Raw genomic sequence first — 57,671 nt, 5'->3', positions numbered from 1 at the left:
AATCTGGCAAAATAAATAATTGATTATTTTTTTTTTCAATTTTTCCAACAAATCTTTTTAAAAAGGGCTCAATTAATGTTTCAGGGTCAACTATTTCACGATCTTTTTCCATTTTTAATAAAGCTGATATTTTATCTCCATGCATAACTTTTTTCATGTTTTTAGGGGGGATAAAATAGCTTTTTTGTGCATCAATTTCTAAAAAACCAAAACCTCTTTCAGTACTTTTTACTATTCCTTCAACCCGCGGTGTTTTTTGATTTAATTTTTTTTTTAATTGCTCAAGTAATGGATTGTTTTGGAACATAATTATCAGACCTAACTATTTAACAAATAATTTTATGATTTAAGAAATTTTAATATATAACTTATTTATCAAATATCATAGATAAATTTTATTAAAAACTTTTCAATTTAAATTATGTGATTAGGTATATTAACATTAAATCCATTATCAACATAAATAACCGAACCAGTTATTCCAATAGACAAATTAGAACATAAAAATGCCGCAACATTTCCAATTTGTTGGATAGTAACATAATTTTGAATTAACGAGGCTGATTTTTGATATTTTTGTATTTTACAAAAATTTTTTATTTGATAAGAAGATATAGTTTTAATAGGACCAGGTGAAATTCCATTAACTCTAATATTTTTTTTACCTAATGATTCAGCCATATAACGAATATTAGATTCTAAAGAAGCTTTTGCAAGTCCCATCATATTATAATTTGCCAAAACTCTTTGAGATCCTAAATAAGACAGTGTAATTAGAGAAGAAAATTTATTTAACATATTTTTTGATTCTCTTGCCATACTTAAAAAGCTATATGAGCTAATTTCATGAGCTAAATTAAAAGATTTTCTACTACTACTGTCAATAAAATCTTGACACATTTGTTCTTTAGGGCAATAAGCAATAGAATGAACAAATCCATCGAAATTTTTCCATATTTTTTTGATATTAAAAAATAGCTCTTTAATATTTTGATCATTAGATACATCACAAAAAAAAATAGTATTAATACTCATTGAGCTAATTAAATGTTTAATTTTACTAATAATTTTTTTGTTTTGACACACAAAAATTAATTGTGCTTTTTGTTTATATAAAGCTTTCGATATACCTAAAGCAATGGATCTTTCATTATATATACCAGTGATTATAATTTTTTTGCCTTTTAAAAATCCCATACTACATTTCCAAAAGAAAATTTATCTATAAATATTTTATAGTAGATGAAATTGAATTTCTAGTAATATATTAAAAGAATATATTTAGATAAGATTGTAAATTTTTATTACTTTCTTTAAATAATTCGACGCTTGTTTAGAAGGATGTTTATTTATATATTGAAAAAATGTTTTTTTTGTCATGGTATTTATCATTTTGATTGCAGTACTTTTATTTTTAGAAAAAATTTTTAATAAGGCGCTTGTGCCATTTACATAGGAAACAATAGTTGCATATCTCAATATTTCTTTATTTTTGATACCTATTAAATTTTTTTTTTGTAATAAATTAATATATGATGTTCCAATATTGATATTAATTTTAGGGTTGTATAATTCTTGTATAGAAGGTTGACCTTTTTTCCCATTTAATCGATATATATCTACACCTGCTGTAGATGGTTTAATCTGCATTAATCCAATTGCATTAGAGGTGCTTTTAGCAAATGGATTTCCAGAGGATTCAACATATATAATAGATTTAATTAATTTTTCATCTACATGATACTTATTAGCTGCATTTTTGATAAAATAATTCCAGTGATAAATTGTTTTTTCGATTTGTTTTTTGTTTAAAGAAAAATTTTTTTTTATATTTAAAGATTTATTACAACCTAACATAAAAATAATTGAAAATATCAGAATTTTTAATGTCATAATAAGAACTCCTTAAAAATATATTTATTTAGTTATTTCTTCCACAATTTTAACAGCATATCCAATATAATTTACTGGAGTTATTTCTTTTAAACGTTTTTTTTCTGTTTCTGGAATGTTTAATCTAGAAATAAAATTATATATATCACTTTTATTAATTTCTTTTCCTCTCGTTAATTTTTTTAATTTTTCATAAGAATTTTTAATATTATAACGTCTCATAACAGTTTGAATTGCTTCAGATAAAATCGACCAATTTTTATTGAGATTATTTAAAAGTTGAGAATTATTGATTTCTAATTTTTTTACACCACTTAATACTGAATGATATGCAACTATTGAATAAGATAATGCCACACCTATATTCCTTAAAACCGTAGAATCACTTAAATCACGTTGCCATCTAGAAATTGGTAGTTTATTTATCATATGATTCATCAAAGCATTTGATAATCCTAAATTACCTTCAGAATTTTCAAAATCAATAGGATTAATTTTATGAGGCATTACAGATGAACCTATTTCATGATCTATTGATATCTGTTTGAAATAATTAAGAGAAATATAACCCCAAATATCACGATTAAAATCAATTAATATTGTATTAAATAAAGATATACATCCAAATATTTCAGCAATATAATCATGTGGTTCAATTTGTGTAGTACACGGATTCCAAGAAAGATTTAATGATGTTATAAATTCCCTGCTAATCATATGCCAATTAATATCTGGATATGCTGCTAAATGTGCATTATAATTACCAGTAGTTCCATTAAATTTTGCTAATATTTCTATTTTTTTTAGCTTTGAAAATTGACGTTGAATACGATAATAAAAATTTAAAAATTCTTTTCCTACAGTAGAAGGGGTAGCAGGTTGACCATGAGTCATTGACAATAAAGGATTTTTTTTATACTGCATAGAAAATTTTTTTAAAAAAATAATTATCTCAGACCATAAAGGTAAAATGACTTTTTTAATGGAATCTTTCATCATTAAAGCATAAGCTATATTATTAATATCTTCTGAAGTACATGAAAAATGTATTAATTCTGATATTAAAGATAGTGTTTTTGATTTTGAAATTTTATACTTTAAAAAATATTCTAACGATTTGACATCATGATTAGTTTTTTTTTCTATATTTTTAATATAAATTGCATCTTTTATTGAAAAATTTTTTAAAATATTATCAATAAATAATATATCTTCATTGTCTACTTTTTCAATTTTAAGTATTTTATGCAGATTTATTATTTTTTTAAACCATAAAATTTCTACCTGAATACGATATTTTAAAAAACTAAACTCACTAAAAATATATCGCAATGATTGAGTTAATTCATAATATCTACCATCGACTGGAGAAATTGCTGTTAACGAACTTAATTTCATCTTATTAACCTTACTGCTCATTTGTTAAAACTTAATTTTCTTCAATTTTAAATATTTTTAATATTCTAAGTTTTTTAGATTCATAAAATATATAAAAAATTAAAGTAATGGTAATTTATATTTAATGATTCCACCACCAATACAGATATCGGATAAATAAAAAACTATAGATTGACCTGGTGTAATTGAAATAACAGGAAAATTAAATAAAACTTTAAGATAGAAATTATCCATATATTTTATTTGGCAAGATATATCGTTTTGACGATATCTTGTTTTAACTTTACATAAAAATGGAAATTTAAATTTCATATTATTTATCCAATTAATTTTTTCAGCTATTACACCTATCGACATTAAATACGGATTGTTTAATCCTTGAGCTACAATTAAAGAGTTTGTTCGTATATTTTTTTCAACCACGTACCATGGCATATTACATTTGTTTTTCATACCTCCGATTTTTAAACCTTTACGTTGACCTAAAGTATAATAAAATAAACCGTCATGCTTTCCAAGTATTTCTCCTTGAACTGTAATTATATTACCACTTTTTTCTTTAAGGTAATTAGAAAGAAAGGTATTTATATTTTTAGGACCTATAAAGCAAATACCAGTAGAATCTTTTTTTTCTGCAATTTTTAAACCTATTTTTTTTGCAATCATTCTAACTTTTTTCTTTTTAAGTGCTCCAATAGGAAATAAGATGTTTTTTAATTGACACCCTTTCAAGGTGTATAAAAAATAGCTTTGATCTTTATTAGAATCTATACCCTTTAATAAATAATTAGTTCCGTTGTTTTTTGAAATTTGAGCATAATGACCAGTAGCAATATAATCTGCGTTCAGATGTTTTATAGCATAATTAAAAAATAATTTAAATTTAATTTCTTTGTTGCATAATATATCAGGATTTGGAGTATGACCTTTTTTATGTGTATTTAGAAAATTCTTAAATACTTTCTCCCAATATTCTTGTGAAAAATTTATTTTATGAAGGTAAATATTTAATTTTTTGCAAACATCTTCAGTATCGTTTAGATCTTTTGATGCATGACAATAATTTTCTTTATCATCTTCCTCCCAGTTTTTCATAAATAACCCTTCTACCAAATAATCTTGTTCTTTTAAAAGCCATGCAGCTACAGACGAATCTACACCTCCAGACATAGCTACTATAACTTTTTTTTTTTGCTTTATCATAACTAATAACATCTCAATTTTATTTCAAAAGATTATATTTAATAATAAATATATAATTTTAAAAAATTATCTAATCTAATATTGTTGATAAAAACTAAAAATATATTATATTGAAATAAAAATAAGAAATATATTAAATATTTATACTTTTTCAAAAAAAATTCATATAAAATAATTTTACAATCAAATCTTTTTAATTCATTTTCAAATAAGCTAAGTATAAAAAATGAAACATATAAGAAATTTTTCTATTATTGCCCATATTGATCATGGAAAATCAACTTTATCAGATCGATTAATTCAAACATGCGGTGGACTATCTGAAAGAGAAATGTCTAATCAAGTTTTAGATTCTATGGATTTAGAAAAAGAAAGAGGGATTACAATTAAAGCACAAAGTGTTATGATTGATTATAAAAATACAAAAGGAAAAATTTTCCAATTAAATTTTATTGATACTCCTGGTCATGTAAATTTTTCTTATGAAGTATCTAGATCGTTAGCAGCTTGTGAAGGTGCGTTATTAGTAGTAGACGCTACTCAGGGTGTAGAAGCTCAAACACTGGCTAATTGTTATACTGCTTTAGATATGAATTTATCAATATTACCGGTTTTAAATAAAATTGATTTACCTAGTGCTAATATAGAACGAGTTATAAAAGAAATTGAAAACATTATTGGAATTCCCTCGTTCAATGTTATTAAGTGTTCAGCCAAAACTGGCGAAGGTATTCTCTCGCTCATTGAAAAAATTATTACTCATATTCCACATCCTGAGGGGGATGAAAAAAATCCACTACAAGCCCTGATAATAGACTCATGGTTTGATAATTATTTAGGCGTAGTATCCTTAATAAGAATTAAAAATGGATTTATATCTAAAAAAGATAAAATACAAGTAATGAGCACTGGAAAAAGTTATATTGTTGATCAATTAGGTGTATTTACACCTAAAAAAATACAAAAACAACAGTTAAGATGCGGTGAAGTAGGATGGATTATATGTGGCATTAAAAATGTATCTGCTGCTCGAGTTGGAGATACTTTGACTAATTATTACAATCCATCGAAAAATATATTAACTGGATTTAAACAAATAAAACCACAAATTTACGCAGGATTGTTTCCAATATCATCAGATCAATATGAAACATTTAGAGATGCGCTCGAAAAACTAAGTTTAAATGATTCTTCTTTATTTTACGAACCAGAAAATTCAAATGCATTAGGATTTGGATTTAGATGTGGATTTTTAGGTTTGTTGCATATGGAAATTGTACAGGCACGATTAGAAAGAGAATATGATCTTGATTTGATTTCAACAGCACCAAATGTTATTTATGAAATCGAACTTATTAATGGAAAAAAAATGTATTTAGATAGTCCTTCAAAATTTCCAATGACGAATATAATTAAAAAAATTAAAGAACCAATTGCTGAATGCAATATTTTATCACCACCTAAATTTCTTGGATCAGTAATAAAATTATGTGTCAAAAAAAGAGGTGTACAAATTAATTTAGTATATCATGAAAATCAAGTTTCTTTAAAATATGAAATTCCAATGAGTGAAGTAGTTTTAAATTTTTTTGATGAATTAAAATCTATTTCTAGTGGATATGCATCATTAGAATATGATTTTAAAAATTTTAAATTAGTTAAAATAGTTCGAGTCGATATATTAATTAATTCAGATCGAATTGACGCATTAACCACGCTTGTATATTATAAAAATGCACAATATCGAGCGCGAGAAATAGTAGAAAAGATGAAAACGTTAATACCTAGGCATCAATTTGATATTAGCATCCAAGCAACTATTAATAATATTATTATTGCTAGAGCAACAATTAAACAATTAAGAAAAAACGTATTAGCTAAATGTTACGGTGGTGATATTAGTAGAAAAAAGAAACTACTAAAAAAACAAAAAGATGGAAAAAAAAGAATGAAAAAAATAGGCAATGTTAACATGCCAAAAACAGCATTTCTTGCTATTTTAAATATTAATAATTAAATAAGAGAAAAATATGCCCAATATATTAACTTTGTTTTTAATATGTAGTACATTACTTACTGGTGTATTTTGGTTTTATATTCACATACGATTAATTATCAATTATTTATTCAATAAAAAAAAAATAATATACTTTTTATAAAAAACCAAACTTTTTTTAAAAATAAATATAGTTTTTTTCAATTTATATCATCTTTATTTCCAGTATTTTTTATTGTGTTTATAATACGTTCTTTTTTATATGAACCATTTCAGATTCCTTCAGGTTCAATGATGCCAACACTTTTAGTAGGAGATTTTATTTTAGTAGAAAAATTTTCATATGGCATTAAAGAGCCAATTACAAATAAAACTTTAATCAATCAAAAACATCCGAAACGAGGAGATATTATAGTTTTTAGACATCCTATAGAATCTAATATAAATTATATTAAACGTATTATAGGGTTACCAGGAGATAAAATTGAATATAATGTAAATAATAAAAAAATTAAAATATGTGTTAATTATCTAAATACACATAATTGTAAAAATACATTACCTATTAGTTACTCAAAAAAACAGTTAACCGAATTCATTCAAAGAATATATCTATTTCCAGAAGATCATCTAAAAACAGAAAAAATATATAATTCTGTTCACTTTAAAGTAATAGAAGAAAATATTAATAATTTAAAACACAATATATTATTATTAGATGAAGTTCATAATCATACAAACAATTATTATCAACAAGATAAAAAACATAAATTTACTTGGATCATACCAAAAAATAAATATTTTGTTATGGGAGATAATCGTGATAACAGTTTAGATAGTCGTTATTGGGGTTTTGTACCAGAAGAGAATATTTTAGGAAAAGCTTCAATAATATGGATAAGCTTTGAAAAAAAAGAAAATGAATGGCCGACAGGTATACGTATTAATAGGATTGGAAATAAAATATATTAACATAAACTATATCGAATTTATTTAATAAATTTTTAAATATTTTCTAATTCTGTAAAATTTTACTATTTTTACTGTTATATAGAAAATCAATTAAAATATCATTGAAATTGGTATAACATGAACCATATCGTAACAAATAAAATACAGGAAGTATTAGGATATACTTTTACTCATAAAAATTTATTAAGACAAGCGCTTACACATCGAAGTGCAAGTAGTAATCACAATGAAAGATTAGAATTTTTAGGTGATTCTATATTAAGTTTTGTAATCGCAAATGCTTTATATCAACATTTTCCATTTATCAATGAAGGAGATATGAGTCGCATGAGAGCCACTCTGGTGCGTGGAAATACTTTAGCAGAAATAGCGTATGAATTTGATTTAGGAGAATATTTACAATTAGGTCAGGGAGAATTAAAAAGTGGAGGTTTTCGTCGTGAATCTATCCTAGCAAATACTGTAGAAGCTTTAATCGGTAGTATTTATCTAGATAGCAACATTAAAACAGTAGAAGAATTAATATTAAAATGGTATGAAAAACGTTTAGAAAAAATAAGCCCCGGAGATACACAGAAAGATCCAAAAACAAGACTTCAAGAATATCTTCAATCTAAACATTTATCATTACCTACATATTTTATAGTAAAAGTATGTGGAGAGGCGCATAATCAACTATTTACTATCCATTGTGAAATCAGTATACATTCAAAAATATTCATTGGAAAAGGAACAAGTAGAAGAAAAGCCGAACAAGATGCAGCAAAAAAAGCATTAACTAAATTAGGTGTAGAGTGAACAAACAACAAAAATATTGTGGATATATAACTATTGTTGGAAGACCAAATGTTGGGAAATCAACTTTAATTAATGAAATCATTGGAAAACATATTTCTATTACATCAAAAAAGAAAAATACAACAAAAAGTAATATTTTAGGTATTAAAAGTGACGAAGTTTATCAATCTATTTATATAGATACACCTGGAGTATTACATAATATCAAAAGTTTAAAAATAGCAAAAAATACAAATGTAATTATCTTTCTTATAGATCGAAATATATGGAAAAAAGAAGATGAAATTATTTTAAATAATATAAAAAAAATTAATATTCCAATAATCTATACAATTAACAAAATAGATAAATTATTAAATAAAAGTCACATTTTATCATATATTGATATACTTTCGAAAAAAACTAATTCCACAGAAATTATTCCGATTTCAGTGAAAAAAAAACAAAATATTATTTCTTTAGAAAAAATAGTACAAAGATATTTACCTAAAAATAAGCATGTTTTTCCTAAAAATTATATTACAACAAATTCTTTTGAATTTTCTATATCTGAAATTATTAGAAAACAATCAATATTTTTTTTAAGAGATGAATTACCATCAATATTAACAGTAAAAATTGAGTTAATTAAATATACAGTTAAAAAAATATATATTAATTCAATTATTTACATAGAGAATAAAAGACAAAAAAAAATTATTGTTGGTTTTAAAGGAGATATGATTAAAAAAATTAGTACATCATCTAGATACTATATTGAAAAAGAAATTAATAAAAAAGTATATTTATTAATATGGGTAATAGAAAAAAATAAAAAAATATTAAAATAAGTTTATTTTTTAAAATTAGTTAAAATACTTAAATATTTTAACTAATTTTAAAAATAAAATTGACTTTTATTATTAACAGGAATTGAATCAATGTCTATAATAGGAATAGGAATAGATATTCTAGAAATAGAACGTATAAAAAAAAATATTTTACAGTTTGGAGATAACTTAGCTAAAAAAATTTTATCACCACTAGAATGGAAAGAATATATTATATCAAAAAATAAAATTAATTTTATTGCTAAAAGATTTGCTGCTAAAGAAGCTGCTTCCAAGGCTTTGGGAACAGGTATAAATTGTGGAATAAAATTTAATCATCTAGAATTGTATAATAATTCTCTAGGAAAACCAAATTTTCGATTTTTAAGTTATGCTTTTCAAAAACTTGGCGAAATAAACTGTAAATCTATACATGTAAGTATCACTGATGAAAAATTATATATATATGCTTTGGTAATTTTAGAAAATTAATGAAATTATTTTCTTTTATTTTTAAAAAAATCAATTAATATTTGAGAGCACTGAAATTCCATAATATTTCTTTGCACTTTTAGTTTATATTTTTTTTGTAATTCTAAAAAAATACTTCTAAAATCGGATTTTTTGTTTTCTTTATAACTAGTAGCTCCAAATACTAATCTTTCAATTCTACTATTTATAATAGCTCCTAAACACATTATACAAGGCTGTAATGTTACGTATAGCGTTGTGTTTGTTAATCTATAATTTTTAATATTTTTTCCAGCTTGACGTAAAGCCAAAATTTCAGCGTGAGCAGTTGGATCATGTTTACTAATAGAATTATTCCAACCTATACCCACAATTTTATCTTCTAATACTAATATAGCGCCTATAGGTATTTCGTTTTGTTCTTGCGCGTAATATGCATATTTTAAAGCAATTTTCATCCAATATTCATCTTTTTTATCTTTCATAAAATTTTAATATATAATTTTCGTTTTTTTAAGTATTCTTAATTTTTCTTTTTTCCATGCATTTTGCCTATCATCTTCTCTTTTATCTATTTTATTTTTTCCCTTAGCTATCCCAAAATTTAATTTACACCAAGATTTCTTCCATAATAAAGAAAGTGCAATTAAAGTATATCCAACTTTATTTTTTTTTGTAGATAAATAGTTTATTTCATCTTTATGTAAAAGTAACTTTCTTTTTCGTACAGAATCATAAAATAAATGATTTGAAGCTGTTGATAATGGTTGAATAATAGAGTTATACAGATACATTTCATTTAAATGATTATTAATATAACTTTCTGAAATATTTATTTTTCCTAATCTAATAGATTTGATTTCCCATCCTTGTAACACTAAACCTGACTGAAAAGTTTCTTCGATAAAATAATTATAATATGATTTTTTATTAGTACAAATAGTAGATAATTTTAAATTTTTCTTTTTTTTATTTAACATAGTTAGGTATAATCCAAAAAAATAATTTTGAATATTTTTAAATGAATAAAGATTGATTATTTTTTTAAAAAATGTTAATACTTTTTATAAAAATAACATAAAAAATTTAAATTTTATGAATATCATTCAAGTAACAATAATTTATGCTTTATCAGAAATACAATATATTCAAAAAGTTTACATACAATCTAATTCAACCGTAAAAGATGCTATTTTAGCGTCAAATTTAATTCATATAGTAAAAAATATAAAATTTTATAAAAATAATGTAGGTATTTATAATAAATTAGTACATTTAAATAAAAAAATAAAAAATGGAGATCGAATTGAAATTTATAGAAATTTAATAATAGACCCAAAAGAAAGAAGAAGAAATAAATATTATTCTTTAAAAAAATATCAAAAATTTAAAAATAAAATTAACTAACTAATTTAATAGTCAATTTTTAATTTTTTTGAGATACAATCACCATTGCTGGTCTCAATAAACGAGAATTATGCATCATATACCCAGATTGCATTATTTCCAGTATTTGATTAGATTTGATTTCGTTGGTATATCGTATAGAGATAGCTTCATGAACATTAGGATTGAACTCAACTTTTATATCATTAATTGTAGATATTGAAAATTCAGAAAATATAGTTTTAAATAAAGAAAGAGCATTTTCCATATTCTTTAAAATTTCAAGATATTGATCATCTTTTCTATTTTTCATTAAACTGCAAGCACGTTCAATATTATCTATAATTGGAAGTAACTCGATAATTAACTTTTCTAGAGAAAATTTTTGACATTTTTCAATTTCGTTATTTAATCGACTTTTTACTTTAAATATTTCTTTATTTTGTTCTAAAATAATTTGTTTTATTTGTTCCTCGCGTTTTTCAATTTTGTTTTTTAAATATTTAATTAAATTACTATTTTCATTAATTGTTGAATTATTTTTGATTTCTTCTTGATTTTTGTCATGATTTGTTGTGTTATTTGTCATAAAAATAGCCTTTTCTGTATATTATAAATATATTGAATACTTATTCTTTAAAAAAATTATCTAAAAATTTTTAAAAAAATAACGAATTAAAAAAATTTTAATTTGATTTTTATTTTATTTTTTTTTACTGAGAGGAGAAATATAAGAGATGGACATATCCCAGGGTTGTTCGATCCATATATTTTGATCAACATCAATAATATAGTCATCTACTAATAATCTACCCATTGGTTTTGCAAAAATAGTTACAAAATATGCTTTTGGATAAAATTTTCGAATAATATTTGCAGTTCCACCTGTATCAACAAGATCATCGACTACAATTAATTTTTCACTATTATTTTTTGTCTTCTTTATAATTTTTCTGTTTTTTTGTAAACAATTATAATTATAACTTGCAATGCATATTGTATCAACGTATCGAATACCTAATTCTCTTGCTAACAAAGAAGCAGGAACTAATCCACCTCTGCTAACAGCAATAATTCCGCTCCAGGTATTTATATTCAGCAATCGACTAGCTAGTTTTCTAGTATAAATTTGAAGCATATCCCAAGTGACAATATATTTCTCACTCATGAAAACTCCAAAACTATAAAATAGTATTTATTAGAAAAGTAGAAATAATTTGTAGTTATTTAGAATATTAAACTACTGAAATAAAACTTATTTATTAAATTTTCATTTCTTTTTCAATAATTAATATTAATATATGAATAATTTTTATATGCATTTCTTGTATTCGATCTGAATAACCATAATATGGCACACAAATTTCTATATCAGATAGATTTTTAGTTTTTCCACCATCATTTCCCGTTAAAACAATTATTTTCATATTTTTTTTTCGAGCCGATTTCATTGCATTAATAATATTCTTAGAATTTCCTGAGGTAGAAATAGCAAGTAATATATCTTCTGGATTACCTATACTTTCTATGTATCTTGAAAATATATATTCATACCCAAAATCATTACTTACTGCAGAAATATGACCAGAATCAGAAATAGGTATGGAGGGATAACCCAATCTTTTTTCTCTATAAAGACCTGTAAGTTCTTCTGAAAAATGAACAGCATCACAATGTGACCCTCCATTTCCACAAGAAATTACTTTTTTTTTATTTTTAAACGCTTCTGAAATTAAAATTGCAGATTTTTCAATATTTTTTATTTGATCTTTATTTTCTATAAAGTTTTTTAATACATCAAATGCAATTTTTAATTCTGATAAAATAGTTTTTTTATACATTATTATACTTAAATTAAAAAATTAATTTTTTTAAAATATATTTCGGTGCGGACGGGACTCGAACCCGCGACCCCCGGCGTGACAGGCCAGTATTCTAACCAGCTGAACTACCGCACCTTGTTTATAACTCTCTTATATTGTACATATTTTAAAAAAATCAGTCAATCATCTTTTAATAGTTATACAAAAAATTTTATTTTTTTGTTTTTTGTATATATTTTATATATTTTTCATGAAGTTTTAGTTCTTCTTCACTTGCTTTTAATATTTTTAAAGATTTTTTTTTATTTATTTTTAGATTTTCATAAGATTCAAAATTTTTTGTATTTCCCATATTATTAGAAAATATCATCGATTCTTGACCACCAGTCATTAAAAGATATAATTTCCCTAATAAAAATGCATCTAATAAAGCACCATGTAAAACTCTATGAGAGTTTTTTATTTTATATCGGTTGCACAGCGCATCTAATGTATTTTTTTTTCCAGGAAATAATTTTCTTGCAATTTTTAAAGTATCAATAATACAACAAAATTTGGATATATCGATTGTTTTGTTTTTTAATAAAGTAAACTCTTGATTTATAAAACCTATATCAAATGATGCATTATGAATGACTAATTGAGAATTTTGAATAAACTTAAAAAAATTTTTAGCTATTGTTTTAAATAATGGTTTATCTAATAAAAAATTATTAGTAATCCCATGAATTTTTAATGCGTTTGAATCTATTGATCTATTAGGTTGAAGATATACATGAAAATTATTTCCTGTGAAGCGACGATTAACAATTTCAACAGCTCCAATTTCAATGATTCTATGATTAATAAAGGGTTTTCCAAAATTGTTCATGCCTGTAGTTTCAGTATCAAGTACAATTGTTCTTATTTGATTATTTATCATTCGTAATTTAACTTTTATTTTAGGAAAATTATAATATAATGTTAAAATTAGTAAAAATATTTACAGATGGTTCATGTTTAAAAAACCCAGGATCAGGTGGGTATGCAACAATATTGCGTTATAATTTAAAAGAAAAAATACTAACTGCTGGATTTTTTTTAACTACAAATAATCGAATGGAGCTAATGGGTGTAATTTCCGGATTAGAATTGCTCAAAAAATCTTGCATTGTTGAAATTTTTACAGATAGTCAATATGTTAAAAAAGGAATAACAAAATGGATTCATCAATGGAAAATACAAAAATGGAAGACAGCTAATAAAAAATCAGTAAAAAATATAGATTTATGGTTGCGTATTCACAGTTTATCAAATAAGCATTTGATTAAATGGTTTTGGATAAAAGCACATATTGGTCATTTAGAAAATGAAAAATGTGATAAACTTGCCAGACAATCTGCAAATAATCCATCAATTCAAGATAAATTTTATGAAAAAATTTTTTATAATAAATCTATAGAGAAATTATGAAATATGATGTTAATCAACATATGTGCACTAAAAGACAATTATATTTGGATATTATATACAAGAAATAATTCTTGCATCATTGTTGATCCAGGAATATCAGAAATTGTAATAAATAAGATTATTCAAAAGAAACTATGCCCAAAAGCAATCTTATTAACACATGAACATCAAGATCATACAGATGGTGTTAAAATAATCTTAGAAAAATATCCTGAAATTGTTGTTTTCGGGCCTGAAGAAATAAAAAATTGCCATGTTCATCAAATTGTTAAAGCAGGTGATACAATACGTTTATTAAATAATAATATTGATATTTTTTCTACACCAGGACATACATTAGGTCACATTTCCTATTATTTAAAACCATATTTATTTTGTGGAGATACTATTTTTTCATCCGGATGTGGTCGAGTTTTTCAGAATAATTATTTATATATGTATAATTCTATTCAATTAATCAAATCATTTCCAAATCAAACTATTTTATGTTGTGCTCATGAGTATACTTTAGCTAATTTGATTTTTGCTATGCATATTTTACCAAAAGATAGAAATCTTATAAAATATTACAAAAAAATAAAAAAAAAGATATTTTTAAAAAAAAATATCTTTCCATGTTATCTTTATAATGAAAAAAAAGTTAACATATTTATGAGAACAGATGAATTTTATTTAAAAAAATGGATTAATTTCAAAAAAAATAAAAATTCTTTTGAAATTTTTTGTTATTTAAGAAAATATAAAGATTTTTTTGGAGCTAAGCGGGATTGAACCGCTGACCTCCTGCGTGCAAGGCAGGCGCTCTCCCAGCTGAGCTATAGCCCCATATTTTATATATGGTCTATAAATAGCTTGTTTTAAAATGGTAGGCCTGAGTGGAGTTGAACCACCGACCTCACCCTTATCAGGGGTGCGCTCTTACCATCTGAGCTACAAGCCTTTCTAAGAAAAAGTTTTATTAGATAATTTGTGTGGGCACTTCAAAATAAGCATATAATTTTAAGGAGGTGATCCAACCGCAGGTTCCCCTACGGTTACCTTGTTACGACTTCACCCCAGTCATGAATCACAAAGTGGTAGACGCCTTCCCCAGTAAAGGGGTTAGGAAACCTGCTTCTTTTGCAACCCACTCCCATGGTGTGACGGGCGGTGTGTACAAGGCCCGGGAACGTATTCACCGTGGCATTCTGATCCACGATTACTAGCGATTCCGACTTCGTGGAGTCGAGTTGCAGACTCCAGTCCGGACTACGATTTACTTTATGAGGTTTGCTTGTCTTTACAGATTTGCTTCTCTTTGTATAAACCATTGTAGCACGTGTGTAGCCCTGGTCGTAAGGGCCATGATGACTTGACGTCGTCCCCACCTTCCTCCGGTTTATAACCGGCAGTCTCCTCTGAGTTCCCGGCCGAACCGCTGGCAACAGGGGATAAGGGTTGCGCTCGTTGCGGGACTTAACCCAACATTTCACAACACGAGCTGACGACAGCCATGCAGCACCTGTCTCACAGTTCCCGAAGGCACTTTCTTATTTCTAAGAAATTCTGTGGATGTCAAGACCAGGTAAGGTTTTTCGCGTTGCATCGAATTAAACCACATGCTCCACCGCTTGTGCGGGCCCCCGTCAATTCATTTGAGTTTTAGCCTTGCGGCCGTACTCCCCAGGCGGTCGACTTAACGCGTTAGCTTCGGAAGTCACTTCTCTTGGAAACAACCTCCAAGTCGACATCGTTTACGGCGTGGACTACCAGGGTATCTAATCCTGTTTGCTCCCCACGCTTTCGCACCTCAGTGTCAGTATTCGTTTAGGAGGCCGCTTTCGCCACGGGTATTCCTCCAGATATCTACGCATTTCACCGCTACACCTAGAATTCTACCTCCCTCTACGATACTCTAGCATTTCAGTTTCAAATGCATTTCCTAGGTTGAGCCCAGGGCTTTCACATCTGACTTAAAAAACCACCTACGTGCTCTTTACGCCCAGTAATTCTGATTAACGCTAGCACCCTCCGTATTACCGCGGCTGCTGGCACGGAGTTAGCCGGTGCTTCTTATTCGGGTAACGTCAAGAAGTAAAATTATTAATTTTACCTTTTTCCTCCCCGCTGAAAGTACTTTACAACCCTAAGGCCTTCTTCATACACGCGGCATAGCTGCATCAGGCTTTCGCCCATTGTGCAATATTCCCCACTGCTGCCTCCCGTAGGAGTCTGGACCGTGTCTCAGTTCCAGTGTGGCTGGTTATCCTCTCAGACCAGCTAGAGATCGAAGCCTTGGTAAGCTTTTACCTTACCAACAAGCTAATCTCGTCTGGGCTCATCCAAAAGCATGAGGCCTAAAAGGTCCCCCACTTTGGTTTCTCAACTTTATGCGGTATTAGCTACCATTTCTAGTAGTTATCCCCCTCTTTTGGGTAGATTCCCAGATATTACTCACCCGTTTGCCGCTCGCCGACAAGAAAGCAAGCTTTCTTTCGATGCCGCTCGACTTGCATGTGTTAGGCTTGCCGCCAGCGTTCAATCTGAGCCATGATCAAACTCTTCAATTTTTAAAGCACCTCTTAAATAAATTTAAGAGATTAAACTAAATATTTATTTGTGCTTAATTTTTTGTGCCCACACAGATTATCTAATATTTTTTTAAAGAGCGTTATTACTTGTTGAAGATTTAGTTAAGAGATTACATTTTTTTTGGAATCTTGTCAACCTTTTAGTTAAATTAATTATCACTTTTTTAAAATAACATTTATTAAATTTATCTAAAATTATGTATCAATAGTTTTTTATGACAGAACAAAAATTTATTTCAAATAAAACTTTATTGTTTTGATTTATTAAATGCTAAAATAAAATAGTTAAAATTAAAAATAAGTAAAAATTATTAATTGAATAATTTTTAAAAAGAAAAAATTATTTATATTTCAGATGTTAAACAATAAGGTTATCAATGAACATAAAATATATAATAAAAAAAGACATTGAACAAGCTTTAATTAATATTGGATTACAAAACGATTATCAACCGTTAATTATATCTAGTAAAAAAAAAGAATTTGGAAATTATCAAGTAAATAACCTAATAAAAATTGCTAATTTAAATAATATTCGACCATTTAATTTATCTGAAAAAATAATTTCTTTTATTAAAAACAAAACTATTTATAAAAAAATAACATTTTCTTATCCAGGTTTTATTAATATTTTTATTAATCAAAACTGGTTATCAAAAGAATTAGAAAAATTATTTATTTCACCTCGCTTGAATATAAGGTATTCTTCCCCTAAAAAAACAATAGTAGTAGATTATTCTTCTCCAAATATTGCTAAAGAAATGCATATAGGACATTTAAGATCTACAATTTTGGGAGATGTTACAGTAAGAACTTTGGAATTTTTAGGACATAATGTGATTCGAGCTAATCATATTGGAGATTGGGGTACTCAATTTGGAATGTTGATAGCATATTTAAAATACAAAAAACTAGAAAAAAAACTAGAAAAAAATCTTATATCTTTAAAAGATATCGAAACTTTTTATTGTAAATCAAAAAAAAAATGTGATTTAGATAAAAATTTTGAAAATGAATCAAGAAAATATGTAGTTCAACTGCAAAATGGAGATGAAAATTGCTATTCTATTTGGAAAAAACTAGTTTCTATTACAATGAACTATAATTATAACATATATAAAAAACTTAGCGTTACATTAAAAAAACAAGATACTATGGGAGAAAGCTTATACAATAAAATGCTTCCAGATATCATAAAAGATCTCAAAACAAAACAATTAGCTATAGAAAAAAATGGAGCTACTATTATTTTTTTGAATGAGTTTAAAAATCGACTAGGACAACCTATGGGGGTAGTGATCCAAAAAAAAGATAAAGCTTTTTTATATGCTACAACTGATATTGCTTGCTTTAAATATCGATACGAAACATTACATGCTGATCGCATCATATATTATACTGATTCTCGTCAACATCAACACTTACTACAAGCGTGGATAATTTCGAGAAAAGCAAATTATATACCTAAAAGTTTATTATTAGAACATCACAAATTCGGCATGATGCTATCTAAAAATAAAAAGCCTTTTAAAACTCGTGATGGTAATACTATTAAACTCAATGAACTTCTTGACGAAGCAATTAATAGAGCTAAAAATTTAATTAAACAAAAAAAACCTAAATTATCCAAAAAAAAACTTATTAAGTTAGCAAATATAATAGGCATAAGCGCAGTAAAATATTCTGATCTATCTAAAAATAGAAATACTAATTATATATTTGATTGGGATACTATGTTAAGTTTTGATGGAAATACATCTCCTTATATACAATATGCCTATACAAGAATTATATCTATAATTAAAAAATCTACTATACGAATAGATAAAATATCGGAAAAAATTAACTTAATTGAAGATAGTGAAATTAGACTAGCTATGAAAATACTTGAATTTGAAGAAATTATTTTAATTATAGAAAAAAAAGGCACACCACATATTATGTGCAACTATCTTTATCAATTAGCCATATGTTTTACAAATTTTTATGAAAATTGCTCAATTTTATTTTCTAAAAAAATTAGTATTTGCAAAAGTAGATTGAAATTATGCTTTTTAACAGCAAAAACATTAAAAAAAGGACTTAACATATTAGGTATAAAAGTATTAAAAAAAATGTAAAAATAAATTATTTTCTGTTCAAATATTATTAAGGTGGGGCAATAATGTAGTACTATTAAAACGTACCACTTAAAACCACACCAATCTGCATGTTATAAAATTATAAACTTCCAATAATATTAGTTACTTTTATAGTATATGTATCAGTTATTTCTAACTGAGATAAAACAGTTAATTCTTGGCAATGAATACGTAAAAATTTAGATAAAAATAATCGTAAAACATGAGGTACCAATAAAACAACAGGAGCATTAATTGATTTTTGTTTTTCGATGGATTTTTGAGTTTTCAGTAATAATACTTCAGATAAACCTGGTTCTATATTAATTTTATCTCCTTTAAAACTATCCAATAATAATTTTTCTAAATTAGCTTCCAATACCATGACTTCAAGAACATTTTTTTTATAAAATAATTTTTGTAAAATAAGTTTTCTTAAAGAAATTCGAACAATACTAGTTAGTTCATTTGCATCTTTTTGATGCACCGCATGTTCTGATAATGTTTCTAAAATTGTTTGCATATCCCGTATTGGTACGTTTTCTAGTAATAAATTTTTTAAAATTTTATGAAAAGTTGTTAAATCAATTATATTAGGTATTAAATCTTCAGTCAATTTTGGTATTTCTGAATTGACCCGATCTAATAACTGCTGTGTTTCATAACGACCAAATAACTCGTTAATATGTTGAGAAATTAAAAAATTTAAATGTGTTGCAATCACAGAACTTGCATCAACTACGGAATATCCTTTTCTTTCTGCTTCTATTTTAAATGATTGATCTATCCAATAACCAGATAAACCAAAAGCAGGTTCGATAACTTTTTTAAAGGGTAATTCTTCTATTTCTTGACCAGTAGCAATTGCCATAAATTTTCCATATAAACATTGCCCACTACCTACTTCAAAACCTTTAATCAAAATACGATAAAAATTATTTTCAACTAAATTGATATTATGTTTAATATGAACTAAAGGAGGTAAAAATCCAATGTCTTTTGCAAATTTTTTACGAACAACTCGAATTTTTTCTAATAAATCACCGTTTTTTTGAGCATCTAACATGGGAAGTAAATTCAATCCTATTTCTATCCTTATAGGATCTTCTAATTCAACATCATTCCAAGAGGCTTCTACATTTGAATTTAAAATCGGTTTATATTTATTTTCTGCAATAGACATATCATCATTTTTAAAATTATATTTTTTTTGATTTAACCACCAAGCAAGAACAAACAATAAAATTGTAAATACTAAAAATATTATATTTGGCATTCCAGGGACTAAACCAAGTATACCTAAAACAATTGCACTTAATAAAATTACTTGAGAATTACAAAATAATTGACTAATCATCTGCTCGCCAACATTTTGATTGGTACTCACTCTTGTAACAATTACACCTGCAGCTGTAGAAATCACTAATGCGGGTATTTGAGCAACTAATCCGTCTCCTATTGTTAATAAAGTATACACTTCTGCTGCTTTATTTAACAACATATTATGCTGAAATACACCAATAATTAATCCACCACATATATTAAGAACCATAATCAAAATACCAGCAATTGCATCTCCTCGAACAAATTTACTCGCTCCATCCATAGAACCATAAAAATCAGCTTCTTGCGTGATTTGCAAACGACGTTTCTTAGCTTCTGCTTCTCCAATTAAACTTGCGTTTAAATCAGCATCAATTGCCATTTGTTTACCTGGCATCGCATCTAATATAAACCTTGCGCCAACTTCTGCTATCCTTCCTGCTCCTTTTGTAATTACCATAAAATTAATAATAACTAAAATAATAAAAACAACTATACCAATAGCAAAATTTCCACCCACTAAAAAATGACCAAATGATTCTATAACTCTACCGGCTGAATAAGTACCTGTATGACCATTTAAAAAAATCACACGAGTAGATGCAACGTTTAACGCCAATCTTAATAATGTTGAAAAAAGTAAAACAGTTGGAAAAGCGGCAAAATCCAAAGTCTTTCTTGTAAACATAGAAACAAGTAAAATTATTATTGATAAAGCAATATTAAAAGTAAAAAACACATCTAAAATAAAAGGTGCTAATGGCAAAACCATCATTGATAAAATAATTAAAATAAGTATTGGTCCTGCTAATACTTTCCATTGAATATTTTTGAAATTTTTTATAATTCGGAAAATATAAAAAAAATTACCCATTGCTTTTACTGTCTCCTGTAAATTTCATTTCTGATGGAACAAATATATTTTTCGGTTTTTTTGGAAAAGTTCCACCTTCTTTCTTCCATTTTCTTACTTTCCAAACCCATGCTAAAATTTCAGCAACAGCTTTATAGAGAGGACCTGGAATATACTGTCCTATTTCTGAATAACGATATAATGAACGAGCTAATGAAGGAGCAGAAATTATTGGAATATTATGTTTCTTTGCAATATTTTGTATTTGAATAGCCATATCACCTATACCCTTAGCCATTACTTTAGGTGCATTCATTTCTTTTTCATCATACCTAAGCGCAACTGAATAATGTATTGGATTAGTTATAACAACATCAGAGTTAGGTATATTTAAAATCATTCTTCTTCGAAAATTTTCTTTCATTTGACGACGAATTCTCATTTTTAAATGCGGATGACCTTCATGTTCCTTAAATTCATCTTTTATTTGTTGATGAGTCATTTTTAAATGTTTATAATGTTGAAATTGTTGCCAAAAAATATCAAATATTACAATTGGAATTAAACTTAATACACCTAGAATACAGCAGAAAAAAATAATATGAAATACATAGGAAAAAGTTGAAAACAAATCTTTGATATTAAAAAACAATATTTCAAAAAAATGTTTCCATAAATAAAATGAAACCACACCTCCAATCACAATCAACTTTAACATGTGTTTAAAATACTCAAAAAATATTTTTAAAGAAAAAATTCTTTTTAATCCATTTATTAAACTTAATTTTTTAAAATCAAATTTTAATGATTTAAAATTAAGTTGAACACCACTAAAAAAAATGGCAGGTATTATAATTATAAAAAATAAAGATCCTAAAAACGGAGTAAAAATAAAAAAAATTCTTTTTAAGTGAACAAAAATGTTTAATAAAATATTTTGATTTTTAAAAATAATACTATTATTAAAATAAAAACTATTAGATATAATTTTTTTAAACTCAAAAACGATCAAGTCCCCAAACCACCATAAGTTGAGCAATCCAACTATTAAAATTAACAAAGAATTTAATTCTCGAGAATATCTGCTTTTTCCCGTTTTACGAGATTTCTTGATATGACGATCAGTTGGTTGCTCAGTTTTCTCTTCATGCGTATCATGATTCATTTTAAATATTTTTAACCATTTTAATTGTATTTAATACAAAATTAAAAAAACAAACATAAGCATTTTTTTAATAATATTGAACAAATTCTAAAAAATTAAACATATTAAAAAAATATCTTATAAAATATTCTATTATATAATAGAATTAATATTGAAAAATTAAAAAATACATATTTTAATTTTTTATATCACTTTTATTTCTATTGAGATTTATATATGCGAGCAAGTAAATATTTACTATTAACTTTAAAAGAAAATCCTCACGATACTGAAATAATTAGTCATCAACTTATGCTTAGAAGTGGAATGATTAGAAAACTATCTTCAGGTTTGTATATCTGGCTTCCAACAGGTTTAAGAGTATTAAAAAAAATCAATAAAATTATTAAAAATGAAATGCAAAAAATCCATGCTTTAGAAATTTCTATGCCTATTATACAACCTGAAAAACTATGGGAAAAAAGTGGACGTTTGAATATATATGGAAAAGAATTAATAAAATTTTTCGATCGACGTAATCAGAAATTTATATTAGGACCAACCAATGAAGAAGTTGTAACTCATTTAATTGGTCGTGAAATACGCTCATATCAAGATTTACCATTAATTGTATATCAAATTCAAACTAAATTTAGAGATGAAATACGTCCTAGATTTGGAATGATTAGAGCTCGTGAATTTACTATGAAAGATGCTTATTCTTTTCATATTAATAAAGATTGCTTAAAAAAAACTTATGAAACATTTTATCAGAGCTACATTAATATATTCAATAAAATACAACTGCAATTCCGAGTAGTAAGTGCTGATTCAGGATCTATGGGCGGTAAGATTTCTCATGAATTTCAAGCTTTATCTGATAATGGAGAAGATAAAATAATATTTTCAAAAAATACTTCATATGCCTCTAACATTAATACAGCCAAATCAATAGAATCTATCAATTTTTTTAATCAATGCAATATAAATATTCATTGTAAAACAAAAAGTATAAAATCTATTAAAAATATCTGTGAAATTAAATATCCTATTAATAATTTAGTAAAAACTATTTTAATCCGTACTAATAAAAAATCTAATTTTTCATATGCTGCTTTATTAATACGATCAGAGCATGAATTAAATTTATTTAAATTAGAAAAAATTGATATACTTGAAAAACCATTAAAATTTATTAATGATAAAGATACTATTGAATTAACAGGGGTAGAAAAAAATTTTTTAGGACCATTAAACTTAAATGTTCCTATATTTGCTGATGTTTCAGTATATTATATGAAAAATTTTACTATTGGAGCAAATATTAACAAAAAATTTTTTATTAATGTGAATTGGAATATAGATATTCCGATTCCTACTATTGTTGATATTAGAAACATGACAATTCATGATGTAGGACCGGATGGATCGAAATCATTAGAAATTAAAAAAAGCATTGAAATTGGACATATATTTCAATTGGGAAAAGAATACTCTAACAAAATGAATATGTTAATAAAAAATCAAGATGGACAACAAAAAAACTTATATATGGGATGTTATGGTATTGGAATAACACGCATTATAGCATCTATAATTGAGCAAAATCACGATGAAAAAGGAATTATTTGGCCTAACTCTATTGCTCCTTTTGAAGTAGCTATTTTACCCATTAATGTAAAAAATTGTAAAAAAACAAAAAAAATTACAGAAGAAATTTATAAAAAAATAAAAAATGAAAAAATAGATGTAATTTTAGATGATCGAAATAAAAGACCAGGTATCATGTTTAATGAAATAGACTTACTTGGAATTCCGCATCAAATTATTATTAGTCAACGTTATATAAATGAAAATAATGTTGAATATCGGGAAAGAAAAAGCAAAAAAAATATTATTATCAATCTCAAAGAGATTATTGTATTTTTAAAAAATAAATTAAAATATTAAAATTATTAAGAAAATTTTAATTGTACTTTTTCTGGTCCAATTAAATATTTTAACTTATTTAAAAATTCATTACTAATAGTAATATAAAAATCTTTTTTTTCAACAAAACTCGAAATAAAATTTATTTTTTTAATATCAACAAAAATGTTTCCTTTATCTTGTTGATGTAATAGTTGATATAATTTTTTTAATAAAAATTTATCTTTTTTATTTGTTAATGTAATTACTAACTTTTTAACATATTTGTCTCTTTCCAACATTAAATTTGTAATATCATAGGCTATTACTTTTGAATTTGTACCTGATTCTGTTCTACCTTTAATAATTAAAATTTCATTCAATTTAATTAAACGTTCAAATGCATTGAACACTTTCTGAAAAATTACGACTTCTATACGACAAGTATAGTTATCTAATACTAATATAACTATTTTATTTTTATTTTTTGTTGTTTTTATTTTAATTGAAACTATTACACCTATAACTATTTTATTATTCAATTTTAATTTTTTAATTTTTAAATTATTTATATAATATTTTAACTCATCTGTATACTGAGTAATAGGATGTTCTGTTAAATAAAAACCTAAAACTTGATATTCATTTTTTAATTGATCTTGTTCTAAATAAGACGATTGAGATAAATTGCTTTTTTTTATTATATTTAATTCATCTTTTAATGTTCCAAAAAGACTGTTTTGTCGGTTATTTTTAATTTTAACATGCTCTTTTGCAGCTTTAATTGCATTTTCGATTAAATTAAGTAAATTATTTCTATTTTTGTCAATCGAATCAAAACTACCAGACATAATTAATTTTTCTAGTATTCTACGATTAATTTTATTAAGGTCGCAACGTATACATAAATCAAATAAATCACAAAAATCACCATTTTTATCTCTTTCTTCAAGAATGCTTTTTATTGAATGTTCTCCTATTCCTTTTATTGCACCAAGACCATAAATTATATTCTTTTGATTATCCACATAAAATTCATATTTACTTAAGTTAATATTAGGAGGGATAATTTTTACCTTCATATTAAATGCTTCATGCACTAAAATTATAATTTTTTCTATATTATCTATATCAGAATTCATTGTAGAAGCTATAAATTCTTCAGGATAATACGTTTTAAGCCACAATGTTTGATAAGATACTAATGCATAAGCTACAGAATGTGATTTATTAAATCCATATCCTGCGAATTTTTCTAATAAATCAAAAATTTTTGTTGCTAATCTTATATTAATACCGTTATTTTGAGCACCTTCTAAAAAATTTTTTCTTTGCTTTGACATATCTTTTAAATTTTTTTTACTTATTGCACGTCTTAAAATATCAGCTTTACCTAAAGTATAACCTGCTAGAATTTGAGCGATTTGCATTACTTGTTCTTGATACAAAATAATTCCATAAGTAGATTCTAATACTGGTTTTAAAAGTATATGTTGCCACTGATGATCAGGATATGAAATTTTTTCATATCCATGTTTTCTATTTATAAAATTATCTACCATACCAGACTGTAGGGGACCAGGTCTAAAAAGCGCTAAAAGCGCAACAATATCTTCAAAACAATCTGGTTTTAACCTTTTAATTAAATCTTTCATTCCATAAGATTCTAATTGGAAAATAGCTGTAGTTTTACATTTTTTTAAAAAATCAAAGCATTTTTTATCTTTTAAATCAATTAAATGAATATTAATTTTTTTTTGATTTGGTAATAATTTTGCATTGATCATATCTACTGCACAACTAATTGTAGTTAAAGTACGTAATCCAAGAAAATCAAATTTTAGCAAACCAACATATTCAATATCATTTTTATCAAATTGAGTTACAGGATTATTTCCATTTTCATCGCAGTATAATGGACAAAAATCAGTAATTTTAGTAGGAGAAATAACTACACCACCTGCATGTTTTCCAACATTTCGATTAACTCCTTCTAATTTTTTTGATATATCAATTAATATTTTTATATTTTCATCACTTTTATAAAGATTATATAATTCTGATTTTTTAGAAAAAGCTTCATTAAGCGTTATTCCAGGATCTAAAGGAACTAATTTAGATAAATTATTAATAAATCCATAAGGATAGCCTAATACTCTTCCTACGTCTCTAATTACAGCTTTAGCTGTCATCGTCCCAAAAGTAATAATTTGAGCTACTGCATTTCTACCATACATATCTGCAACATGTTCAATTACTTTATCTCGTTGTTCCATACAAAAATCAATATCAAAATCAGGTAACGAAATACGTTCTGGATTTAAAAATCTTTCAAATAGTAAATCAAATAATAAAGGGTCTATTTCTGTAATATTTAAAGAATATGCAACTAATGAACCTGCACCCGACCCTCTTCCAGGTCCTACTGGAATATTATTATTTTTTGCCCATTGTATAAACTCCATAACTATCAAAAAATAACCAGGAAAACCCATTTTATTTATTATATCTAACTCTATCATCAAACGATTTTTATATTTTAAATAAATTTCTGTATTGAGTTGATTATTAAAATATGTTTGTAAACGTTTTTTTAGCCCTTTTTTAGCTTGTATAACTAAATAATCTTGAACACTCACTTTTCCTGTTGGAAATTGAGGTAAAAAATATTTTCCCGAAGATATAAAAATATTACAACGTTTTGCAATTTCTACACTATTCACTAATGCTTCAGGAATATCAGAAAAAAGTTTAGATATTTCTTTTTCGCTCTTTAAAAATTGATGCTTACTATAATTACTTTGAATTTTAGAATTTCTTAAGATTTCTCCTTCATTAATTGCAATTCTAATTTTATGAATTTTAAAATCTTCTTCTTTTAAAAAGCAAACATCATTAGTTGCAACGACTGGGATACCTTTAGAGTAAGATAAATCTACAGCTAAATGTATATACTTTTCTTCGTTTTTTCTTTCTGTTCGTATTAATTCTAAATAATAAGATGAAGGAAAATATTTTTCATAAAATTCTAAACAGGAAGATATTGACAAAGATTGAGTACGCAATAAAATTTTTCCAATTTCACCTCGACATCCCCCAGAAAGAAGTATTAATCCTTTATTCATTTCTGAAAGCCATTTTTTTTCTATTGTAACACATGTATTATTAACATATCCTTTTGTATAAGCTTTTGAAACTAATAAAATTAAATTTTTATATCCTTCTTGAGTTGAAGCTAAAATAGTCAATTCTACTAAATCATTTTTTATAAACTCTGAAATAAATTTTACTGTAATACCAATAATAGGTTTTAATCCCCATTTATGAGCAGCATTATAAAATTTAATTACTCCATATAAATTACTAAAATCTGTAATAGCTAAAGCCATCATTTTCAAAGAAATAGCTTGCTTTACTAAATCTTCTGGTTTAGATAATCCATCAAATATTGAATAATCACTATGCACATGAAGATGTACAAATTTTGGTATATGCATTTATTTTCCAAATTTAATAAATAAACTTCATTTAAAATTAATTTTTTTATAAAAAAGAATAGTAGCATGACAAACTTTTTGATTATTTACTGTTTTATTATTTACTGTGATAAAGACCTTAAATTTAATTAAATTCTTTCTTTTCTGTAAATAAATAACTTCAATAAATATTTGGTCTCCAGGAATAACATTTTTTTTAAATCTAGCATGTTCAATACCCACAAAATAATATAGTTTATTAATATTTAATATTCCTGTACTTTGATATATTAAGATAGCAGCGGCTTGATTCATAGCTTCAATAAGTAAAACACCTGGAAAAATAGGTTCTTTCGAAAAATGCCCTTGGAAAAAAGGCTCATTGATAGTACAGTTTTTTAATGCTTTTAAATAATGAAATGTTTTAAAATCTAAAATTTTATCAATTAATAAAAATGGATAACGATGTGGCAAAATTTTTAAAATTTTTTTAATATCTAAAAAATTATTATTAGAATTCAAAATAATTACCTTTTAAAAAATGAAAAATTAAATATATTTTACGTCACCAATTTTTACCAATGTTAAATTGAAACGCTTCTAATTGACTATTTTCATTTTTTTGCATAGGATGAGCATAAGAAAAAACTAATGGACCAATAGGAGAAAACCATTGTAAAGAAACACCAACTGAAGAATAAATATTTTTTAAATTAATAAAATCTGTAAAATGAATATTTTTTTGGTCTTTCCATCTAGCATCCCAAATATTACCAACATCTAGAAATAAAGAAGATCTTAGAAATTGTTTATATTCTTCTTTAAGAAATGGTATCGGTACAATTAGCTCTAAATTAGTCATAAACATAGCATTGCCACCAATTGAATCTAAAGATTCACAAAAATTATTATGTTGATATCCAAAACATTCTTTTGAATTATTCATAATATCTATTTTTTTTGGCCCGATAGTATTAACACGAAACCCACGAACATTATTTAAAATATTTGAATGAAAATTTTCGTAAAAAGGTAATTTCTCTTGATTTAAACTATCCCCAAAACCAGCTTTAAAATGAGTTAAAATAATAAATTTTTTTTCTTTATCCAAAGGTATATATTGCTCTGTATCTAATAAAAATTTATAAAAACTATCATCAGAACCAGGAATAGTATTTTTACCACTTAAATAAGTTTGATTACCAGAAATTGGGAAGTAGAGATTTTTTAAAGTATTATGTAAAAATGAGTAATTTAAAGTAAAATCGTTAACCAAACTGTTTTTTAAAAAACGATCATTAATTGTTTGATTCATACTATTTAAAAGAACTATTTTATTTTTTGAATCAATTACACTATTATTATGATTAGTGACACTATTTTTGTTTATCAAACTATTTCTAGTGTATCCAAAACCTATATTAGCTCTATTAACATCATTAATTAAAAAGCTTAAATCACTTTCAAAACCAGATGTTTGCTTTACTAAAGTTGATACACCATTAAGGTGATACTGAAAATCATTATAAAATAATCTAGTATTTAAATTTGTTCCGTTATCTAAAAAATACGGATAAGTAAGTAGCAAATCTACATATTTTTGATTATCATTTTTGATGATACTAGTTTTTATAGAATTTCCAGATCCAAATAAATTATCTTTTGAAAGAGAAGCATTAAAACTTAATCCACTATCTTTTCCATAACCTAATCCAAAATTTATAGTTCCAGTAGGACTTTCCTTCAATTCATAGGTAACATTAACTGCGTTACTTTTATTATATAAAAAATTTTTTGTAACTTTAATATCATGAATATAATTTATTTTTTCTAATGATTCTTTACCTAAATCAATTAACTTTGAATTAAACCATTCACCTTCAATTTGTTTAATTTCACGTCGTAAAACTTCATCTTTAGTTAATTCATTGCCTTTAAAACATATTTTATTTACAAAATAACGTTGATTAATATTTACATTAAAATCTAAGATTATAGTTTTATTTTTAGAATTTATTTTAGGATCAATTATAATCTGTGAATTAATATATCCGTTTTCAGATAAAAAATACTTTATTTTTTGAACTATTAAATCAATTTTTTCTTTATTATAAAATTCTTTATTGTTAATATTAATTAAATTTTTTATTTTATCATAATACTGCAATAAATTGCCATTGATGTAAAAACGATTAATTTTATATTTACTTCCTTCAGAGATTTTTAAGATAATATTTACTTTATTTTGATCTTTTAAAAAATTAACTATTTTTTTTACATGAAAGTTATAATATCCTCTATTTAAATAAAACTTAGTTAAATTCCCTATATCTTCTTCTAACTGATCATCATAATAAATGCATTTTTCTAATAAATTCCACCATGGTTTATAATCTTTCAGTTTCAATAAAGAAATTATTTTATCTCTAGAAAAAGTTTTATTTCCAAAAATCTGAATATTATTTATTTTTAGTAAATTTCCTTCATTAATTAATATTTTTAAATTAACTCTATTATTTGAAGAAAAATTTGTTAATAATTGCACATTTGCTTGATATCTTCCAGAATGATAATAAAACTGTTTTATGTTTTTGATAAAAATATCTTTTGAATATGGATTATAATGTTGACCCTCTTCAATTCCTAATTGATTAAGGTACTGATTAAATATAGAATTTTTAATAATATGATTACCTACAATACTAATATGGTAAATTAAAGGTCGTTCTATAACTTTAAAAATGAGTGATTCTTTAGAAAAAAAAACTTTTATATCTTCAAATTTTCCTGTTTGAAATAAAGATTTAATACTTTTTTGAATATCATTTTGAGATACTTTACCACCAATATTAAATAAAATATTTCGTAGTGCTTCTGCTTTTGGAAAATATCTTAATCCTTGAAATTCAATGTTTTTTATGGTCCATAAATTTTTTGCACAAAGATTCATACTAAAAAACATTAAAAAAATTATAAAAAATTTTTTAATTAACATTATTGCAATTTTTCCTGCAATAGATCTAATACTTTGTATGTGTTATATCATACAATCTAAAAGAAATTAAGAAATAAAAAATAAAATTTTGATTAAATTTTTATAAGAAAAGTTTTTAATCTTTAATAATCCCTCCAAAACGACGTTTTCGAATACTAAAATCATTAATTGCATCTTGCAATATAAATTGATCAAAATCAGGCCATAAAACATCAGTAAAATATAATTCAGAATAAGCTATTTGCCATAATAAAAAGTTACTAATTCTTTTTTCACCCCCAGTTCTAATCACTAAGTCAACCGGCAATAAACTATTAGTACATAAATATTGAGAAAATATTTTTTCTTCAATTTGATGTATATTTAAATATCCATCTTGAACAGCACTGACTATTTTTTTTACGCCTTCTACTATATCCCATTTACCACCGTAATTTGCAGCAATATTTAAAATTAAACCACTATTATTTAAAGTAATCTTTTCCGCATAATTAATACAACGTTGTAGTTCGCTATTAAAATAAGTAACATCACCAATAATTTTAAGACAAATATTATATTTATTTAAATTTTTAATTTCATTTTTTAATGCAAATGAAAATAATTCAAGCAAAGATAATACTTCTGATTTTGGACGTTTCCAATTTTCGCTACTAAAAGTATATAATGTTAATACTTTTATATTATTATGAACAGAAAATTTAATTATTTCTTTAACTTTTTCGAAACCAGCTTTATGACCAAAAGCACGTATTTTTCCTTGTTTTTCTGCCCATCTTCCGTTTCCGTCCATAATAATCGCAATATGATCAGGTATTTTTTTATTAATTTTTTCTTTAATTTTTAAGTTTTTCATATAATATTATATATAAATATTTTTTTTTAAACTAAAACCACTTAAACTACTACATAAAACATTATTAATATAAAATATTATTATTTTTTAATAACATAAAGCTAATATTTTTTTTTCTGTTTTTATTCTTGTTTTTGTATCAATTTCAAAAATTTCTTCGATAGAATTGGGTTCTAAAAAATTAGAAGAAGTTAAAATATGATCAATAATTTCAGAAATTTTATTAAATTTAATTTTTGAATTTAAAAAAGCAGAGACAGCAACTTCATTAGCAGCATTTAACACCGTCATTGCTGATTGTCCACTTTTAAAAGCATTAATTGCTAATTTTAAGCATGGAAATTGTATAAAATTTGGCTCAAAAAAGTTTAAACATTTCAATTGTGTAAATTTTAAAAAATTAGATCCAGAAATAATACGATCAGGAAAAGCCATTGCATATGAAATAGCAACTTTCATATCTGGAACTGACAGCTGAGCTAATACCGAACCATCAATGTATTCTACCATAGAATGAACAATAGACTGAGGATGAATTAAAATATTAATTTCATTATCTAAAGCATTAAATAACAATCTTGCTTCAGCGTATTCCAAACCCTTATTCATCATGGTAGCTGAATCTACCGATATTTTTTTTCCCATTGACCAATTTGGATGAGCATATATTTCTTCGGGTTGAATACGAGACAAATCTTTACTTTTTAAATAATATAACGGACCACCTGATGCAGTTAAAATAATAGATTTAATACCATTTTTTTTTAAACTTACGTTCCCTAAATTTTTTTGCACATTTTTAGGTAAGACCTGAAAAATAGCATTATGTTCACTATCGATAGGAATTATTTTAGCGTGGTTATCAAATAAAGCATTCATAAATATATAACCACAGGTAATTAAAGATTCTTTATTTGCTAATAAAATTGTTTTACCAGCATATATAGCTGATAAAGTAGGTAATAAACCTGACATTCCGACAATTGCAGATACTACACAATCATTTTCTTGTAAAGAAGCTAGTGCACAAATTTCTTTATCTCCAGAGAGAACTTGTGTTTTAATTTTTTTTTCTTTTATTTTTTTCCGTAAAATATCTGCAGATTTTTCATCTTTCATCCCAACCCAATCAGGAGAAAAAAACTCACATTGTTCTAACATTTTAGAAAAATTTTTATTAGCAACCAATGCAACTATTTTAAATAAATCAGGATGTTTTTTAATAACAGATATTGTACTAGTTCCAATAGAACCAGTGGATCCTAAAATTGTGATTTTTTTCATAAAAATTTTTTTTGATAAATATTTGTATTAATTTTCTCAGATATAAAAATTAATTTTATTTTTGATGATCTTTGATGATCTTTGATTTATTAAAATTTCATTAATTCTTTTTCTTTTTCAATTAAAATCATTTCTATTTTTTTTATATATTTGTCAGTCATTTTTTGAATTTTATTTTGTATACTGTGTTCTTGATCTTCTCCAATAGTTTTATTTTTTAGACAAACCTTAATTTTTTCATTAGCATCTCTTCGAATATTACGTATGTAAATACGAGTATTTTCTGCATTTTTTCTAATTACTTTAATAAGATTTTTTCTTCTTTCTTCTGTCAGACCTGGTATTGGAACAATAATATCTTTACCAAGAACAACTGGATTTAAATCAAGATTCGAATTTAAAATAGCTTTATTAACTAAAGATGTATTAGAACTATCAAAGATATTAATTTTGAGACTATGATAATCTTCTACTACTATATTAGATATCTGACGAATCGGAACTTTAGATCCGAAATATTCAATATATATATTATTAAGAAGATCTGGAGATGCTCTTCCAGTTCGTATATTATTTATTTGTATTTGAAAATTTTTAACACATATTTCCATTTTTTGGTTGCTTTTAATATAGAGCTGATTAATCACATATTTACCTATAGAGTATATTTATTTTTGCATTTATTTTTTAGAAGATTTATTTATTTTATTCTAAAATATCTTTAAATTTTTAAAAATTTTTATTAAGATGTAATGATAGTACCTTCATCATGCCCCATAACAATACGATATAAAGATTTGGGCTTATTAATATTAAAAACTCGGATGGGCAAACCATGATCTCTAGCTAAAGAAAAAGCAGATAAATCCATAACTTTTAATTCTTTTTTAAGAACATCTTTATATGTTAATTTCTTATAAAAAATTACATGATCGTATTTTTGAGGATCTTTGGAATACACTCCATCAACTTTAGTTCCTTTTAAAATAATATTTGATTGTGTTTCAATCCCGCGTAAACATGCTGCAGAATCAGTTGTAAATAAAGGATTTCCTATACCAGCAGAAAAGATTACTACAGCATTATTACATAAAAGTTGCATTGCACGTCTATAATTATAAGCTTCACATATACCATTTATCGGTATAGAAGACATTACATGAGAACGAATAGAAGAATTATGCATTATATCATGCATTGCTAAACTATTGATTATCGTTGATAATATACCAATGTGATCAGATGCTATTCTATTTATACCCACTTCAGATAAAGTGGAACCTCGAAATAAATTTCCACTTCCAATTACTAATCCCACTTGCACACCAATATTTAATACTAATTTTATTTCTTCAGCAATTTTTTTTAAAGAATTAATATCAATACCAAATTTATTCACTCCTTGCAATACTTCTCCACTTATTTTTAGCAAAATACGGGGGTATATAAATTTTGTATTGGTCGACATTTCTCAATCCGAATATATTTTATATGTGTCAAGATAAATATATATCTTATTTAAAAAAAATTATATTACTTTTCATTGCTATTGTCATTACCATTTATTATTTCTCCAATTTCAAATCTAATAAAAGACTCGATACTTCCATGATTTTCAGTTAATACTTGACCTACTGTTTTATTGGGATCAATTACAAAATTTTGACCAATAAGTGAAATATTATTAACAAATTTATTCATTCGACCATCTACTATTTTTTTTATTATACTATCAGGTTTATTGTAGCTTTTTACTAATTGCATTTGTATATTGTATTCTCTTTCAAAAACAGATTTAGATACTTCACTAGGATATATAAATTCAGGTTTGCTTGCAGCTATATGCATTGCGATATTTTTCAATACATTTTCATTCAAATTACTTGCGCTAACTAAAACACCAATACGACCTGAATGTATATAAGAATATATATTATTACCTTCTATTGTTGAAAATCTATTGATTTTAATATTTTCACCAAATTTGATAATTAAATCTGTCATTTTTGTTTCGAAAAATTTTTTTATCTCATAAATATTTTTTATTTTTTGAGATAATGCTGTTAAAACTATTTCATTCCCTAAAGAAATAAATAAGTCATCTTTTGCTACAAAATCAGTTTGACAATTTAACTCGATCATTGCTCCAATATTATTTTGAATCTTTAAAAATATTAAACCTTGATTTGTAGTATTGTGAGATTTTTTTAAAGCTTTCACTTTCCCTGATTTTCTTAAATTATCAATTGATAATTCGATATCTCCATTTTCCTCTATTAACGCTTGCTTACACTCCATAAAACCAACACCTGTACGCAATCTTAATTGTTTAACTAATGCAGCAGTAATATTAATCATAAATATTCTCTATAAAAATTTTAAAAAAATAACATATTAACTATAGACATTTTCTTCAGAATGATTTTCTTCAGAATGATTTTCTTCAGAATTAATTAATACTTCTTTGAATATAGTTTGATTGTTTATTTTGCAGATACTCATCGTAACTGCTTTTAAATATAAAGCTACAGATCTAATTGCATCATCATTTCCAGGTATTATATAATCAACTCCATCAGGATTGGAATTAGTATCTACAACAGAAAAAACAGGAATACCTAAATTATTTGCTTCTTGAATTGCAATATGCTCATGAGAAGCGTCAATAACAAACAAACAATCTGGTAGACCTCCCATATTTTTAATACCACCTAAACTATTTTCTAATTTAGATAATTCACGTGTTCGTATCAGCGCTTCTTTTTTTGTTAGCTTCAAAAAGGTTCCATCTTTAGATTCTATTTCTAAATCCTTCAAACGTTTAATAGATTGACGAACAGTTTTCCAATTAGTCAACATACCCCCTAACCAACGATGATTCACATAAAACTGATCGCATTTTATTGCTGTTTCTTTAATTTTTCTACTAGCAGCCCTTTTTGTTCCTACAAATAATATTTTTCCTTTTTTAAAAGATATTTTTTTTAATTCTAATAAGGCAAAATTAAACATCGGAAGAGTTTTTTCTAAATTAATAATATGCACTTTATTTTTACATCCAAAAATAAATGGTTTCATTTTTGGATTCCAATAACGAGTTTGATGGCCAAAGTGTACTCCTGCTTTTAACATATCTCTCATTGATATTACTTCCATAAAAACCCCTTAAAAAAATAATAAATTTTTAACATTATTGTTTGATAAGCTAAATAATTCTACAGTTTTTATATTAAAAAAAGCAAATATTTTAATATTCCACATAATATTCAATAAATTTAATAAAATATATCATATTCAATATTGAAGATCAGTAATAATTAGTATTTTTTATTAAATTAATAATTAAATTAAAATAAAAAATTTTATAACTGAATTTTCTACACTATAATTTAAATTAAGTGAATTAAGTATATCTAAACTGGTTAAATATTATGAACTGTATGATTAAAACAGCATCAGAAATCGAAAAAATGAGAATATCTGGAAAACTAGCAGCAAAAGTATTAGAAATGATTGAAACATATATTCAACCAAACGTTAGCACAGAACAACTAAATCAAATTTGTCATGATTTTATCAAGCAAAACAATGCTATCCCTGCATGCTTAGGATATCATGGATTTCCGAAATCAGTTTGTATTTCTGTTAATGATGTGGTATGCCACGGTATTCCAAATAAACATCATATTTTAAAAATAGGAGACATAGTCAATATTGATGTCGCAGTAATTAAAAATAATTACTATGCGGATGCTTCAAAAATGTTTTTTATAGGACAAGTAAATACTCTAGCTAAACGTTTATGTCAAGTTACACAAGAAAGTCTTTATGCTGCTTTAAAAATCATAAAATCAGAAATACCACTTTTTAGAATTGGAGAAACAATTGAAAATTATGTTGAAAATCGAGGATTTTCAGTTGTAAAAGAGTACTGTGGACATGGAATTGGCTCTTCATTCCATGAGGACCCACATATATTACATTATAAAAATAGTAATCAAATGATTTTAAAAAATGGAATGATCTTTACAATTGAACCCATGGTTAATGCGGGTAAAGCTGAAGTTAAATGTATGAACGATGGATGGACTGTGAAAACAAAAGATCATTCATTATCAGCTCAATATGAACATACTATATTAGTTACAAACTATGGATGTGATATTTTGACATGGCAAAAACAAGAAAAAATACTCTCTAGGTTTATTAACTAAATAGTTATTAACTAAAATAAAAGTGTTTTCCAGTAAAAGGTTAATTTGAAATGAAAAAATTTAAAAAAATAATTGAAAATACTTACAAACATATAAATGAAATTGATTTTAATAATATTGATGTAGAAACTTATGAAGCTATTACTTATATAATTAGTTTATTAAATAAAGGAGAAATGAGAATTTCAGAAAAAAAAGATAATACATGGATTACTCATCAATGGTTAAAAAAAGCAATTTTATTATACATATATTGCACAAAAAATAACGTCTTTTTAGGAAAAAATACAAATTATTACGATAAAATCCAACTCAAATATAACAAATATACCCAAAAAGATTTTGAAAAAGACAAAGTTCGCATAGTACCACCAGCCACTATTAGATATGGTGCATTTGTGAATTGTAATACAGTAATTATGCCATCATACATTAATATAGGTGCATATATAGATCAAGGCACAATGGTCGATACATGGGCTACTGTAGGATCATGCGCTCAAATCGGTAAAAACGTACATTTATCTGGAGGAGTCGGGATAGGTGGTGTACTAGAACCTTTGCAGAATAACCCAACTATTATTGAAGATAATTGTTTTATCGGTGCTCGATCTGAAATTGTAGAAGGAGTTATTGTAGAAGAAGGCTGTGTAATATCCATGGGTGTTTTTATTGGTCAAAGTACTAAAATTTATAATAGAGAAACAGAAGAGATCTTTTATGGAAGAGTCCCTGCAAACTCGGTAGTAGTTTCAGGCAGCTTACCATCAAAAAATAACAAATATAATTTATATTCTGCAATTATTGTTAAAAAAGTGGACCATAAAACAATGAGTAAAACAGAAATTAATGAATTTTTACGTAAATTAAAATAGTATTAAGATAACCGCCCGTTTAATAAAATCGGGCGGGTCAAAAAATTATCCACCAACTTTATCAATTCATTTACTCATTTGGTTTATCCACTAACTAAGTAAATATTGACATTTCCTCTTTTTACGCAAAAAACTAATAAATTTGACTTATGATCTAATGCTTGTTTTAAGTCATCCAAATTATTTATGAGTTTTTGATTGACCTTTATAATAATATCATCTTGCTTAAAGCCAATTTTTGAAGCTGGACTATTTGCTTTTACATTGTCTACTTTTACACCCTTTTTTTGTGCTGAAGTATAATTAGATAAATTCGCACCTTCAATTCCAGCATAAATATCACCGAAATTCATACCATGTTTAAGAGATGGTTTCAATTCAACTATTATGTCTTTAATTTTACCGCTCCGAAAAATTCCTAATGTCATTTTAGTAGTAACCGGTAAAGATCCAATTTCAGCACGTAACGCTGAAAAACTAAAAATAGGTTTTTTATTTAAAGAAATAATAATATCACCAGCTTTAATACCAGCTTGAAAAGCAGAAGAGTTAGGCAAAACTTGATTAACAAAAGCACCTTTCTGTGTGTTAATTTTCATTATCTTTGCTAAATCAGAATTTAATTCCATTCCTATTATCCCCAACTCACCTCGTCTTACCTGTCCAAATTGAGCTATTTGTGATGTAAGGTTTTTAACCATATTACCAGGAATTGCAAAACCAATTCCAATATTACCGCCATCTGGAGCTAATATTGCAGTGTTAATACCTATTAACTCACCGTTCAAATTAACTAATGCTCCTCCAGAATTACCTCGATTAATTGCCGCATCAGTTTGAATAAAGTTTTCATAATGTTCAATGTTTAATCCGCTTCTTCCTAAAGCAGAAATAATACCAGATGTAACAGTTTCTCCGAGACCATAAGGATTACCAATAGCTACAGTATAATCACCCACTCTTAGTGTGTCAGAATCTGCAATTTTAATTGCACTTAAATTATTTGCATTTTTTAGTTGTATTAAAGCAATATCAGAGCGTGAGTCTTTCCCTATTACACAGGCTTCGTAACGACGTCCATCACTTAATTGTACTTGTATTTTATTAGCATGTTCTACAACATGATTATTAGTTACAGCATATCCCTTTTCAGCATCAATAATCACACCTGATCCTAATGCATGAAATTTTTCATGTGTATTATTAGAGTGAAAATGACACAAAGGAGAATGTCTAAATGGTGAATTACCTTGGCAAAAAGGAGAATTATCACCAAAAAATGGTTTCAATTGATGAGGTAAATGAGAAGTATGGTTTATCTTGCTTCCTTCAATATTAATACTGATTACTGAAGGCATCACCTTTTCTAACATAGGCGCTAAACTAGGAACAACATGTTTAGACGAAATATTATTAAAACTAGAATTGTTGTTGCTCCAAGACATTCCAAAACTTAGTAAGAGAGTTAAAATAAATACTGTTTTTCTTAATACTATATTTATTCTTTTCATTGTTTCTTTCTCATAAATTACAATCTAATCTTTATAGACTAAAACGACTAAAATAAAAATTTTCATTAAAATAAAATTTTAGTATACACTCCATCATTCATTAACTCCATCGATCGTTATTAGATAAATAAAAAAATTTTAAATTAACTATTCTAAAATAGTAATTTTTTAAATATTGATTACTTATTAATAATATTTTATTAAAAAATTTTATATAATATTTTTTTTTGAAAATGACGATTTAACATATGACACTAAATAAAACAATTATATTTTTATTAATAATTCTGTATATTTTTATAATTTGTAAAAATGTAAGTAAAAAAATAATAGTATTGAAAGGGAAAACAATGGGGACATACTGGGAAGTAAAAATTCCATACGAACAAGTAAAAAATACAAAATATATCAAAAAATTAATACAGAACAATTTAAATAAAGATGAACAATTATTATCTCCGTGGAAACAGCAATCTTTAGTTTACAAATTTAATCAATTAAAAAAACAAAAATTATTAAAAATTAATAAAAATTTTTTAAAAATTATTTTAATAGCACTAAATAGTCATAAGAATACTTATGGAAAATTAGATATAACTATTGGTAGTTTAATTAATATATGGGGATTTGGAACTCAAAAAAAACCTTATAATTACCCTACAATAAAAATGATTAAAAAAAACATAAATCTTACAGGTATTCAACATTTAACAATTATTCAAAACTCAAAAGGAATATATTTAAAAAAAAATATAGATGGAATGCAAATAAATCTTTCCACACTGGGTGAAGGATTTGCTGTGGATCATTTATCTTGCATACTGACAAACAATGGAATAAAAAACTATATCATTTCCATAGGTGGAACAGTGTTAGTGAAAATGGAAAATAAAAAGAAATCAAAAATTATTGCAATTCAAAAACCAACTGATCACAAAAAAATAGTTCAATTAATGATTCGTCTAAACAATCAATCTATTAGTACGGCAGGAACTTATCTTAATTATTATCTTATCAACGGTAAAAATATTTCACATATTATAAACCCTCAAAATGGAATTCCCGTAAAAAACAATTTAGTATCCGTTAGTGTTGTTGCTTCAACTGCATTAGAAGCGGATAGCTGGGATACTGGATTACTTCTTTTAGGTTTAAAAAAAGCACAAGAATTATCTATTAATAAAAATCTAGCTGTATGTCTTATTAGCAAAGGAAAAAATCAATTTTCAACATGGATGTCGCCTAAATTTAAAAAATTGGTAATATTAACGTAAATTAAAGTAAAATATTTTAAATATACGTTAAATAAAGTATAAAATTATTTCATTTACTTCAATTTGTTGATAGTATTTAATATATTTGTAATAATAAATAAAATTTTATTTATTATTACAAAAATAAAATAACAACATTCTTTTAAATTTTTAAACTATTTTCAAACTATACTACGCTTACTTGATAAACTATCAGGATAAACTACAAATAAAAAACTAGGAACAAACTAATAAATAGCATCCTGGAGGGAAAAATGGAAATATTATCAGGAGCCGAAATGGTTATTAGATCATTAATTAATCAGGGAATACAACATATATTTGGTTATCCTGGTGGTGCGGTACTAGATATTTATGATGCTCTAAAAACTGTTGGTGGAATTGAACATATTTTAGTAAGACACGAACAAGCAGCGACTCATATGGCTGATGGATATGCAAGATCCACTGGTAAAATAGGAGTAGTATTGGTTACCTCTGGACCAGGTGCTACAAATGCAATTACTGGAATTGCTACAGCTTATATGGATTCAATTCCAATGATAGTAATTTCAGGTCAAGTAGCATCATCTTTAATTGGATATGATGCATTTCAAGAATGTGATATGATTGGTATTTCTCGACCAATAGTAAAACATAGTTTTTTAGTCAAAAAAACAGAAGATATACCTATTACTTTTAAAAAAGCTTTTTGGATAGCTTCCACAGGACGTCCAGGACCAGTAGTTATTGATTTACCTAAAGATATTTTAAAACAAAAAAGTAAATTCGAATTGATATGGCATAAAAATGTACACATACGATCTTACAATCCTACAACTAAAGGTCATCAAGGACAAATAAAAAAAGCGCTAAGCATCTTGTTAAAAGCAAAAAAACCCGTTATTTATGCAGGTGGTGGTGTTATTAGTTCTAATAGTAGTAATGAATTAATAAAATTTGCAGAAAAAACTCGTTGTCCTGTTACAACCTCTTTAATGGGTTTAGGAGCTTTTCCAGGGAATCACCCGCAAAGTATTTCCATGTTAGGTATGCATGGCACTTATGAAGCTAATATGGCAATGCATAATGCTGATGTTATTTTTGCTATTGGAGTTCGATTTGATGATCGAACAACAAATAATTTAAAAAAATATTGTCCTAATGCAACAATTTTACATGTTGATATTGATCCTACGTCAATCTCTAAAACTGTCCCTGCAGATGTACCAATAGTTGGAGATTCAAAACATGTTTTACAAGAAATAATAGAGCTAATCAAACATGAAAAAAAAATTCACTCTTTAAAAACATGGTGGGATACTATAAAGGAATGGAAAAAAACCAAAAGTTTAGAATATAATGTAAAAAGCAAAAAAATAAAACCTCAAAATGTTATTGAAACTCTTTTCAAGTTAACTAAAGGTATATGTTATATTACTTCTGACGTTGGTCAACATCAAATGTTTGCAGCGCTATACTATAAATTTAACAAACCTAGACATTGGATTAATTCTGGTGGATTGGGTACTATGGGATTTGGTTTACCCGCTGCATTAGGAGTGAAATTAGCAATACCAAAAGCCACAGTAGTTTGTATTACTGGTGATGGTAGTATTCAAATGAATATCCAAGAATTATCAACTGCAAAACAATATAATTTACCGGTTTTAATAGTAAATTTAAATAATTCTTCTTTAGGCATGGTTAAACAATGGCAAGATATGATTTATTCCGGAAGACATTCACACTCATATATGGATTCACTTCCAGATTTCGTAAAACTAGTAGAGTCGTATGGACATATTGGTCTTCGTATAGATAAAACAGAAGAATTAGAAGCAAAATTAATATTTGCATTAAAAAAATTATCTGAAGGAAATTTAGTTTTTTTAGATATTCAAATAGATACTTCTGAACATGTGTATCCTATGCAAATTCAAGGAGGTGGTATGAATGAAATGTGGTTAAGGAAAAAAGAGGTTTCTTAAATAAAATATATGCGAAGAATTTTATCTATTCTCTTAGAAAATGAATCAGGTGCATTATCACGTGTAATAGGGTTATTTTCACAAAGAGGTTATAATATAGAAACAGTGACTGTAGCACCTACAGAAGACCTTTCTTTATCGAAAATGACTATACAAACAGTAGGAAATGAACAATCTATTGAACAAATTGAAAAACAATTACATAAATTAATTGATGTTTTAAGAGTTGTTAAAATTGAGCAAACATCTCATATAGAGCGTGAGATTATGTTATTAAAGGTACAAACAAATAATTGTAAAAATGATATTAAACATATTACTGAAGTTTTTCGAGGCCAAATTGTAGATATTACAGCTAAAACATATGTATTACAACTTTCCGGAACCACAAAAAAATTAGATTCTTTTCTTAAAATTATTAAAAATATATCCGAAATTATTGAAATGACACGTTCTGGTATAGTAGGAATTTCTAGAGGATAAGTTAAAAAGAACATATTTTATTATTATGTGTTGTAAAATATCAACTAAAAATATAATTTTTACCAATTTTTTATTTATTAACATGGTCATTTTAAAAATAATTAGATGATCATGTTTCTTTTTTATTTATTTATAAAAATTCCAAATTATGAATCAAAATATAAAACATATTCCTGTAATGACAAAAGAAGTAATTAAATCATTAAAAATTCAAGAAAATGGTATTTACATTGACAGTACATTTGGAATGGGTGGACACTCTTGTGAAATTTTAAAAAAATTAGGAAAAAATGGAAAATTGTATGCTATTGATAAAGATTTCAATTCAATATTTATAGCCAATCAAATTCAAGATCAACGATTTTTTATACTTCATGACACTTTTTCAAATATTTTAAATTATGCACGATCTAAAAAAATCATAGGAAATGTAGATGGAATACTATTTGATTTAGGAGTTTCTTCATTACAAATAGAAGATTGTAAAAGAGGTTTTTCATATAAAAAAAATGGACCTCTAGATATGCGAATGAACCAAAATTTTGGAATGACAGCTTCAGATTGGATTTCCAAAAGTGATGTAAAAGAAATTATTTTTGTTTTAAAAAATTTTGGAGAAGAACGTTTTGCTAAAAAAATTGCATATGCAATTAAAGATTATAATCAAACAAAAAAAATAACAAAAACTTTAGAATTAGTAAATATTATAAAAAAAGCCACGCCAAAAAAAAATATGTATAAACATCCAGCTAAGCGAACTTTTCAAGCAATTAGAATTTATATTAATCAAGAACTAGAAGAAATAAAATATGCATTAGAAAGCTCATTAAAAATATTAAAACCAGGTGGGCGTATTACAGTTATTAGTTTTCATTCACTGGAAGATAGAATCACTAAACAATTTATGATAAAACATAGCATGAAAGCTCAAATTCCACATGGAATGCCCATAACAGAAAAAAAAAGAGACAAACTTAAAATTTGTAAATTAAAAATAATAAATCGATTATTACCAACTATTGAAGAAATTCAAAAAAATCCTCGATCTCGAAGCTCTGTACTACGCACAGCAGAACATATATTAAAATAAAAAAATGAATAAAAAACAACACTATGATTTACCAAATATTATTAAAAATGATTTTTTTTTATTTGGAAAAATCCATTTAATTTTATTATTTGCAATAATATTATCCGCCAATGCGATTGTGATTATAGTTTATAAAACTCGAATGTTAATTGCTGAAGAGGAAAAATTACGTATAGAAGTAAAAAAAAAAAATGAAGAATGGAGAAATTTAATTATTGAAAAAAACACTCTTTCTATGCCGCCAATTGATTGATAAAATATTTAATGATTCTAGCTTAATAAACATTTTAACAAATTATAAATTTTATTAATTTTTTTAAAAATATCAAAAAATAAGATAATTATAAAATGATGTACATCAAAAAAAATAACAAATCGTTTAAAAATAAAAAAATAAAAAAAACAACTTATATAAATTGGCGTTTTATAGCATTATATACTGTTGTTTTTTCATTTTTGATTATCTTAACATTACGTATAATATTTCTTCAATTTATTGATTCAAAAAAACTATCATATGAAGGAGATCGTAGAACGTTAAGGATACAACCTGTCATAAATACTAGAGGAATTATTCATGATCGCCTCGGATATCCATTGGCTGTAACTGTTCCAGTTAATGCAGTTTTCATAGATCCCAGTATGATTGACGATAATATAGATATTGAAAATAATATAAGATGGCAAGCATTATCTCAGACTATTTCTGTCCCATTAAAAAAAATTATTTTTCATGCAAATTTTAATAAAAATTTAAGATTTATTTATTTAGCACGTCAAATTGAACCTGAACTTGGTAAGTATGTCAAAGCACTAAAACTTCCTGGTATTTATTTAACAGAGGAAGCAAAACGTTATTACCCTTCTGGAAAAATTGCAGCACAACTTATTGGAGTTAATAATATAGATGATGAAGGTATTGAGGGAGTTGAAAAAAGTTTTAATAATTACTTAATAGGAAAACCAGGAAAAAGAAAAATAAGAAAAGATAATCAAGGTCGTGTAATTGAAAACGAATCTTTAATTAATAAATATAATTCTAAAAACCTAACATTAAGTATTAACAAAGATATACAAACTATTACTTATCAAAAATTATACGAAGGAGTAAACAAAAACAAAGCAGACTTTGGTATCGCTATCTTAATCGATATCAAAACCGGAGAAATATTATCAATGGCTACAAGTCCTGCATATAACCCAAATTCAAAACAATATATAATTTCAGAAAATTTTCGAAACCGAGCTATTACAGATATTTTTGAACCAGGTTCAACAGTTAAGCCAATAATTATTATGGAAGCATTAAAACAGGGTCTTATTACAGAAGATTCAGTAATAAATACTAAACCTTTTTTTATCAAAAAACATCAAATCAAAGATGTTTCGTATCATGAACAATTAAGTATAGCAGGAATACTTCAAAACTCTAGTAATGTTGGAGTATCAAAAATTGCGCTTTCTATGGAAAGTAAAAATTTAGTAAATACATACTTAAAATTTGGATTAGGTCAGCGAACTAACTTAGGATTGATAGGGGAGCATCAAGGATTCTTGCCAAAAAAGAAAGTATTATCAGATTTAGAAAAAGCAACTTTTTCTTTTGGATATGGATTAATGGTTACACCACTTCAACTAGCTCGATTATATACAACTATTGGAAGTTATGGAATTTATAGACCACTTTCTATTGTAAAAATTAATCATCCCTTATATGAAAAAAGAATTTTCCCTGAAAAATATGTGAAAAAAGTACTTAAAATGCTAGAAAAAACAGTTCTATCAGATGCAAGTGGCACTGAAAAAAACATTGAAAAATATCATTTTTCCATCAAAACAGGAACAGCTAAAAAAGTTGGAGATCATGGTGTTTATATTAAGAAATATGTAGCTTACACTGCAGGTGTTGCTCCTTCTAAAAACCCAAGATTTTCTCTGATTATTATTATTGATAATCCTAAAGGAAATAAATATTATGGAGGTGCAGTTTCTGCCCCAGTTTTTAATAACATAATGACATTAGTATTAAAAAAAATGAAAATTAACCCAGATAATTTATTAAAAAAATAATAAATTTACATCATACGTCATGAAAAAACATAACTTACAATATTTTTTATTACCTTGGATTAAAAACATTCCAAAAAAAAGTATTAACAATCTAGTATTAGATAGTAGGAAATTAACATCTAAAGATATTTTTATAGCTATACAGGGCGAAAAAAAAAATGGTCATGATTTTATCTTGGAAGCAATTTCTAAAAAAGTAGCAGCAGTTCTATCTGAAACTACAAAAAAAAAAAAACATGGTGAAATAAATTACATTGATAATATTCCTATAATATCTTTTTTTAGACTATCTCAACAACTTTCAAATTTAGCTGAAAGATTTTATAATAAACCAAGTAGTCGAGTAAAAGTAATTGGAGTTACCGGAACAAATGGAAAAACTACGGTAACACAACTGATTAATCAATGGCATGAATTATTAGGTGATAAAATTGCAACAATGGGAACGCTTGGTAATGGATTTCATAAATCATTAAAACCTTCGGATAACACCACTGCATCAACGATTGATATACAATCATTTTTATATTCAGTATCTGATAAAGTCGCATCAGTTACTATGGAGGTGTCTTCACATGGTTTAGTTCAAAATCGTGTGAAAAATATATTGTTTTATGCTGCAATATTTACTAATTTAACACAAGATCACTTAGATTATCATAAAAATATGAAAACATATGAATTAGCTAAACGTTCATTTTTTACTGATCATCAAGTTAATAAAATAATATTAAATGCTAATGATAAATATGCAAAAAAATGGTTAAAAACTTTTTCTAATAAATATACAATTGCAGTTACTATTCAAGATAGTACTCAAAAAAAATATTCTAACAAATGGATCAATGCTATTGATATTAAAATTTTTAATGAAAAAATTGATATAAACTTTGAGTCTAGTTGGGGTGATGGAATTTTATCTACTTGTTTAATAGGAAAATTTAACATAGAAAATTTATTATTAGCACTAGCATGTATGTTAGAAATGAATTATAAATTATCTGATCTTATTAAAACATCTCTTGAACTGCAACCAATCTATGGACGAATGCAAAAATTTAATATAATTAACAAACCAATTGTTATTATAGATTATGCTCATACTCCTGATGCATTAAAAAAATCACTCAATGCTATTAAATTTCAATATTCTAAAAAAAAAATATGGTGCATATTTGGATGTGGAGGAGAAAGAGATTACAAAAAACGCCCTTTAATGGGTAAAATTGCAGAAAAAATAGCAGATCAAATAATAATTACCAATGATAATCCTAGAAACGAAAATCCAAATCAAATTATTAAAGACATTAAATCTGGATGTATACAAAATAAAAAATTAATAATTATTCCAAATAGAAAAAAAGCTATTTCTTATGTTTTTTTTCACTCAAATATCGATGATATAATTTTTATTGCTGGTAAAGGTCATGAAAATTATCAAATCATTGGGGATCAGTATATTAATTATTCAGACCAAGAAGTAGTGTTAAATTTACTGGAAAAAAAAAATGATTCCTGTGTCATTAAAAAAAATTGCTAGTATTACAAATGGTGTGTTATATGGTAAAAATAAAATAATAAATAATATTAGCATTAATACTAAAAAGATAGCGCCTAACACCTTATTTATCGCGATAAAAGGGAAAAAATTTGATGCACATTTGTTTATTCAAGAAGCGATTGAACAAGGATGTTCTGCAATAATAACTAATAGACATATAACATCCTATATTTCTTATATTGTAGTACAAGATACTACTATTGCTTTAGGAAAAATTGCACATTGGCTTCGTAATATAATTAACTTAAAAATATTAGCTATTACTGGATCTTGTGGAAAAACTTCAGTTAAAGAAATGACTGTTTCTATACTTAAAAAAAATAAAAATATAATATACTCTTCTAAAAATGAAAACAATCATATAGGTGTTCCCATTACTTTATTAAAATTAAAAAAAACAGACAAATATGGAGTAATTGAATTAGGAACTAACAATCCAGGAGAAATGCATTACCTCTCCAAAATTACTCAACCAAATATCGCACTAATAAATAATATTTATCACTCACATTTAGAAGGATTTAGATCATTATTAGGCATATCAAAAGAAAAATCAGAAATATTATCTCATTTAAAAAATCAAGGTATAGTTATTATTAATTTAGATAGTAACCATCTTTCACAATGGATAAAAAAAATTCAAAATAAAAAAATATTTTATTTTTCTATTAAAAAAAAAAAGAAAGTCATTTTTTTGCTACTAATATTAAAATTTATGCAAATCAAACATGTTTTATTATGCATACACCATCTGGAAAAATAAATATTGTATTACCTTACCTAGGGTATCAAAGCATATCTAATGCTTTAGCTGCTAGCGCACTCGCATTTGCAATTAATACACCATTAAAACAAATCCAAACTGGATTATTAGAATCTCCTATTATACCGGGTCGATTAGAACCTATTAAATTAAGTAAAAATATTATTTTAATTAATGATACGTATAATGCCAACGTAGCTTCTATGATTATCTCAATTAAAATTTTAGAAAAAATGCCAGGTTATAAAATATTAGTTATAGGAGACATGGCAGAATTAGGTGAAAAAAGTGTGTTATATCATAAAATTATAGGAAATATTTCTAGCTTATCAAATATTGATTATATTTTTAGTTTTGGAAAATACAGTCATGAAATTTATAAAATATGTAAAAATGCAAAACATTTTTCCATAAAACAAAAAAATCTATTAAAGAAAGATCTTAAAGAAACAATTTTGATGCAAAATAAAAGCACAGTTCTCATTAAAGGTTCGCGTAATATGAAAATGGAAACAATTGTAGAATATTTGATGCATGAGTCTAAAAAAAATGATATTTTTAATTAACCAATACTTAAATATTAAAATGTTTGCTTTAATTTCTTGTCGAATAATATTTAGTTTATTAACATCGTTTTTTATAAATTTATTTGTTGGACCATATATTATATCGTATTTTAAAAAATTTCAAACATTTCAAATAATAAGAACAGAAGGTCCTACCGGACATTTCAAGAAAAACAATACTCCTACTATGGGTGGAGTGTTTATTGTTATTTCAATATTTTTTTCTACTTTTTTTTACTGCGATTTAAACAACACATATATCTGGTATGTTCTTTTTATTTTAATAGGATATGGTGTAATTGGGTTATTGGATGATTACAAAAAAATTAAATTTCAAAATTCAGTGGGTTTAAAAATATTATATAAATTTCTTGGATTATCAATAATTGCTATATTACTTCTTTATATTATGTATGCTCATCAAGAAAATAGTATCGCTATAGAAATAATTATTCCTTTCTATAAAGCAATATCTTTTAAAATAAATTATCTTTATATATTTTTATCTTACTTAGTGATTGTTGGTTCAAGTAATGGAGTAAACTTAACAGATGGATTAGATGGATTAGCAATAATGCCAGTAATTTTTTTATCCTTTGGATTTGGTTTAATTGCTTTTTTTAGCTCTGATATTAATATATGTAATAATATAAATATTTCATATTCAGAGAAATCGAATGAACTTAGTGTTTTATGTGCATCAATTGTAGGTTCTGGATTAGGTTTTTTATGGTTTAATACTTATCCGGCTAAAATATTTATGGGAGATGTTGGGTCTTTATCATTAGGTGGAGCACTAGGAATAATATCGATATTATTACATCAAGAATTATTATTATTATTAATGGGTGGTATTTTTGTTATTGAAACCATGTCTGTCATATTACAAGTTATTTATTTTAAAATGAGAAAAAAAAGAATATTCAAAATGGCTCCAATTCATCATCATTATGAAATAAAAGGATTGTCAGAACCTTTAATTACTATTAGATTTTGGATAATATCTTTTATATTGTTATTAATAGGAGTTATCTCTTTAAGGATACACGATGTCATATAAATATTCAGGAAAAAAAATCTTAATTTTAGGTATAGGATTAACTGGAATCTCTTGTATTAATTTTTTTTTAAAAAAAGGAATAACTCCTAAAATAATTGATGAATCTAAAAATCCTGATTGCTTATACAAACTCCCTAAAAATATTCAATATAAGTTAGGAATTTTAGAAAAAAAATGGATTTTAGAATCAGATTTAATTATTATTAGTCCTGGAATATCTTCATTTAAACCTATTTTAATAGAAGCCAAAATATTAGGTATTGAAATAATTAGTGATATTGAATTATTTTCCAGAGAAGCTCAAGCTCCTATTATTTCTATTACCGGTACTAATGGAAAAAGCACTGTAGCTACAATGATAAAAAACATTGCGGAACAATCAGAATATAAAGTTGGTTTAGGAGGTAATATTGGGTTTCCAGCATTAGAAATGCTAGAAAAAAAAAATGATTTATATATACTAGAATTATCAAGTTTTCAATTAGAAAATATAATCAGCTTAAAATCTAAAATAGCTGTAGTGCTAAATATTAAAGAAGATCACTTAGATAGATATCCAAAAGGATTTAAACAATATAAAAAAATCAAACTATCTATTTATAACAATGCAGAAACATGTTTAATTAATTTAAAAGAAAACAACTTTTTTTTAAAAAAACAAAATAAAAAATATATTACTTTTGGCACGAATAATAGCGATTATTATATTAATAATGAAAAAAGTAATATTTTTTTATATTGCAAAAATAAAAAAGTACTTGATGTATCAAAAACATCACTTTATGGGCATCAAAACTATAACAATGCTTTGGTATCATTAGCAATTGCAGACGTTATGAATTTCCCAAGAGATAAATCTAAAAAAATACTTAGTACGTTTATAAATTTGCCACATCGATTTCAAATAGTACGAAGATGTAACAATATATCTTGGATTAATGATTCAAAATCCACAAATGTTAATAGTACCCAGATAGCTCTAGAAAACATTAATACCCAAGGAACAATATGGTTATTATTAGGGGGGGATAAAAAATCTGCTAATTTTAACATTCTTAAAAATTGTTTAGAAAAATTAAAAATTAGAATCTATTGTTTTGGAAAAGATGGTATGAATATATCAAAAATATGTCAAAAAAAATCTATTTACGTTCACGATTTGAAAACAGCTATGATTTTAATATCTAAAAAAGTCAAATCAGGTGATGTAGTACTTTTATCTCCAGGATGTAGCAGTAAAGATCAATTTAATAACTTTGAAGAAAGAGGTAATCTTTTCATAACATTATCAAAGGAATTAAGTTAATGTTTTTAAAAAAAAAGCAAAAAAAAGCAAAAAAAAGCATATCATATTATACGATAGAATACTAGTCTGGTTAACTTTAGCTTTATGTGTGACTGGATTAATTATGGTAGTATCTACATCTATACCTATAGGACAAAGTTTGTACAAAGATCCCTTTTTTTTTGCAAAAAGAGAAGTATTTTATTTTGTTTTAATATTTTTATTATCTTTCTTTCTTTTACGTATTCCTATGATATTTTGGAAGCAATATAGCAATATTATACTAATATTTTCAATATTATTGCTTATTTTTGTATTGCTTATAGGTAAATCAGTACATGGTTCTTATAGATGGATTAGTATAGGTATATTACATATACAACCTGCTGAAATATGTAAAATTTCTTCTTTTCTTTATATTTCTAATTACTTATCACGAAAAATTAAAGAAGTACATAATAATTTTTGGGGATTTTTAAAACCCATCAGTATCATTGCTATACAATCAACTCTTTTATTAGCAGAACCGGATTTAGGAACAGTTGTTGTTTTGCTACTTACTACTTTGTCAATTTTATTTCTTTCTGGAGCAAAAATAAAACAATTTTTTTCAATTATTTTTATCGTATTACTAATAGTAATATTTTTAATATTAATAAAACCATATCGTATAAATAGAATATTATCATTTTGGAATCCCTGGAAAGATCCATTTGGAAATGGATATCAGCTAACACAATCATTAATAGCTTTTGGAAGAGGACACTTTTTTGGGCAAGGTTTGGGAAATTCGATACAAAAACTAAACTATTTACCAGAAGCTCATAGTGATTTTATTTTTTCTATTATAGGTGAAGAATTAGGATATATAGGTTGTTTTCTTATATTATTAACTATTTTTATGATTTCTTTTCGAGCCATGTATATAGGTCAAAAATCTTTGGAAAAACAACAAATTTTTTCAGGATTTTTAGCTTGTTCTATTGGTTTATGGTTTAGTTTTCAAACCTTAATCAACATTGGAGCTGTTACTGGAATATTACCAACTAAAGGACTTACTTTGCCATTAATTAGTTATGGAGGTTCAAGTTTAATTATTAATTTGATGGCTATTTGTATCTTATTAAGAATTGATTTTGAACTACGGTTAAGTAAAAATCAAGCTTTACCTAAGGAAATTAAATGAGTTCTAAAAAAATTATAATTATAGCAGGTGGTAGTGGTGGGCATGTATTTCCAGCGGTAACTATAGCAAATTATTTAATAAAAAACGGCTGGAGTATTAATTGGATAGGAACAAAAAATAAAATAGAGTCTGACATTGTTCCAAAGTATAATATTAAAATTCATTTTATTCATATAAATGGATTAATTAACGCTAACTTAAAAACCTTAATTGTTTCTCCAATATATATATTGAAATCTTATTTTAAAATCAAAAAAATTATGAAAAATTACTTGCCCAACATTGTATTAGGTATGGGTGGGTATGTATCCGGCCCCGGAGGATTGGCAGCGTGGACTTCAAAAGTTCCTTTTATTTTACATGAACAAAACAAAGTTCCAGGTATTACAAATCGTTTTCTTTCCAAAATATCTACAAAAAATATGCAGGCTTTTAAAGGCTCTTTAAAAAATGCCGAAGTTGTAGGCAATCCAATTCGAGAAGATATTATCAAAATTCCACCACCTATGAAGCGTTTTCAAAATAGATCTGGCCCTCTTCGAATACTAATTATTGGAGGAAGTCAAGGTTCATCTATTTTTAATAGTACTTTACCTAAAATATCATTTTTTTTAAAATCAAAAGTTATTATTTGGCATCAAGTGGGAAAAAATGAACTAGAAAAAACAAAACAAACATATCAAACATATGGATTTTATCAATATATGGTTAATGCTTTTATTGAAAATATAGCTTCTGCATATGAATGGGCTGATATCGTAATATCTAGATCTGGTGCTCTTACTGTAAGTGAAATTGCCACTGTAGGAATCGGAGCAATTTTTATACCATATCCACATAAAGATCAACAACAATTATTAAATGCACAAGATCTAAAAAATAATGGTGCTGCAAGAATTATTGATCAATCTGAATTTAATGCGAAATTAATAGCAAATATATTAAATTCCTTAGATAGAAAAAAATTACTTATAATGGCAAAAAAGGCATTTTCTCTTGGAGAAAGAAATTCTACAGAAAAAATTTTTCAAATAATTAATAATATTTGTGAAAAATAAATTATTAACAATTAAATATATAAAAATGAATATAAAATACATAAAAAAAAATAATTTCTTTGTAAATAAATCATTCAATAAAATTCATTTCATAGGTATTGGAGGTTCTGGAATGAATGGAATTGCTTTGATTTTATTACAATTAGGATATAAAATTAGTGGTTCCGATATATTACAAACCTCTATTACAAAAAACCTAATCAAATTAGGAGCAATAATTTATTTTCAACATTCCAAAAAAAATATCAAAAATATTGATTTCGTTATTATATCTAGTGCTATTTCATCAACTAATCCGGAAGTTATAGAAGCTAAAAAAAAAAATATTCCTATATTATTAAGAGCAGAGATGTTACAAATATTAATGCAACATAAATTTGGAATAGCTGTTTCTGGTACACATGGAAAAACTACTACTACTTCAATGATTTTTGATATATTTAATGAAAATCAATTAGATCCTACTATTATTAATGGTGGTTTAATAAAATCAATTAATTCTTATTCCAGACTAGGATATTCTAACTATTTTATCGTAGAGGCAGATGAGAGTGATAGTTCATTTCTTTATTTAAATCCTAAAACTATCGTTGTAACTAACATTGAGCCTGATCATATGAATCATTATAATAATGATTTTAATTTATTAAAACAGTCATTTTTAAAATTTATAAATAAAATTCCGTTAGATAAAACAGTTGTGTTATGTATAGATAATGATGCTATACGAGATATAATTCCAAAAATAAAATGTAAAATCATTACATATGGATTTAATAAATCTGCTAAAATTCATATTACTTCTTACAAACAAAATAACTTTTCTTCAAGCTTTACTGTGATACGAAAAAACAATATATCAAATTTAAAAGTTACTTTGAAAATGGCAGGACAACACAATGCTTTAAATGCAGCAGCTGCAATAGCAATAGCTATGAAACAAAAAATTTCCGATCATAAAATTCTTAAATCATTAAAAAATTTTAAAGGTACATGTAGAAGATTTGAATATCTTGGAAAGATTTTGATTAAAAAAAATGGTATTGTAAAAGATAATATTATGTTAATAGATGATTATGGTCACCATCCTAATGAACTATTTAAAAATATTCAAACAATAAGAATAAGTTGGCCTAAAAAAAATTTAATAATGATATTTCAACCTCATCGATATACAAGAACATATAATTTATATAATGAATTTATTAAAGTTTTATCTCAAGTAGATAAACTACTAATATTAAATGTTTATTCTGCAAATGAAGAAATGATTAATGGCGCAGACAGTCAATCATTATATAATGACATAAAAAAAATAAAAAATAAAAATGTAGTTTTTGTTACAGATTATACATTAATATTAAATTCTATTATTTCTTATCTAAATGGAAATGATATTATTTTGATACAAGGCGCTGGAAATATAGAAAAAATAGCTAATGAAATTTTTATCAAAAAAAACAACAAGTGAAAATATGAAAAAAAAAGTGGCGGTATTACTCGGTGGTAATTCTTCAGAACGCCAAATATCAATAGCATCAGGCGATGCGGTTTTAAAAAGTTTAATTCGATCTGGTATTAACGCGTATCCATTTGACACACGTGATTTTCCTATTATGCAGTTAAAAAAACAAGGCTTCAATACTGCATACATTGCACTTCATGGTCAAGGAGGTGAAGATGGAAGCATTCAAGGAGTATTAGAATATTTAAATATTCCTTATACTGGTAGTGGAATTATGGCATCTTCTATATCTTTAGATAAGAAAAAAACAAAATTACTATGGAAATCTATTGGTCTTCATGTAATACCAGATCTATATATTCAAAAAGAAAATTTTTTAAAAAATTCATGTTTTTTTTTAGAAAAAAAATTTTCTCAATTAGAATACCCACTTATAATAAAACCTAATAATCAAGGATCAAGTATAGGAATAACGTTAATTCACTCAAAAGAACAATTAAAAAAATCGGTTGAAACAGCATTTAAATATAGTAATACTATTTTGATTGAAAAATTTATTAAAGGAGAAGAATATACTGTTTCAATTCTTGATACAAAAATCTTGCCTTCTATACGAATTATTTCAAAAAATAATTTTTATGATTATTCTTCAAAATACCAATTGTCTTCTACTCAATATTTATGCCCAAGTGGATTAAATAAAAATGAAGAAATAACAATTAAAACAATATCAAAAAAAGCTTGGAATATATTAGGGTGTAACGGTTGCGGAAGAATTGATTTGATATTAGATAAAAATAATAAATTCTGGTTACTAGAAATAAATACTATTCCAGGAATGACAAATCGAAGTTTACTCCCAATAGCTGCCAATGCTGCAGGTATATCATTTGATACATTAGTGCTAAAAATTTTAAATAAAACTATTATACCAAATAATTATTAATATTATAATTTAAACTTATTTAAAATATTAAAGTATTATAAAATAAAACCTTTATTATTGCTTGATAAACTTATTAAAAATGAATATTTCTATCGCTTATAAAGCGTACACAATTAAAAATGTTATTTAACAATATTTCTATATTTTTAAAAATTTAATTTTTTAAAAATAAAATTATAAAATATAATAATTAAAAAATTTTAAAAAACATAAATTTTTAAAACCTTATTTCTGTCTAAATAAACAATTTTAAAAACATTATTGATATCAAATAACTATAATATAAAATATCAGAAATCCTGATTTATAATACAAGTAATAATTGAAAAATATAGTACAGGCTAAGAAATAATGATTATATCAACAAATAAAAAATTGGTAGTCGGACTAGAAGTAGGAACTAATAAAGTAGTTACTTTGGTAGGTGAAATTTTAATAGATAGTACAATAAAAATAATTGGAAGTGGAATATGTAAATCAAAAGGAATAGAAAAAGGAAGAATCAATAATTTAGATGCAGTTGTGTCGTGTATAAAAGAATCTGTTTATAAAGCTGAAATTATGGCTAATTGTAATATTACTTCTGTATATTTATCCTTGTCTAGCAAATATATTGATTGTCAAAACGAAATTGGAATAGTACCCATTTCTGAAGACGAAGTTACCAAAGAAGATATAGAAAATGTAATACATACTGCCAAATCAGTTAAAATTCTTAATGAACATCACATACTACATGTTATTCCGCAAGAATATTCAATTGATCAACAATCCGGGATAAAAAATCCAATAGGTTTATCAGGAACGAGAATGCAAGTAAGAGTGCATTTAATTACATGCCATCAAAACATAGCTAAAAATATTATTAAAGCAGTAGAAAAATGTAATATTAAAGTTGACCAAGTAATTTTTTCCGGTCTTGCATCTAGTAAAGCAGTGTTAACCGAGGAAGAATGCAAATTAGGTGTTTGTATGATTGATATGGGAGGTGGAACAATAGATTTTACCACTTATATCGACGGATTTATAGAAGATAGTCAAGTTATTCCATATGCGGGAAATATTGTAACTAAAGATATTTCATACGCTTTTAGAACATCCTATTCTGATTCAGAAATCATCAAAATTAATTATAACTCTTTATTAAAAGCACCCAAAGATTCTCAAAGTAATATTGAGTTATCTGAAAAACATCAAAATTTATTTAAAAATTTACAATCAGATACAATATCAGACGTTATTGAATCCAGATACAGTGAGCTATTAACGTTGATTAATAATAGAATTCTTTATATACAAAATAAACTTTATAAAGAAGGAAAGAAATATCAATTATCAAGTGGTATAGTATTAACAGGAGGTGCTTCAAACATTTCATTAATGCATAAATATGCAGAAAAAATTTTTCAAAATAAAATTCGAATTGCTAAACCTATAAATATATCAGGATTAATAGAAAATATAACTGAACCAAATTATTCAACAGTAGTGGGATTATTACACTATGGAAAAGAATTTTACTTGGAATCTGAAAATATAAAAAAAGAAAGTTCTTTTATTGAAA

General features: G+C 25.5%; 49 protein-coding genes, 3 tRNA genes, 1 rRNA gene and 2 pseudogenes (2 of these 55 running past the window's edge). 28 read left to right on the top strand and 27 right to left on the bottom strand.

What is annotated here, in order from left to right; translation table 11 throughout:
- The 5 genes from rnb to mnmA form a co-directional block, all read right to left on the bottom strand.
- A protein-coding gene (rnb, locus tag RJT32_RS01345; protein ID WP_343154489.1) for an exoribonuclease II crosses the window boundary here: on the bottom strand, positions 1-307 show its 5' portion. The gene continues 1,634 nt to the left of window position 1, outside the view; only the first 307 of its 1,941 coding nucleotides appear in the window; its start codon is at positions 305-307; its stop codon lies off the left edge, out of view.
- Between the two features lie 107 nt (positions 308-414).
- The gene (locus RJT32_RS01340) at positions 415-1,197 is read right to left on the bottom strand and encodes an enoyl-ACP reductase (RefSeq protein WP_343154488.1); all 783 of its coding nucleotides are present in this window, start codon (positions 1,195-1,197) and stop codon (positions 415-417) included.
- Positions 1,198-1,281: 84 nt separating this feature from the next.
- A complete protein-coding gene (locus RJT32_RS01335; RefSeq protein WP_343154487.1) occupies positions 1,282-1,893 on the bottom strand; it encodes a transglycosylase SLT domain-containing protein in 612 nt (203 codons plus the stop codon).
- Between the two features lie 24 nt (positions 1,894-1,917).
- Complete coding sequence (gene purB, locus RJT32_RS01330) at positions 1,918-3,291, bottom strand: adenylosuccinate lyase (RefSeq protein WP_343154486.1); 1,374 nt, start codon at positions 3,289-3,291, stop codon at positions 1,918-1,920.
- Positions 3,292-3,390: 99 nt separating this feature from the next.
- The gene (gene mnmA / locus RJT32_RS01325) at positions 3,391-4,494 is read right to left on the bottom strand and encodes a tRNA 2-thiouridine(34) synthase MnmA (RefSeq protein WP_343154485.1); all 1,104 of its coding nucleotides are present in this window, start codon (positions 4,492-4,494) and stop codon (positions 3,391-3,393) included.
- A gap of 226 nt (positions 4,495-4,720) precedes the next feature.
- On the opposite strand from mnmA, the gene lepA reads away from it, so the two are divergent.
- From lepA to acpS, 5 genes and pseudogenes are all read left to right on the top strand, one after another.
- Positions 4,721-6,511, top strand: coding sequence for a translation elongation factor 4 (gene lepA / locus RJT32_RS01320; RefSeq protein WP_343154484.1), 1,791 nt, complete (start codon positions 4,721-4,723; stop codon positions 6,509-6,511).
- 13 nt (positions 6,512-6,524) lie between these two features.
- Positions 6,525-7,462, top strand: a pseudogene (gene lepB, locus RJT32_RS01315) (signal peptidase I).
- Positions 7,463-7,579: 117 nt separating this feature from the next.
- Positions 7,580-8,260 carry a ribonuclease III gene (rnc, locus tag RJT32_RS01310; protein ID WP_343154483.1) on the top strand — a complete coding sequence of 227 codons (681 nt, stop codon included), beginning with the start codon at positions 7,580-7,582 and terminating at the stop codon, positions 8,258-8,260.
- A complete protein-coding gene (era, locus tag RJT32_RS01305) occupies positions 8,257-9,090 on the top strand; it encodes a GTPase Era (RefSeq protein ID WP_343154482.1) in 834 nt (277 codons plus the stop codon). The genes rnc and era overlap by 4 nt, the downstream gene beginning before the upstream one ends.
- Positions 9,091-9,180: 90 nt before the next feature.
- Entirely contained in the window at positions 9,181-9,561 is a 381-nt protein-coding gene (gene acpS / locus RJT32_RS01300; protein WP_343154481.1) for a holo-ACP synthase, read from the top strand.
- Positions 9,562-9,566: 5 nt separating this feature from the next.
- On the opposite strand, the gene tadA is transcribed toward acpS, so the two are convergent.
- Together tadA and smpB are read right to left on the bottom strand one after the other, a co-directional pair.
- Positions 9,567-10,025: a tRNA adenosine(34) deaminase TadA gene (tadA, locus tag RJT32_RS01295; RefSeq protein ID WP_343154479.1), complete on the bottom strand. Its 459-nt coding sequence runs from the start codon at positions 10,023-10,025 to the stop codon at positions 9,567-9,569.
- Positions 10,026-10,031: 6 nt separating this feature from the next.
- Entirely contained in the window at positions 10,032-10,520 is a 489-nt protein-coding gene (gene smpB, locus RJT32_RS01290) for an SsrA-binding protein SmpB (RefSeq protein ID WP_343154478.1), read from the bottom strand.
- Between the two features lie 115 nt (positions 10,521-10,635).
- Between smpB and RJT32_RS01285 the strand changes: the two genes are divergently transcribed.
- Positions 10,636-10,947 carry an RnfH family protein gene (locus tag RJT32_RS01285; RefSeq protein ID WP_343154477.1) on the top strand — a complete coding sequence of 104 codons (312 nt, stop codon included), beginning with the start codon at positions 10,636-10,638 and terminating at the stop codon, positions 10,945-10,947.
- 19 nt (positions 10,948-10,966) lie between these two features.
- Here the strand turns inward: RJT32_RS01285 and RJT32_RS01280 are convergent, their stop codons facing one another.
- The 5 genes from RJT32_RS01280 to dnaQ form a co-directional block, all read right to left on the bottom strand.
- Positions 10,967-11,515, bottom strand: a complete 549-nt coding sequence (locus RJT32_RS01280; protein WP_343154476.1) for a nucleotide exchange factor GrpE — start codon at positions 11,513-11,515, stop codon at positions 10,967-10,969.
- Between the two features lie 114 nt (positions 11,516-11,629).
- Entirely contained in the window at positions 11,630-12,094 is a 465-nt protein-coding gene (gene gpt / locus RJT32_RS01275) for a xanthine phosphoribosyltransferase (RefSeq protein WP_343154475.1), read from the bottom strand.
- Positions 12,095-12,188: 94 nt separating this feature from the next.
- Positions 12,189-12,767, bottom strand: a complete 579-nt coding sequence (gene lpcA / locus RJT32_RS01270) for a D-sedoheptulose 7-phosphate isomerase (RefSeq protein ID WP_343154474.1) — start codon at positions 12,765-12,767, stop codon at positions 12,189-12,191.
- A 43-nt stretch (positions 12,768-12,810) separates the two neighbouring features.
- A tRNA-Asp gene (locus RJT32_RS01265) sits at positions 12,811-12,884 on the bottom strand.
- A 76-nt stretch (positions 12,885-12,960) separates the two neighbouring features.
- On the bottom strand, positions 12,961-13,671 hold the full coding sequence (gene dnaQ, locus RJT32_RS01260) for a DNA polymerase III subunit epsilon (RefSeq protein ID WP_343154473.1): 711 nt from the start codon (positions 13,669-13,671) through the stop codon (positions 12,961-12,963).
- 38 nt (positions 13,672-13,709) lie between these two features.
- Between dnaQ and rnhA the strand changes: the two genes are divergently transcribed.
- A complete protein-coding gene (rnhA, locus tag RJT32_RS01255) occupies positions 13,710-14,201 on the top strand; it encodes a ribonuclease HI (RefSeq protein ID WP_343154472.1) in 492 nt (163 codons plus the stop codon).
- A 3-nt stretch (positions 14,202-14,204) separates the two neighbouring features.
- Positions 14,205-14,972 (top strand): hydroxyacylglutathione hydrolase, encoded by a 768-nt coding sequence (gene gloB, locus RJT32_RS01250; RefSeq protein WP_343154471.1) that lies wholly within the window; start codon positions 14,205-14,207, stop codon positions 14,970-14,972.
- Here gloB and RJT32_RS01245 read toward each other — a convergent pair.
- From RJT32_RS01245 to RJT32_RS01235, 3 genes are all read right to left on the bottom strand, one after another.
- A tRNA-Ala gene (locus RJT32_RS01245) sits at positions 14,954-15,026 on the bottom strand. The two genes, gloB and RJT32_RS01245, sit on opposite strands and share 19 nt — an antisense overlap.
- A gap of 38 nt (positions 15,027-15,064) precedes the next feature.
- Positions 15,065-15,141: transfer RNA gene (locus RJT32_RS01240), tRNA-Ile, on the bottom strand.
- 60 nt (positions 15,142-15,201) lie between these two features.
- Positions 15,202-16,750, bottom strand: a 16S ribosomal RNA gene (locus tag RJT32_RS01235).
- 398 nt (positions 16,751-17,148) lie between these two features.
- Here RJT32_RS01235 and argS point away from each other — a divergent pair.
- Complete coding sequence (gene argS, locus RJT32_RS01230) at positions 17,149-18,891, top strand: arginine--tRNA ligase (protein ID WP_343154470.1); 1,743 nt, start codon at positions 17,149-17,151, stop codon at positions 18,889-18,891.
- 100 nt (positions 18,892-18,991) lie between these two features.
- Here argS and flhA read toward each other — a convergent pair whose 3' ends face one another.
- Positions 18,992-21,088, bottom strand: coding sequence for a flagellar biosynthesis protein FlhA (flhA, locus tag RJT32_RS01225; protein WP_343154469.1), 2,097 nt, complete (start codon positions 21,086-21,088; stop codon positions 18,992-18,994).
- A complete protein-coding gene (gene flhB / locus RJT32_RS01220) occupies positions 21,081-22,232 on the bottom strand; it encodes a flagellar biosynthesis protein FlhB (protein WP_343154468.1) in 1,152 nt (383 codons plus the stop codon). Before flhB ends, flhA begins: the two co-directional genes overlap by 8 nt.
- Before the next feature lie 216 nt (positions 22,233-22,448).
- On the opposite strand from flhB, the gene RJT32_RS01215 reads away from it, so the two are divergent.
- The gene (locus tag RJT32_RS01215) at positions 22,449-24,161 is read left to right on the top strand and encodes a proline--tRNA ligase (RefSeq protein WP_343154467.1); all 1,713 of its coding nucleotides are present in this window, start codon (positions 22,449-22,451) and stop codon (positions 24,159-24,161) included.
- Positions 24,162-24,166: 5 nt separating this feature from the next.
- On the opposite strand, the gene dnaE is transcribed toward RJT32_RS01215, so the two are convergent.
- The 9 genes from dnaE to rpsB form a co-directional block, all read right to left on the bottom strand.
- The gene (dnaE, locus tag RJT32_RS01210) at positions 24,167-27,616 is read right to left on the bottom strand and encodes a DNA polymerase III subunit alpha (RefSeq protein ID WP_343154466.1); all 3,450 of its coding nucleotides are present in this window, start codon (positions 27,614-27,616) and stop codon (positions 24,167-24,169) included.
- Between the two features lie 27 nt (positions 27,617-27,643).
- On the bottom strand, positions 27,644-28,117 hold the full coding sequence (gene fabZ, locus RJT32_RS01205) for a 3-hydroxyacyl-ACP dehydratase FabZ (protein WP_343154465.1): 474 nt from the start codon (positions 28,115-28,117) through the stop codon (positions 27,644-27,646).
- A gap of 43 nt (positions 28,118-28,160) precedes the next feature.
- Positions 28,161-30,545 (bottom strand): outer membrane protein assembly factor BamA, encoded by a 2,385-nt coding sequence (gene bamA / locus RJT32_RS01200; protein WP_343154464.1) that lies wholly within the window; start codon positions 30,543-30,545, stop codon positions 28,161-28,163.
- A 160-nt stretch (positions 30,546-30,705) separates the two neighbouring features.
- Positions 30,706-31,446 (bottom strand): polyprenyl diphosphate synthase, encoded by a 741-nt coding sequence (gene uppS / locus RJT32_RS01195; RefSeq protein WP_343154463.1) that lies wholly within the window; start codon positions 31,444-31,446, stop codon positions 30,706-30,708.
- A gap of 87 nt (positions 31,447-31,533) precedes the next feature.
- Entirely contained in the window at positions 31,534-32,730 is a 1,197-nt protein-coding gene (ispC, locus tag RJT32_RS01190) for a 1-deoxy-D-xylulose-5-phosphate reductoisomerase (RefSeq protein WP_343154462.1), read from the bottom strand.
- Positions 32,731-32,819: 89 nt separating this feature from the next.
- Complete coding sequence (gene frr, locus RJT32_RS01185) at positions 32,820-33,377, bottom strand: ribosome recycling factor (RefSeq protein WP_343154461.1); 558 nt, start codon at positions 33,375-33,377, stop codon at positions 32,820-32,822.
- A gap of 95 nt (positions 33,378-33,472) precedes the next feature.
- A complete protein-coding gene (gene pyrH / locus RJT32_RS01180) occupies positions 33,473-34,198 on the bottom strand; it encodes a UMP kinase (RefSeq protein ID WP_343154460.1) in 726 nt (241 codons plus the stop codon).
- A gap of 65 nt (positions 34,199-34,263) precedes the next feature.
- Entirely contained in the window at positions 34,264-35,088 is an 825-nt protein-coding gene (tsf, locus tag RJT32_RS01175) for a translation elongation factor Ts (RefSeq protein WP_343154459.1), read from the bottom strand.
- Between the two features lie 36 nt (positions 35,089-35,124).
- Entirely contained in the window at positions 35,125-35,886 is a 762-nt protein-coding gene (gene rpsB / locus RJT32_RS01170) for a 30S ribosomal protein S2 (protein ID WP_343154458.1), read from the bottom strand.
- A gap of 275 nt (positions 35,887-36,161) precedes the next feature.
- Here rpsB and map point away from each other — a divergent pair, with 275 nt between their 5' ends.
- Positions 36,162-36,944 carry a type I methionyl aminopeptidase gene (gene map, locus RJT32_RS01165; RefSeq protein WP_343154457.1) on the top strand — a complete coding sequence of 261 codons (783 nt, stop codon included), beginning with the start codon at positions 36,162-36,164 and terminating at the stop codon, positions 36,942-36,944.
- 50 nt (positions 36,945-36,994) lie between these two features.
- Positions 36,995-37,819 carry a 2,3,4,5-tetrahydropyridine-2,6-dicarboxylate N-succinyltransferase gene (gene dapD, locus RJT32_RS01160; RefSeq protein WP_343154456.1) on the top strand — a complete coding sequence of 275 codons (825 nt, stop codon included), beginning with the start codon at positions 36,995-36,997 and terminating at the stop codon, positions 37,817-37,819.
- Between the two features lie 83 nt (positions 37,820-37,902).
- Here the strand turns inward: dapD and degP are convergent, their stop codons facing one another.
- Positions 37,903-39,330 carry a serine endoprotease DegP gene (gene degP, locus RJT32_RS01155; protein WP_343154455.1) on the bottom strand — a complete coding sequence of 476 codons (1,428 nt, stop codon included), beginning with the start codon at positions 39,328-39,330 and terminating at the stop codon, positions 37,903-37,905.
- Between the two features lie 350 nt (positions 39,331-39,680).
- On the opposite strand from degP, the gene RJT32_RS01150 reads away from it, so the two are divergent.
- The 16 genes and pseudogenes from RJT32_RS01150 to ftsA all read left to right on the top strand — a co-directional run.
- Positions 39,681-40,604, top strand: a complete 924-nt coding sequence (locus RJT32_RS01150) for an FAD:protein FMN transferase (protein WP_343154454.1) — start codon at positions 39,681-39,683, stop codon at positions 40,602-40,604.
- Positions 40,605-40,858: 254 nt separating this feature from the next.
- The gene (locus RJT32_RS01145) at positions 40,859-42,574 is read left to right on the top strand and encodes an acetolactate synthase 3 large subunit (protein ID WP_343154453.1); all 1,716 of its coding nucleotides are present in this window, start codon (positions 40,859-40,861) and stop codon (positions 42,572-42,574) included.
- Positions 42,575-42,583: 9 nt separating this feature from the next.
- A complete protein-coding gene (gene ilvN / locus RJT32_RS01140) occupies positions 42,584-43,057 on the top strand; it encodes an acetolactate synthase small subunit (protein WP_343154452.1) in 474 nt (157 codons plus the stop codon).
- Positions 43,058-43,205: 148 nt separating this feature from the next.
- A complete protein-coding gene (rsmH, locus tag RJT32_RS01135) occupies positions 43,206-44,147 on the top strand; it encodes a 16S rRNA (cytosine(1402)-N(4))-methyltransferase RsmH (protein WP_343154451.1) in 942 nt (313 codons plus the stop codon).
- A gap of 4 nt (positions 44,148-44,151) precedes the next feature.
- Complete coding sequence (gene ftsL, locus RJT32_RS01130; protein ID WP_343154450.1) at positions 44,152-44,400, top strand: cell division protein FtsL; 249 nt, start codon at positions 44,152-44,154, stop codon at positions 44,398-44,400.
- A gap of 98 nt (positions 44,401-44,498) precedes the next feature.
- The gene (gene ftsI / locus RJT32_RS01125; RefSeq protein WP_343154449.1) at positions 44,499-46,217 is read left to right on the top strand and encodes a peptidoglycan glycosyltransferase FtsI; all 1,719 of its coding nucleotides are present in this window, start codon (positions 44,499-44,501) and stop codon (positions 46,215-46,217) included.
- A gap of 19 nt (positions 46,218-46,236) precedes the next feature.
- The gene (gene murE, locus RJT32_RS01120) at positions 46,237-47,757 is read left to right on the top strand and encodes a UDP-N-acetylmuramoyl-L-alanyl-D-glutamate--2,6-diaminopimelate ligase (RefSeq protein WP_343154448.1); all 1,521 of its coding nucleotides are present in this window, start codon (positions 46,237-46,239) and stop codon (positions 47,755-47,757) included.
- A complete protein-coding gene (locus RJT32_RS01115) occupies positions 47,726-48,541 on the top strand; it encodes a UDP-N-acetylmuramoyl-tripeptide--D-alanyl-D-alanine ligase (protein ID WP_343154447.1) in 816 nt (271 codons plus the stop codon). The genes murE and RJT32_RS01115 overlap by 32 nt, the downstream gene beginning before the upstream one ends.
- Entirely contained in the window at positions 48,517-49,107 is a 591-nt protein-coding gene (locus RJT32_RS01110; protein ID WP_343154446.1) for a glutamate ligase domain-containing protein, read from the top strand. The genes RJT32_RS01115 and RJT32_RS01110 overlap by 25 nt, the downstream gene beginning before the upstream one ends.
- Entirely contained in the window at positions 49,091-50,167 is a 1,077-nt protein-coding gene (gene mraY / locus RJT32_RS01105) for a phospho-N-acetylmuramoyl-pentapeptide-transferase (protein ID WP_343154445.1), read from the top strand. Before RJT32_RS01110 ends, mraY begins: the two co-directional genes overlap by 17 nt.
- Positions 50,157-51,473 carry a UDP-N-acetylmuramoyl-L-alanine--D-glutamate ligase gene (gene murD, locus RJT32_RS01100; RefSeq protein WP_343154444.1) on the top strand — a complete coding sequence of 439 codons (1,317 nt, stop codon included), beginning with the start codon at positions 50,157-50,159 and terminating at the stop codon, positions 51,471-51,473. The genes mraY and murD overlap by 11 nt, the downstream gene beginning before the upstream one ends.
- Positions 51,474-51,489: 16 nt before the next feature.
- Positions 51,490-52,638: pseudogene (gene ftsW, locus RJT32_RS01095) on the top strand (cell division protein FtsW); the annotation flags it as partial.
- Positions 52,635-53,696: an undecaprenyldiphospho-muramoylpentapeptide beta-N-acetylglucosaminyltransferase gene (gene murG / locus RJT32_RS01090; RefSeq protein WP_343154443.1), complete on the top strand. Its 1,062-nt coding sequence runs from the start codon at positions 52,635-52,637 to the stop codon at positions 53,694-53,696. The pseudogene ftsW and the gene murG, both read left to right, overlap by 4 nt.
- A 25-nt stretch (positions 53,697-53,721) precedes the next feature.
- Positions 53,722-55,167 (top strand): UDP-N-acetylmuramate--L-alanine ligase, encoded by a 1,446-nt coding sequence (gene murC, locus RJT32_RS01085; RefSeq protein WP_343154442.1) that lies wholly within the window; start codon positions 53,722-53,724, stop codon positions 55,165-55,167.
- 4 nt (positions 55,168-55,171) lie between these two features.
- Complete coding sequence (locus RJT32_RS01080) at positions 55,172-56,107, top strand: D-alanine--D-alanine ligase (RefSeq protein WP_343154441.1); 936 nt, start codon at positions 55,172-55,174, stop codon at positions 56,105-56,107.
- Between the two features lie 351 nt (positions 56,108-56,458).
- Positions 56,459-57,671, top strand: partial view of a cell division protein FtsA gene (ftsA, locus tag RJT32_RS01075; protein ID WP_343154440.1) — the 5' portion only. It continues 44 nt past the right edge of the window; only the first 1,213 of its 1,257 coding nucleotides appear in the window; its start codon is at positions 56,459-56,461; its stop codon lies off the right edge, out of view.

This window comes from Buchnera aphidicola (Aphis aurantii) (genome assembly GCF_039388985.1).
GTDB lineage: Bacteria > Pseudomonadota > Gammaproteobacteria > Enterobacterales > Enterobacteriaceae > Buchnera > Buchnera aphidicola_BL.
The sequence above is the reverse complement of the archived record's forward strand: the minus strand, read 5'-3'. Positions and strand labels throughout refer to the sequence as shown.

What these genes read in the sequence shown, in the direction of transcription:
- murG (WP_343154443.1), top strand. Translation starts at nt 52,635, where the DNA reads ATGAGTTCTAAAAAAATTATAATTATAGCAGGTGGTAGTGGTGGGCAT.
- rnc (WP_343154483.1), top strand. Translation starts at nt 7,580, where the DNA reads ATGAACCATATCGTAACAAATAAAATACAGGAAGTATTAGGATATACT.
- purB (WP_343154486.1), bottom strand. Translation starts at nt 3,291, where the DNA reads ATGAAATTAAGTTCGTTAACAGCAATTTCTCCAGTCGATGGTAGATAT.
- degP (WP_343154455.1), bottom strand. Translation starts at nt 39,330, where the DNA reads ATGAAAAGAATAAATATAGTATTAAGAAAAACAGTATTTATTTTAACT.
- RJT32_RS01280 (WP_343154476.1), bottom strand. Translation starts at nt 11,515, where the DNA reads ATGACAAATAACACAACAAATCATGACAAAAATCAAGAAGAAATCAAA.
- RJT32_RS01285 (WP_343154477.1), top strand. Translation starts at nt 10,636, where the DNA reads ATGAATATCATTCAAGTAACAATAATTTATGCTTTATCAGAAATACAA.
- RJT32_RS01215 (WP_343154467.1), top strand. Translation starts at nt 22,449, where the DNA reads ATGCGAGCAAGTAAATATTTACTATTAACTTTAAAAGAAAATCCTCAC.
- rpsB (WP_343154458.1), bottom strand. Translation starts at nt 35,886, where the DNA reads ATGGAAGTAATATCAATGAGAGATATGTTAAAAGCAGGAGTACACTTT.
- acpS (WP_343154481.1), top strand. Translation starts at nt 9,181, where the DNA reads ATGTCTATAATAGGAATAGGAATAGATATTCTAGAAATAGAACGTATA.
- gloB (WP_343154471.1), top strand. Translation starts at nt 14,205, where the DNA reads ATGATGTTAATCAACATATGTGCACTAAAAGACAATTATATTTGGATA.
- dnaE (WP_343154466.1), bottom strand. Translation starts at nt 27,616, where the DNA reads ATGCATATACCAAAATTTGTACATCTTCATGTGCATAGTGATTATTCA.
- map (WP_343154457.1), top strand. Translation starts at nt 36,162, where the DNA reads ATGAACTGTATGATTAAAACAGCATCAGAAATCGAAAAAATGAGAATA.
- rsmH (WP_343154451.1), top strand. Translation starts at nt 43,206, where the DNA reads ATGAATCAAAATATAAAACATATTCCTGTAATGACAAAAGAAGTAATT.
- RJT32_RS01110 (WP_343154446.1), top strand. Translation starts at nt 48,517, where the DNA reads ATGCATACACCATCTGGAAAAATAAATATTGTATTACCTTACCTAGGG.
- RJT32_RS01335 (WP_343154487.1), bottom strand. Translation starts at nt 1,893, where the DNA reads ATGACATTAAAAATTCTGATATTTTCAATTATTTTTATGTTAGGTTGT.
- ilvN (WP_343154452.1), top strand. Translation starts at nt 42,584, where the DNA reads ATGCGAAGAATTTTATCTATTCTCTTAGAAAATGAATCAGGTGCATTA.
- ispC (WP_343154462.1), bottom strand. Translation starts at nt 32,730, where the DNA reads ATGAAAAAAATCACAATTTTAGGATCCACTGGTTCTATTGGAACTAGT.
- RJT32_RS01145 (WP_343154453.1), top strand. Translation starts at nt 40,859, where the DNA reads ATGGAAATATTATCAGGAGCCGAAATGGTTATTAGATCATTAATTAAT.
- gpt (WP_343154475.1), bottom strand. Translation starts at nt 12,094, where the DNA reads ATGAGTGAGAAATATATTGTCACTTGGGATATGCTTCAAATTTATACT.
- flhB (WP_343154468.1), bottom strand. Translation starts at nt 22,232, where the DNA reads ATGAATCATGATACGCATGAAGAGAAAACTGAGCAACCAACTGATCGT.
- RJT32_RS01115 (WP_343154447.1), top strand. Translation starts at nt 47,726, where the DNA reads ATGATTCCTGTGTCATTAAAAAAAATTGCTAGTATTACAAATGGTGTG.
- RJT32_RS01340 (WP_343154488.1), bottom strand. Translation starts at nt 1,197, where the DNA reads ATGGGATTTTTAAAAGGCAAAAAAATTATAATCACTGGTATATATAAT.
- argS (WP_343154470.1), top strand. Translation starts at nt 17,149, where the DNA reads ATGAACATAAAATATATAATAAAAAAAGACATTGAACAAGCTTTAATT.
- ftsI (WP_343154449.1), top strand. Translation starts at nt 44,499, where the DNA reads ATGTACATCAAAAAAAATAACAAATCGTTTAAAAATAAAAAAATAAAA.
- lpcA (WP_343154474.1), bottom strand. Translation starts at nt 12,767, where the DNA reads ATGTATAAAAAAACTATTTTATCAGAATTAAAAATTGCATTTGATGTA.
- tadA (WP_343154479.1), bottom strand. Translation starts at nt 10,025, where the DNA reads ATGAAAGATAAAAAAGATGAATATTGGATGAAAATTGCTTTAAAATAT.
- murE (WP_343154448.1), top strand. Translation starts at nt 46,237, where the DNA reads ATGAAAAAACATAACTTACAATATTTTTTATTACCTTGGATTAAAAAC.
- lepA (WP_343154484.1), top strand. Translation starts at nt 4,721, where the DNA reads ATGAAACATATAAGAAATTTTTCTATTATTGCCCATATTGATCATGGA.
- dnaQ (WP_343154473.1), bottom strand. Translation starts at nt 13,671, where the DNA reads ATGATAAATAATCAAATAAGAACAATTGTACTTGATACTGAAACTACA.
- pyrH (WP_343154460.1), bottom strand. Translation starts at nt 34,198, where the DNA reads ATGTCGACCAATACAAAATTTATATACCCCCGTATTTTGCTAAAAATA.
- RJT32_RS01150 (WP_343154454.1), top strand. Translation starts at nt 39,681, where the DNA reads ATGGGGACATACTGGGAAGTAAAAATTCCATACGAACAAGTAAAAAAT.
- bamA (WP_343154464.1), bottom strand. Translation starts at nt 30,545, where the DNA reads ATGAATCTTTGTGCAAAAAATTTATGGACCATAAAAAACATTGAATTT.
- RJT32_RS01080 (WP_343154441.1), top strand. Translation starts at nt 55,172, where the DNA reads ATGAAAAAAAAAGTGGCGGTATTACTCGGTGGTAATTCTTCAGAACGC.
- rnhA (WP_343154472.1), top strand. Translation starts at nt 13,710, where the DNA reads ATGTTAAAATTAGTAAAAATATTTACAGATGGTTCATGTTTAAAAAAC.
- ftsL (WP_343154450.1), top strand. Translation starts at nt 44,152, where the DNA reads ATGAATAAAAAACAACACTATGATTTACCAAATATTATTAAAAATGAT.
- smpB (WP_343154478.1), bottom strand. Translation starts at nt 10,520, where the DNA reads ATGTTAAATAAAAAAAAGAAAAATTTAAAATTATCTACTATTTGTACT.
- mnmA (WP_343154485.1), bottom strand. Translation starts at nt 4,494, where the DNA reads ATGATAAAGCAAAAAAAAAAAGTTATAGTAGCTATGTCTGGAGGTGTA.
- tsf (WP_343154459.1), bottom strand. Translation starts at nt 35,088, where the DNA reads ATGATTAATATTACTGCTGCATTAGTTAAACAATTAAGATTGCGTACA.
- murD (WP_343154444.1), top strand. Translation starts at nt 50,157, where the DNA reads ATGTCATATAAATATTCAGGAAAAAAAATCTTAATTTTAGGTATAGGA.
- uppS (WP_343154463.1), bottom strand. Translation starts at nt 31,446, where the DNA reads ATGAAAAACTTAAAAATTAAAGAAAAAATTAATAAAAAAATACCTGAT.
- dapD (WP_343154456.1), top strand. Translation starts at nt 36,995, where the DNA reads ATGAAAAAATTTAAAAAAATAATTGAAAATACTTACAAACATATAAAT.
- murC (WP_343154442.1), top strand. Translation starts at nt 53,722, where the DNA reads ATGAATATAAAATACATAAAAAAAAATAATTTCTTTGTAAATAAATCA.
- flhA (WP_343154469.1), bottom strand. Translation starts at nt 21,088, where the DNA reads ATGGGTAATTTTTTTTATATTTTCCGAATTATAAAAAATTTCAAAAAT.
- mraY (WP_343154445.1), top strand. Translation starts at nt 49,091, where the DNA reads ATGATATTTTTAATTAACCAATACTTAAATATTAAAATGTTTGCTTTA.